The organism is Enterobacter cloacae complex sp.6700776 (assembly GCF_048284255.1).
Classification (GTDB): Bacteria; Pseudomonadota; Gammaproteobacteria; order Enterobacterales; family Enterobacteriaceae; genus Enterobacter; species Enterobacter intestinihominis.
The window spans coordinates 698,012-755,682 of record NZ_JBLVYK010000001.1 but is presented as its reverse complement, the minus strand read 5'-3'; the positions used below and the strand labels follow the sequence as shown (position 1 = coordinate 755,682).

At 57.1% G+C, this 57,671-nt stretch carries 36 protein-coding genes and 1 pseudogene (2 of these 37 running past the window's edge); 20 read left to right on the top strand and 17 right to left on the bottom strand.

Annotated features, from left to right (window positions below; translation table 11 throughout):
• A protein-coding gene (locus tag ACNQ0T_RS03685) for a helix-turn-helix domain-containing protein (protein ID WP_032624309.1) crosses the window boundary here: on the bottom strand, positions 1 to 195 show its 5' end (the start). It extends 441 nt beyond the left edge of the window; 195 of the gene's 636 nt are visible here — the first part of the coding sequence; the start codon lies at positions 193 to 195; the stop codon falls past the left edge of the window.
• A gap of 203 nt (positions 196 to 398) precedes the next feature.
• On the opposite strand from ACNQ0T_RS03685, the gene ACNQ0T_RS03680 reads away from it, so the two are divergent.
• Positions 399 to 2,375, top strand: a complete 1,977-nt coding sequence (locus tag ACNQ0T_RS03680; RefSeq protein WP_022648033.1) for an alkyl/aryl-sulfatase — start codon at positions 399 to 401, stop codon at positions 2,373 to 2,375.
• A 53-nt stretch (positions 2,376 to 2,428) separates the two neighbouring features.
• Here the strand turns inward: ACNQ0T_RS03680 and ACNQ0T_RS03675 are convergent, their stop codons facing one another.
• Positions 2,429 to 3,181, bottom strand: a complete 753-nt coding sequence (locus ACNQ0T_RS03675) for a hypothetical protein (RefSeq protein WP_022648034.1) — start codon at positions 3,179 to 3,181, stop codon at positions 2,429 to 2,431.
• Between the two features lies 1 nt (position 3,182).
• The gene (locus ACNQ0T_RS03670; RefSeq protein WP_022648035.1) at positions 3,183 to 3,380 is read right to left on the bottom strand and encodes a hypothetical protein; all 198 of its coding nucleotides are present in this window, start codon (positions 3,378 to 3,380) and stop codon (positions 3,183 to 3,185) included.
• 258 nt (positions 3,381 to 3,638) lie between these two features.
• Between ACNQ0T_RS03670 and ACNQ0T_RS03665 the strand changes: the two genes are divergently transcribed.
• The 8 genes from ACNQ0T_RS03665 to ACNQ0T_RS03630 are packed head-to-tail and all read left to right on the top strand — an operon-like array spanning position 3,639 to position 9,519.
• Positions 3,639 to 4,073: a nuclear transport factor 2 family protein gene (locus ACNQ0T_RS03665; RefSeq protein WP_022648036.1), complete on the top strand. Its 435-nt coding sequence runs from the start codon at positions 3,639 to 3,641 to the stop codon at positions 4,071 to 4,073.
• On the top strand, positions 4,070 to 4,789 hold the full coding sequence (locus tag ACNQ0T_RS03660) for an SDR family NAD(P)-dependent oxidoreductase (RefSeq protein ID WP_048965991.1): 720 nt from the start codon (positions 4,070 to 4,072) through the stop codon (positions 4,787 to 4,789). The genes ACNQ0T_RS03665 and ACNQ0T_RS03660 overlap by 4 nt, the downstream gene beginning before the upstream one ends.
• Complete coding sequence (locus ACNQ0T_RS03655; RefSeq protein ID WP_045622278.1) at positions 4,786 to 6,045, top strand: NAD(P)/FAD-dependent oxidoreductase; 1,260 nt, start codon at positions 4,786 to 4,788, stop codon at positions 6,043 to 6,045. Before ACNQ0T_RS03660 ends, ACNQ0T_RS03655 begins: the two co-directional genes overlap by 4 nt.
• 1 nt (position 6,046) lies before the next feature.
• Positions 6,047 to 6,769 carry a DUF1365 domain-containing protein gene (locus ACNQ0T_RS03650; RefSeq protein ID WP_317579028.1) on the top strand — a complete coding sequence of 241 codons (723 nt, stop codon included), beginning with the start codon at positions 6,047 to 6,049 and terminating at the stop codon, positions 6,767 to 6,769.
• A complete protein-coding gene (locus tag ACNQ0T_RS03645) occupies positions 6,766 to 7,986 on the top strand; it encodes a cyclopropane-fatty-acyl-phospholipid synthase family protein (RefSeq protein WP_317579029.1) in 1,221 nt (406 codons plus the stop codon). Before ACNQ0T_RS03650 ends, ACNQ0T_RS03645 begins: the two co-directional genes overlap by 4 nt.
• Positions 7,983 to 8,468 carry a DUF2878 domain-containing protein gene (locus ACNQ0T_RS03640; RefSeq protein ID WP_023300043.1) on the top strand — a complete coding sequence of 162 codons (486 nt, stop codon included), beginning with the start codon at positions 7,983 to 7,985 and terminating at the stop codon, positions 8,466 to 8,468. Before ACNQ0T_RS03645 ends, ACNQ0T_RS03640 begins: the two co-directional genes overlap by 4 nt.
• Positions 8,465 to 8,989 carry a hypothetical protein gene (locus tag ACNQ0T_RS03635; protein WP_045309114.1) on the top strand — a complete coding sequence of 175 codons (525 nt, stop codon included), beginning with the start codon at positions 8,465 to 8,467 and terminating at the stop codon, positions 8,987 to 8,989. The genes ACNQ0T_RS03640 and ACNQ0T_RS03635 overlap by 4 nt, the downstream gene beginning before the upstream one ends.
• Positions 8,986 to 9,519, top strand: a complete 534-nt coding sequence (locus ACNQ0T_RS03630; protein ID WP_023300045.1) for a DUF3833 domain-containing protein — start codon at positions 8,986 to 8,988, stop codon at positions 9,517 to 9,519. Before ACNQ0T_RS03635 ends, ACNQ0T_RS03630 begins: the two co-directional genes overlap by 4 nt.
• Here the strand turns inward: ACNQ0T_RS03630 and ACNQ0T_RS03625 are convergent.
• Both ACNQ0T_RS03625 and ACNQ0T_RS03620 read right to left on the bottom strand, forming a co-directional pair.
• Positions 9,516 to 9,974 (bottom strand): DMT family transporter, encoded by a 459-nt coding sequence (locus tag ACNQ0T_RS03625; RefSeq protein WP_022648044.1) that lies wholly within the window; start codon positions 9,972 to 9,974, stop codon positions 9,516 to 9,518. The genes ACNQ0T_RS03630 and ACNQ0T_RS03625 overlap by 4 nt on opposite strands.
• Positions 9,975 to 9,978: 4 nt before the next feature.
• Positions 9,979 to 10,413, bottom strand: a complete 435-nt coding sequence (locus tag ACNQ0T_RS03620) for a DMT family transporter (protein ID WP_280004695.1) — start codon at positions 10,411 to 10,413, stop codon at positions 9,979 to 9,981.
• Positions 10,414 to 10,511: 98 nt separating this feature from the next.
• Here ACNQ0T_RS03620 and ACNQ0T_RS03615 point away from each other — a divergent pair, with 98 nt between their 5' ends.
• Positions 10,512 to 11,444 carry a LysR family transcriptional regulator gene (locus ACNQ0T_RS03615; RefSeq protein ID WP_317579030.1) on the top strand — a complete coding sequence of 311 codons (933 nt, stop codon included), beginning with the start codon at positions 10,512 to 10,514 and terminating at the stop codon, positions 11,442 to 11,444.
• A gap of 3 nt (positions 11,445 to 11,447) precedes the next feature.
• Here the strand turns inward: ACNQ0T_RS03615 and ACNQ0T_RS03610 are convergent, their stop codons facing one another.
• Together ACNQ0T_RS03610 and ACNQ0T_RS03605 are read right to left on the bottom strand one after the other, a co-directional pair.
• Positions 11,448 to 12,476 (bottom strand): methionine synthase, encoded by a 1,029-nt coding sequence (locus tag ACNQ0T_RS03610; RefSeq protein ID WP_063145942.1) that lies wholly within the window; start codon positions 12,474 to 12,476, stop codon positions 11,448 to 11,450.
• Positions 12,477 to 12,502: 26 nt separating this feature from the next.
• On the bottom strand, positions 12,503 to 13,477 hold the full coding sequence (locus ACNQ0T_RS03605) for a DUF1852 domain-containing protein (protein WP_417929592.1): 975 nt from the start codon (positions 13,475 to 13,477) through the stop codon (positions 12,503 to 12,505).
• A gap of 168 nt (positions 13,478 to 13,645) precedes the next feature.
• On the opposite strand from ACNQ0T_RS03605, the gene ACNQ0T_RS03600 reads away from it, so the two are divergent.
• Positions 13,646 to 14,185, top strand: coding sequence for a DUF2058 domain-containing protein (locus ACNQ0T_RS03600; RefSeq protein ID WP_022648048.1), 540 nt, complete (start codon positions 13,646 to 13,648; stop codon positions 14,183 to 14,185).
• 7 nt (positions 14,186 to 14,192) lie between these two features.
• Here ACNQ0T_RS03600 and ACNQ0T_RS03595 read toward each other — a convergent pair whose 3' ends face one another.
• Positions 14,193 to 14,879, bottom strand: a complete 687-nt coding sequence (locus tag ACNQ0T_RS03595; protein ID WP_337281796.1) for an RluA family pseudouridine synthase — start codon at positions 14,877 to 14,879, stop codon at positions 14,193 to 14,195.
• A gap of 89 nt (positions 14,880 to 14,968) precedes the next feature.
• Positions 14,969 to 15,574, bottom strand: a complete 606-nt coding sequence (gene azoR / locus ACNQ0T_RS03590; protein ID WP_063145940.1) for an FMN-dependent NADH-azoreductase — start codon at positions 15,572 to 15,574, stop codon at positions 14,969 to 14,971.
• Positions 15,575 to 15,777: 203 nt separating this feature from the next.
• Between azoR and hrpA the strand changes: the two genes are divergently transcribed.
• Positions 15,778 to 19,680 carry an ATP-dependent RNA helicase HrpA gene (gene hrpA, locus ACNQ0T_RS03585; RefSeq protein ID WP_417929591.1) on the top strand — a complete coding sequence of 1,301 codons (3,903 nt, stop codon included), beginning with the start codon at positions 15,778 to 15,780 and terminating at the stop codon, positions 19,678 to 19,680.
• An 82-nt stretch (positions 19,681 to 19,762) separates the two neighbouring features.
• On the opposite strand, the pseudogene ACNQ0T_RS03580 reads toward hrpA, so the two are convergent.
• The 5 genes and pseudogenes from ACNQ0T_RS03580 to ACNQ0T_RS03560 all read right to left on the bottom strand — a co-directional run.
• Positions 19,763 to 20,203 (bottom strand): annotated as a pseudogene (locus tag ACNQ0T_RS03580) (O-methyltransferase); the annotation flags it as partial.
• Positions 20,204 to 20,264: 61 nt separating this feature from the next.
• A complete protein-coding gene (locus ACNQ0T_RS03575; RefSeq protein WP_417929589.1) occupies positions 20,265 to 21,644 on the bottom strand; it encodes an efflux transporter outer membrane subunit in 1,380 nt (459 codons plus the stop codon).
• The gene (locus ACNQ0T_RS03570; protein WP_022648054.1) at positions 21,641 to 22,723 is read right to left on the bottom strand and encodes an HlyD family secretion protein; all 1,083 of its coding nucleotides are present in this window, start codon (positions 22,721 to 22,723) and stop codon (positions 21,641 to 21,643) included. Before ACNQ0T_RS03570 ends, ACNQ0T_RS03575 begins: the two co-directional genes overlap by 4 nt.
• 22 nt (positions 22,724 to 22,745) lie before the next feature.
• Positions 22,746 to 24,398, bottom strand: a complete 1,653-nt coding sequence (locus ACNQ0T_RS03565; RefSeq protein ID WP_417929587.1) for an MFS transporter — start codon at positions 24,396 to 24,398, stop codon at positions 22,746 to 22,748.
• A 158-nt stretch (positions 24,399 to 24,556) separates the two neighbouring features.
• Positions 24,557 to 25,876 carry an MFS transporter gene (locus tag ACNQ0T_RS03560; RefSeq protein ID WP_023300056.1) on the bottom strand — a complete coding sequence of 440 codons (1,320 nt, stop codon included), beginning with the start codon at positions 25,874 to 25,876 and terminating at the stop codon, positions 24,557 to 24,559.
• A gap of 391 nt (positions 25,877 to 26,267) precedes the next feature.
• Between ACNQ0T_RS03560 and ACNQ0T_RS03555 the strand changes: the two genes are divergently transcribed.
• The 3 genes from ACNQ0T_RS03555 to cybB all read left to right on the top strand — a co-directional run bounded on the left by ACNQ0T_RS03555 (position 26,268) and on the right by cybB (position 29,740).
• Entirely contained in the window at positions 26,268 to 27,062 is a 795-nt protein-coding gene (locus ACNQ0T_RS03555) for a YdcF family protein (protein WP_417929584.1), read from the top strand.
• A 199-nt stretch (positions 27,063 to 27,261) separates the two neighbouring features.
• A complete protein-coding gene (gene aldA, locus ACNQ0T_RS03550) occupies positions 27,262 to 28,701 on the top strand; it encodes an aldehyde dehydrogenase (RefSeq protein ID WP_032624297.1) in 1,440 nt (479 codons plus the stop codon).
• 508 nt (positions 28,702 to 29,209) lie between these two features.
• Entirely contained in the window at positions 29,210 to 29,740 is a 531-nt protein-coding gene (gene cybB, locus ACNQ0T_RS03545) for a cytochrome b561 (protein WP_022648059.1), read from the top strand.
• A 42-nt stretch (positions 29,741 to 29,782) separates the two neighbouring features.
• On the opposite strand, the gene ACNQ0T_RS03540 is transcribed toward cybB, so the two are convergent.
• On the bottom strand, positions 29,783 to 30,850 hold the full coding sequence (locus tag ACNQ0T_RS03540) for an oxidoreductase (RefSeq protein WP_038416023.1): 1,068 nt from the start codon (positions 30,848 to 30,850) through the stop codon (positions 29,783 to 29,785).
• 13 nt (positions 30,851 to 30,863) lie between these two features.
• A complete protein-coding gene (locus ACNQ0T_RS03535; RefSeq protein ID WP_022648061.1) occupies positions 30,864 to 31,607 on the bottom strand; it encodes a DeoR/GlpR family DNA-binding transcription regulator in 744 nt (247 codons plus the stop codon).
• 756 nt (positions 31,608 to 32,363) lie between these two features.
• On the opposite strand from ACNQ0T_RS03535, the gene ACNQ0T_RS03530 reads away from it, so the two are divergent.
• From ACNQ0T_RS03530 to ACNQ0T_RS03515, 4 genes are all read left to right on the top strand, one after another.
• Complete coding sequence (locus tag ACNQ0T_RS03530; protein ID WP_223861947.1) at positions 32,364 to 33,677, top strand: TolC family outer membrane protein; 1,314 nt, start codon at positions 32,364 to 32,366, stop codon at positions 33,675 to 33,677.
• Between the two features lie 120 nt (positions 33,678 to 33,797).
• Positions 33,798 to 51,806 carry an Ig-like domain-containing protein gene (locus ACNQ0T_RS03525; protein ID WP_417929582.1) on the top strand — a complete coding sequence of 6,003 codons (18,009 nt, stop codon included), beginning with the start codon at positions 33,798 to 33,800 and terminating at the stop codon, positions 51,804 to 51,806.
• A 176-nt stretch (positions 51,807 to 51,982) separates the two neighbouring features.
• Positions 51,983 to 54,148 (top strand): type I secretion system permease/ATPase, encoded by a 2,166-nt coding sequence (locus tag ACNQ0T_RS03520; RefSeq protein ID WP_417929580.1) that lies wholly within the window; start codon positions 51,983 to 51,985, stop codon positions 54,146 to 54,148.
• Positions 54,145 to 55,320 (top strand): HlyD family type I secretion periplasmic adaptor subunit, encoded by a 1,176-nt coding sequence (locus tag ACNQ0T_RS03515; protein WP_048966890.1) that lies wholly within the window; start codon positions 54,145 to 54,147, stop codon positions 55,318 to 55,320. Before ACNQ0T_RS03520 ends, ACNQ0T_RS03515 begins: the two co-directional genes overlap by 4 nt.
• 33 nt (positions 55,321 to 55,353) lie before the next feature.
• Here the strand turns inward: ACNQ0T_RS03515 and ACNQ0T_RS03510 are convergent, their stop codons facing one another.
• Positions 55,354 to 56,238: a hypothetical protein gene (locus ACNQ0T_RS03510; RefSeq protein WP_023300064.1), complete on the bottom strand. Its 885-nt coding sequence runs from the start codon at positions 56,236 to 56,238 to the stop codon at positions 55,354 to 55,356.
• Between the two features lie 286 nt (positions 56,239 to 56,524).
• Here ACNQ0T_RS03510 and ACNQ0T_RS03505 point away from each other — a divergent pair, with 286 nt between their 5' ends.
• Positions 56,525 to 57,671 carry the 5' portion of an EAL domain-containing protein gene (locus ACNQ0T_RS03505; protein WP_417929578.1) on the top strand. 311 nt of this gene lie beyond the right edge of the window, so only the first 1,147 of its 1,458 coding nucleotides appear in the window; the start codon lies at positions 56,525 to 56,527; the stop codon falls past the right edge of the window.

Below are 57,671 nucleotides of genomic sequence, written 5' to 3'. Positions count from 1 at the left end.
ATTGCCAATATTCAGCCCATCATCAGGCATTAATATCGTCAGCGACCCTTCAGTACAGAAATAAATATAGCCAGGTTCAACGGTGAGTTTTTTATTTGCGGCAACGGTTAAGACCTCGCCTTCACAAAGCATTTGCGGAAAAAATTGCCCAATATTGAGTTGCTGATAATAGGTATGGATATCCTGAAAATTCACGCTAAGCCTCTCCCCGCAACGTCTGCTATGGTAGCGAGTATAGCAGCAATAGCCCACGGATTACGAATCGATAAATAAGCAGTCCCATATGGGACTATGAAGGGAAGGTATTCTGGTTAGAATGGTCCTCAATGAGTTCGCATTAAAATTATCCGCCACAATTAAATATCGCTGGCGGCGCAATTAATCTATGAGGCCATTTAATGAAATTAACGATAATCGCTAAACATCTGGCGCTGGCCGGTGTGTTGACGTCGCTGTCGCTTTCCGCGTTTGCGGAAGTACAGCCGCAGGATGCCACTCCTACAACCCAGCAGGCTAATAACGCCCTGTATAACAAATTACCGTTTGCCGATAAAACCGACTTTGAAAATGCCCATAAAGGCTTTATCGCCCCGCTGCCGCAAAACATGATCAAAGGCGAGCAGGGGAACGTTATCTGGAACCCGGCGAAATATGATTTCGTCAAAGAGGGTGAAAAAGCCCCGGATACGGTAAACCCGAGCCTGTGGCGTCAGTCACAGCTGATCAACATTGGCGGGCTGTTTAAGGTCACCGACGGCGTGTATCAGATCCGTAATCTCGATCTCTCCAACATGACCATCATTGAGGGCGAGAAGGGCATTACCGTTATCGACCCGCTGTTAAGCGCTGAACCGGCGAAAGAAGCGCTGGATCTCTACTATGCAAACCGCGGCAAGAAACCGGTCGTCGCTGTGGTGATCACCCACAGCCACGTTGACCACTATGGCGGCCTGCGCGGCGTGGTTGACGAAGCTGACGTCAAGTCTGGCAAAGTGAAAATCTACGCGCCGGATGGCTTTATGAAAGAGGCGGTTTCCGAAAACATTATGGCCGGAAACGCGATGAGCCGCCGTGCGAGCTATATGTACGGCAACCTGCTGAAGCCGGATGCAAAAGGCCAGGTGGGTGCAGGCCTTGGCACCACCACCTCTGCGGGTACTGTCACCCTCATCCCGCCGACCGACTACATTACCCATACCGGTCAGGAAGAAGTGATCGACGGTTTGACCTACGACTTTATGATGGCGCCGGGTTCAGAAGCTCCGTCGGAGATGCTGTGGTACGTCAAAGAGAAGAAAATGATCGAGGCCGCAGAGGACGTGACGCATACTCTGCACAACACCTACTCCTTGCGCGGCGCGAAAATCCGCGACCCGCTGGCCTGGTCGAAGTACATTAACGCCGCCATTGAGCGCTGGGGCGCGGACGCGGAAGTGATTATTGCGCAGCACCACTGGCCGACCTGGGGTAACGAGAATATCGTCAAGCTGATGAAAGGCCAGCGCGATATGTACCGCTACATCAACGACCAGACCCTGCGTATGGCCAACAAAGGCCTGACTCGCGATGAGATCGCCGCAGAATTTAAGCTGCCGGAATCGCTCGAGAAACAGTGGGCAAGCCGCGGTTACTACGGCTCCGTTAGCCACGACGTCAAAGCCACTTACGTGTTTTATCTCGGCTGGTTCGACGGCAACCCGGCAACCCTCGACGAGCTGCCGCCTGAACAGGCTGCGAAGAAGTTCGTGCAGTACATGGGCGGCGCTGATGCCATCATGCAGAAAGCCAAAGCGGATTATCAGCAGGGTAATTACCGTTGGGTTGCTCAGGTGGTCAGCAAAGTGGTCTTTGCCGATCCTAACAACCAGGCTGCCCGTAATCTGGAAGCCGACGCGCTTGAGCAGTTAGGTTACCAGGCGGAGGCGGGCACCTGGCGTAACTTCTACCTGACCGGCGCGCAAGAACTGCGTAATGGCGTGAAGAAGCTGCCGACGCCGAACACCGCCAGCCCGGATACCGTGCGGGCGATGACCCCGGAAATGTTCTTCGACTACCTGGGTGTGCACATCAACGGGGTGCGTGCCGGTAACGCGAAGGCGGTCTTCAATGTCGATCTCGGTAAGGATGGCGGCAAATACAAGCTGGAGCTGGAAAACGGCGTGCTGAACCATACCGCCAACGCGCAGGCGAAGGATGCCGACGCAACTATCGCGCTTGATCGCACCACGCTGAACAACATCATCCTTAAGAAAGAGACGCTGAAGCAGGCGATGGATAAAGGTGACGTGAAGGTGAGTGGAAACGGGGCGAAGCTGGAAGAGATGCTGAGCTACATGGACAAATTTGACTTCTGGTTCAATATCGTAACGCCATAAGTTCAGGTTTCATCCACATAATCCTGGCGCCTTAGAAATAAGGCGCCATTTTTTTATTCACGCATCGCCAGCGCGCTGGCACTTGCCGGATCGAACAGCGAAATACTCTCGATCTGATCAAGCATGATCACCTTACGGAAATCCATAGCGCTTTTTGGCTCTGAGTCGAGCGTAACCTCATGCTCGGCGTACCATTTGCTGTAGTTGTGCTCAATACACAGCTGCATGTTCTCCCCGTCGCGATAGCCGCTCAGCATCGGGATAAGCACGATATTGGCGGTTTTTTCATACTCCAGCGTGGCGGTATGGATCATGCCAATATAAATTCGCCGCGACTTCAGCGTGACGTGCGCAAGTTCACCTTCCTCCATGCACTGATAGAGCAGTTGTTCAATCCCGCTCGATTGTGCCAGCCGCTTGTAGAGCTTTTTCCGGCCTTCGCCGTCCAGCCGCGCGCTGCCGGCCCAGTTCGAACGATAGAGACAAAACAGGATCGCAAAGGCCAGCATCACCACGACCGGAGCCTGAATCCCTAAAAAGCTCCAGTTCATAAAATCAATTTGCCAGTCGGCGTATTTTGCGGACGTGAAATGGAACGTGTTGTCGGCGGCCGAGAGGGCGAACAACAGCAGCCAGAGCAGGCCGGTGGCGATCACGCCCTGTAAAACGAAAATGCAGCCATACAGCGCCACAAGGAAATAGACATCCCAGCCGAATGAACGCTTAATTTTGAACCGGGTTGAGAGATCGCGGCTGGTGTACCAGTAGCCGCATACCATCAATACCATGAATATTGCCGTTCCCATTTCAGGCCCTCTTCAGCGCGTTGACATGGCGCAGAAAGTCCTGCCGAACCTCGTTACTTTTGTAGTTAACCGAGGCGTTTCCATCCTGATCGATGATGATGCGGTCGCCATCCTCTACGGCTTCGATAATTTCCTGGTGACTCATAACCTGCAACAAGGATTCCGGGCTGGAAAAGAGCGCCATCAGTAAATTTTTCATCGCGTGACATCCTTATGAATTAAAAGGATAAGTCTGGAAGATAAATGGCACCTTTGCCTTAAGGTTATCCCTAAAAAATAACGGTACGGCGGTGAGAATCTGCTTTTGACTCAAATTGGCACCTCAGGGAAAGTTTTTAAAGTACTGAATTAAAAGAGGTATAAAAAATATATCTGCACAAACTTGGACAAATAACGCTAATTGTGTAAGTTTTAATTATGCGATTTCGCTACGTTGTTTACAGCCAGGATGTGACCCATGAGCACGTTGCCGTCCGTCATCAGTCGATTCGTTGATTATTACGCCACGCTGGATACCCAGCCACCTTCGGCGCTGGCAAAGATTTATCGCGCCGATGCCACGCTTATCGATCCCTTTGGCGAACACAGCGGGTTGTTCGCGATTCAGCGCTATTTCACACACCTGCTGGCTAACGTCCAGCGGTGCCGCTTTACCGTCGATGCACCCTTGCAGCAGGGCGATCGCTTTGTTGTTACCTGGATGATGCACTGGTCGCACCCGCGTATTGCCCGGGGGGCAATGCGCCAGCTGCCGGGCTGCTCTGTGGTAGACATGCGCGACGATCGCATAGTTCGCCAGCGGGATTACTACGATGCCGGAGAGATGATTTACGAACATCTTCCGGTGCTCGGCTGGGCCGTACGCGGCGTGAAGCGGAGAGTGAAATCATGAAAACGGTTCTGATCACCGGCGCAAGCTCGGGCATAGGGGCCGGGCTGGCGAAATCTTTTGCCGACGATGGTTACCGGGTGATTGCCTGCGGGCGCGATGCGCAACGTCTGGCAGCTGTGCATCAGCACAGCCCCAACATTACGGTGCGCCTGTTCGATATGACAGACAGGGACGCCTGTCGCCAGGCGCTGGCGGACTGTGCTGCCGACACGGTGATTCTTTGCGCCGGAACCTGCGAGTATCTCGACCGTGGCGAGGTGGATGCCGCGTTGGTGGCGCGGGTCATGACCACCAATTTCATGGGGCCGGTAAACTGCCTTGCGGCGTTGCAGCCGCAGCTGATATCCGGCAACCGCGTGGTGCTGGTCAGTTCGATGGCGCACTGGCTTCACTTCCCGCGAGCCGAAGCCTATGGCGCCTCTAAAGCGGCGTTAACCTGGTTTGCTGAGACGCTGCGCCTCGACTGGGAGCCGAAAGGGATCGCCGTCACGGTCGTTTCACCTGGTTTTGTCGACACGCCGCTGACCCGAAAAAATGATTTCCCGATGCCGGGCCGGGTCAGCGTGGAGGACGCCGTCCATGCCATTCGTCGCGGTCTGGCAAAAGGGAAGGATCATATCGCGTTTCCCGCCGGGTTTAGCCTGGCGCTGCGCCTGCTCTCCGGTCTGCCCGATATACTTCAGCGCGCACTGCTGCGCAGGATGGTGCGACCATGAAGATCGCGATTATCGGCAGCGGTATCGCCGGGTTAACCTGTGCCTGGCGGCTCGCCGGACATCATCAGGTCACGCTGTTTGAAGCGCAGGCCACGCCGGGCGGTCATACCGCAACGGTGGATGTCGACACGCCGCAGGGCAACTTTGCCATCGACACCGGTTTTATTGTCTACAACGACCGCACCTATCCGCGCTTCATGGGGCTGCTGAGCGAACTGGGCATCAGCGGGCAAAAAACGCAGATGAGTTTTTCGGTACATAACCCGCAGAGCGGGCTGGAGTACAACGGCCACACGCTGACGTCGCTGTTCGCCCAGCGTCGTAATCTGTTAAACCCTGCCTTCTGGACGCTGCTGAAGGAGATCGTGCGCTTTAACCGGCTGGCGAAACAGACGCTCCGGGGTGACGTCAGCGAGTCCGCCACGCTGGAGACGTTCCTGCACCAGCACCGCTTCACGCCTTTTTTTGCGCGTCACTACATTCTGCCAATGGGGGCGGCTATCTGGTCATCCTCGCTACAGGAGATGAAACGCTTCCCGCTGCCGCTCTTTTTACGCTTTTTCGAGAACCACGGTCTGCTGGACATTACCCATCGTCCGCAGTGGTACGTGGTGCCGGGCGGCTCCCGGGAGTACATCCGCGCGATGATGGACAAGCTTGGCGATCGCCTGACGCTGCACCTCAATGCGCCGGTGCAGCAGGTTATTCGCCACGTTCGCGGGGTTGATATAACGCGTGAGGGCGTAACAGATAACTTTGATCAGGTGATCTTCGCCTGCCACTCCGCTCAGGCGCTGGCGATGCTCGCCAGCCCAACGCAGGCTGAACGTGAGGTGCTGGGTGATATCGGCTGGCAGCGTAACGAGGTGGTGCTTCACAGCGATCCGCGCTGGCTGCCGGTGCGCAAGCGCGCGTGGGCGAGCTGGAACTACCGCCTCAGCGAGCAGGATCGGGCCAGCGCCTGCGTCACCTACAACATGAATATTTTGCAGGGACTGCCGCCGGGTAGCCCGCTGTTTTGCGTCACCCTCAACCCGGAAACGCCGGTGGAAGAACGCTATGTGCTGCGCCGCTTTGTCTATGAGCATCCGCTTTTTAACCCGCAAAGCTGGCAAGCCCAGGCCCGACGCGGAGAAATAAATGGTCGCCAGCGGAGCTGGTTCTGCGGCGCGTACTGGTACAACGGCTTCCACGAAGATGGGGTACGCAGTGCGCTGGATGTGGTAAACGCCATTGCGGCCGGGGAGGGCAACTGAGATGAACAGCTGCCTTTACCAAGGCACATTGCGCCATCGCCGTCTTTCGCCAAAAGCGCACCACTTTACCTACAGCGTCTTTATGGCCTGGCTCGATCTCGATGAGCTGGACGCGCTGCCCTCCGTCGGTGTGCGCCGTAACCGCGTTGCGCCCGCGGCATTTTATGATGCGGACTACCCGCTGGGCACGCCGCTCAAAGAGTGCGTCCTTGAGCGTCTGGAAAATCTGACCGGCGAACGCCCGGCGGGGCGGGTCATGCTTCTAACCCAACTGCGTTATTTCGGCTTTCATTTTAACCCGGTCAATTTTTACTACTGCTATGACAGGGAAGACACCCTGCGCTGGGTTCTCGCCGAAGTCCGCAACACGCCGTGGAATGAACGACACTACTACGCGGTAGCGGGGCGGGACGCCCCGCCGACGGAAAAAGCGTTTCACGTCTCGCCCTTTAATCCGATGGACATGGTCTACCACTGGCGCTTCAACAGTCCGTCCAGCACGCTGCGCATGCATATCGAAAACCATCAGGAGACGAAGGTGTTTGATGCCACTCTGACGCTGCGCCGGGAGCCGCTGACGCGCGCAGCGCTGCGGTCGCTGCTGGCGCGGATCCCGTTGATGACCCTCAAAACCGTTTTCGCCATTTACTGGCAGGCGCTCAGGCTGTGGCTGAAGCGCGTGCCGCTGCATAACCATCCCCTAAGCAGGAGTGAACGCTCATGACCGATCCCGTCTTTGCGCTTGAACCCGATTTCCCGCGCAACGTCCGCGTCGCGCGATGGCTGCTTTTTCGCCTGCTGAACGGGCTGCGCGGCGGCTCGCTGACGCTGCGTGAAGGCGCCCAGACGTTCCAGTTCGGCGACGCCTCCGCCGCGCTTCACGCTGAGGTGCAGGTACTCGCGCCGGGCGTCTACTGGCGCATTCTAACCGGGGGCAGCCTCGCCGCGGCACAAGCGTGGATAGATGGCGACTGGGAGACGGCCCACCTGACGCCACTGCTGGAGCTGATAGCGCGCAATAGCCAGATCCTCGGTCAACTGGAAAAAGGGTTTCGCCTGCTCGGGAAACCAGTGGAGCGGCTACGGCACTGGATGCGGCGCAACTCCCGCGCGCAGGCACGGGAAAATATTGCCGCCCATTACGATTTGGGCAACGCCTTTTACGCCCATTTCCTTGATGAACAACTCCTTTACTCCAGCGCGCTGTTTACCGGGGAAGAGCAGGATCTGGCAGCGGCTCAGCAGGCAAAAATGGCCAGGCTGTGCGACCAACTGGCGCTCACCGCAAACGATCATCTGCTGGAGATTGGTACCGGCTGGGGGGCGATGGCGGAATATGCCGCCCGTCATTATGGCTGCCGGGTAACAACTACCACGCTATCGCAGGAGCAGTACCACTGGGCCACCGCGCGGATCGCGCGGGCAGGTTTACAGGATCGCGTTGAGGTGCTGCTCTGTGACTACCGCGATCTGACCGGAGTGTACGATAAGCTGGTGTCGGTTGAGATGATTGAAGCCGTCGGCCAACGCTACCTGCCAACGTTTTTCCGCACCTGCCAGGCGCGTCTGCGTCCGGGCGGGCGGATGGCGATTCAGGCCATCACCATTCAGGATCAGCGCTATCGCGACTACAGCAAAAGCGTCGATTTTATTCAGCGCTACATCTTCCCCGGCGGCTTTTTGCCCAGCCTCACCGCCATGAATGAACTGATGACCCGCCATACCGATTTTGTCGTGCGTAACCTCTTCGATATGGGGCCGGACTACGCCCGCACGCTGGCGCACTGGCGTCAGCGCTTCGTTCACGCCTGGCAGGAGATTGAAAAGCTCGGATTTGATGACCGTTTCCGTAGGATGTGGCTGTACTACCTCGGCTACTGTGAAGCCGGGTTTAACGCCCGCACCATCAGCGTGGTGCAGCTGACTGCGGAACGCGTATGAAGCGCTACGGGCAGGTCTTTCTGCTGGCCATCGGGTTTGATCTCTACTGGACGCTGGTTGTGCTGTTTCGCGAGCAGGGGCTGGTCATCTGGATCGCGCTGGCGCTGATTGCCTGGCTGTTGTTACCGCCATCACACCGGGTATACGCCCTTGTGCTGGCGGCGTCGGGCGCGATGCTGGACGCCCTTTGGGCGCTGACGGGGTTGATTTCATTCACTGGCACGTCTCTGATGCCGCTATGGATGGTGGCGCTGTGGCTGATGTTTGCCACCGTCTGGACGCAACTGACCCGCACGACCACCTTGCCGGGCTGGCTGCTGACGGCGCTGGCGACCTTGGGCGGGCCGCTGGCCTACCTGTTTGGCGAGCGTCTGGGGGCCATCACGTTCCTGGAGCCGACTTTTATCGTCGTCAGCTGGATGATCCCGGGCTGGCTGGTGCTGATGCTGTTTTTCCACCTGCTGATGGGGAGACAACAATGAGACATCTGTTACTCGCGCTCGCGCTAACCGTTATGGCCTGTAACGCGCAGGCGGCAGACTGGCTGAGCTGGCGCAAGGTAGGCGATGCCACCCTCACCTGGGGGCCGTTTACCGTTTATACCTCTCAACTGCTGACGCCCGACGGCAGCTATACAGGAACAGACAGCGATAACGCGCTGATTATCACTTATGCCCGCGACATCGATGGCGACGACCTGGTCGAGGCGACCCGCGACCAGTGGCAGGCGCAGGGCATTTTGCAGCAGGAGCCGCAGAGTGAAGCCTGGCTGCGGATGCTAAAAGCGCTCTGGCCCGACGTCACGCCCGGCACGCAGCTCGCGTTTGTGGTTAATAACGGTCAGGGGCAATTCTGGTATCGCCCCACGGCGTCGCAGAAAAAATTTACGCCCCTCGGGCCGCGCCAGTCGGCAGCGTTTAGCTCGCGCTTTCTGGCGATCTGGCTCGATCCCCGCACCGAGTATCCTGAACTGCGTCAGCAGTTAATCGGAGGACCACAATGAAACGATTCCTGTTAATGGCGCTTACACTGACAATGCTGGTGGCCGGGTGCAGCACAGAAGTGACCGAGTATCGTCAGCAGCAGCCAAGGCTTGATATTTTCCACTACTTCCAGGGCAAAACCGAGGCGTGGGGGATGGTGCAGGACCGCAGCGGTAAGCAGATCCGCCGTTTTCACGTCGAGATCGCCGGAGATGTTATCGGCGATACGCTGACGCTGAACGAGCATTTTGTCTATGACGACGGCGAGAAGCAAAAGCGCGTCTGGCATATCCGCCGCATTGGCCACGATCGTTACGAAGGCACGGCGGGTGACATAGAAGGTGTCGCGACAGGTCAGGTTTCGGGCAACGCCCTTAACTGGCGCTACAGCATGAACGTGAAGGCGGACGGTAAAACCTGGCTGCTGCACTTTGATGACTGGATGTATTTGCAGGACAGCACCCGCCTATTCAATAAAACCGAGATGAAGAAATTTGGCGTCACCGTCGCCACGGTGACGCTGTTCTTTACCCGCAAAGAGGGCGGTTAATCCTCTTCGGGCTGAGGTTTACTGCTTGAGTAGATGAAGAAGAGCGCGATACTCAGGCAGACCACGGCCCCGAAACGGCTCGCTGAAAACGGAATGGCTTCATTGTTCAGCCAGCCAAAGTTATCAATCAGCATGCTCATGGCCAGCTGACCCAGGATCACCGCTACCGTGGCAACGGCGGTGCCGATACGCTGCACCGCGAGCACCATAATCACTATATAGGGCACGCCGCACAGGGCGCCCAGAAGCTGCCACTTGGGCACATCCATCAGGCTGACCGCCTGTTTCGGCTCAAAAAAGAAAATGAGCAGGGCGGTTACCAGCGCGCCGACGGAAAAGGTCAGAAACGCGCTTTTGAATACCCCCACGCTGCTGCCTAATTGCCCGTTAATGGCAGCCTGAATGCTCAGCGTCGCGCCGCCAATCACCGCCAGAATAATCATAATCACTGTCATAACGTTACCCCTGCGCCACGAGAATGAGCGCGGCGATGATAAATCCCAGCGCAATAATGCGTTTTGTATCGATCCTGCGGTGCGGCGTACCCAGCAGGCCATAGTGGTCAATAATCAGGCTTTTAAAGACCTGGCCTGCCAGAATGCCGATCATCGTCATGGCAATGCCGATCGCCGGCGTGGCAATGGTGAGAATGATGACGTAGACCGGGCCGAGCACGCCGCCCAGCAGGTGCCATGACGGCTGCGCAAAAAATGAGGGACTGTTGCGGGGGCTTAAAAACAGCATTAGTAGAAACGTCAGCCCGGTTCCCACGCTAAATATGCTGAACGCCGCCCACAGGTCGCCCACCTCCGCGCCCAGCGGCCCCAGCAGCCCGGCTTCCACGGACAGCCCCATGCCGCCGGCAATCACCAGTAAAATTAAAATAATGTGCATAACGCTTTTTCTCCTTTTTCCAGGCGGAGAAGATTACGTCTGAACATCATTGAGAAAAATGCCATAATGCAGGAAACACCTGTGCAGGAAATGCATTAATGATGGATGCCGGACATATCAGCGTTCGCGCGCTGCTGATCTTCATCGACGTTTATGAAACGCAGAATTTTTCCGTGGTGGCGAGGCGGGAAGGGATTTCTGCGTCGCAGGTTTCCCGCATGATCCACCAGCTTGAGGACGCCCTCGGGCAACAGCTTTTCTACCGCAACACGCGGGCGATTATGCCCACAGAGAGCGGGCATCTTTTTGTGCGCTATGCCCGGGCGATGGCCGGAAATCTGGAGGATGCGCGACGCGAGCTGGATGAACGCGCCCGCGAGCCGTCGGGCACGCTGCGTATCAATGGCCCGGTCTTTTTCGGACAACGGCACATCGCGCCGGGCCTGCCGGGGCTTCTGGCGCGTTATCCTCGTCTCTCCATTGAACTGACCCTCACCGACGATTTTATCGATCCGCACCGCGACGCCGCGGACGTTATCTTCCGCATCGGCGCGCTGACGGACTCCTCGTTTCACGCCCGGGTGTTCGGTCAGCAGTTCTACCATCTGGCGGCCTCGCCGGACTATCTGCAAAAACATGGCGCACCCGAGGGGCCGGACGATCTCAGCCGTCACCACTGTCTGATTTACCGCGGTTCGTCCGGGCCTAACCGCTGGCTGATCCGGCAGTCGGGCGAGGCGTGGGTTCACTATCCCATCGTACCGCTGATGACTTCCAATAACGCGGAAACGCTCCTGATTGCGGCGCTGGGCGGCATGGGCGTTGTGCTATTCCCGGACTGGATGGTGAGCGAACGGCTCAAAAGCGGTGAGCTGGTGGCACTGCTGCCGGAAATGGAGTGTTCTATTAATACGGAGCCACTGACGATTGCGGCGATTTACCCGAACGCGCGTCATCCGCCCCTGAACGTCAGGGCGGTGATTGACTACTATATTGAGCGGTTCGGTACGCCGCTGTACTGGCAAACCTGAAGGTTAGCGGGCAAGCTCGCGACGGATAATGTCAGCCCCGGCGCTTAATGCCTTCAGCTTACCGTTGGCGACCTGGCGGGAAAGGGGAGCCATGCCGCAGTTGGTGGACGGATAGAGCTTGGCTGCATCCACAAACTGCAACGCCTTGCGTAGCGTATCGGCAACCTCTTCCGGCGTTTCGATGATCTGGGTGGCAACATCAATTGCCCCGACCATCACTTTTTTACCGCGGATCAGCTCCAGCAGATCCATCGGCACGCGCGAGTTGTGGCACTCCAGCGAGATGATATCGATCTTTGAGGTCTGCAACTTTGGAAACGCCTCTTCATACTGGCGCCACTCGGAGCCGAGCGTTTTTTTCCAGTCCGTATTGGCTTTGATGCCGTACCCGTAGCAGATATGTACTGCGGTTTCGCATTTCAGCCCTTCAATGGCGCGCTCCAGCGCGGCGATGCCCCAGTCATTCACTTCGTCGAAAAAGACGTTAAAAGCAGGTTCGTCGAACTGAATAATGTCAACGCCGGCCGCCTCCAGCTCGCGGGCTTCCTGATTGAGAATTTTAGCGAACTCCCAGGCCAGCTTTTCGCGGCTTTTATAGTGAGCATCGTATAGCGTGTCGATCATGGTCATCGGGCCAGGCAGCGCCCACTTGATCGGCTTGTCCGTCAGCTGGCGAAGGTATTTCGCGTCGTCTACAAACACCGGTTTCTGGCGCGCCACCGCGTCTACCACGGTCGGCACGCTGGCATCGTAACGGTTACGGATCCGCACCGTCTGACGATTTTCAAAATCCACGCCGCTGAGATGTTCAATAAAGGTGGTGACGAAATGCTGGCGGGTTTGTTCCCCGTCGCTGACGATATCAATCCCGGCGCGAATCTGTTCATCCAGAGACAAACGCAGCGCATCCTGTTTCCCTGCCAGTAATTCCTCATCCTGGAGTTTCCACGGCGACCAGAGCGTTTCCGGCTGCGCAAGCCAGGTGGGTTTCGGCAGGCTGCCAGCCGTCGATGTCGGGAGCAATGTTTTCATAAGAAGAACCTTTTATTCGTATTAAATTAAAGCGTGAAGTGATGAGACCACTGCTCAAGAAGGGTTTTATAGGGTTTGATGAACCGCTCTTCGGTATATTTACCCTGTTCAATGGCCAGCCGGCTGCGCTCTTCACGGTCATAGACGATTTTTGTTAATGAGTGATCCTGCTGATTCAGGTCGGGCTGATAGCACTGTCCCGCAGCGGAATTGGCATTGTAAATTTCTGGTCGATAGATCTTCTGGAACGTCTCCATGGTGCTGATGGTGCCGATCAGTTCCAGATTGGTGTAATCACGCAGTAAATCGCCGGTGAAGAAGAAGGCAAATGGCGCGACGCTGTTTTCCGGCATGAAATAGCGAACCTTGAGGCCCATCTTCGCGAAGTACTGTTCCGTTAGCGACTCGCCGTCCGGCTGGTACTCATACCCCAGCACCGGGTGGTGGTTACCGGTACGACGATAGGTGTCTTTGCTGGAGACGCTCAGGCAGATCACCGGCGCTTTTTTAAAGTTCGCCTGATATTCCGCAGAATGCATGAAGCTTTTAAAGATATTGCCGTGCAGCTCGCCAAAATTCTCGGGGAGGGTAAAACGGGGCTGATCTTTATTATGCTCCAGCAGCAGGACGCTGAAATCATAGTCACGAACATAGGATGAGAAGTTATTCCCGACGATGCCTTCGATGCGCTCGTGGGTCTTTTTATCCACGATCGTCGTTTGCAGAATTTCGATGGCCGGGAAAGTAAAATCGCCGCCGATATTCATATCGACTGAAATAATCTCCAGCTCGACGGCATAGCGGTCGGATTTTGGGTTATCCCAGCTCGCCAGCGCGTTAAAGCGGTTGTTGATCATCATCAGCGTATTGCGCAGGTTCTCCTGACGCTTCTCGCCACGCGCCAGGTTGGCGAAGTTGGTGGTGGTGCGCGTGTTTTCTGACGGGTTATAATTTTCATCAAAGCAACTGCGCTTAAGGGTAAATGTGAAAGCCTGACTCATTTGGTTATGCATCCTAAGTTCATGTTGCCTAAACGTTATCAATGCATAATTTATGCCTGAGCCACTGGCGCAGGGGAAGTGACTTAATTTCACTGCGTCATGAGGGTTCTTCATGAACTGCGCGATTCAGGTATAATCCCCCGACATTTCCAACCGGTTTAAACGATCATGACAAAACTCACCCTACAAGAGCAGATGCTGAAAGCGGGCTTAGTCAGCAGTAAAAAGATGGCGAAGGTTCAGCGCACGGCGAAAAAATCCCGCGTCCAGGCTCGCGAGGCGAGAGAGGCTGTTGAAGAGAACAAGAAAGCCCAGCTGGAGCGTGATAAGCAGCTGAGCGAACAGCAAAAACAGGCGGTGCTGGCAAAAGAGTTCAGGGCGCAGGTGAAGCAGCTGATTGAGATGAACCGCATCACCGTGGCGAAGGGCAACATTACCTTTAACTTTACCGATGGCAGCCTGATCAAAAAAATCGACGTCGATAAGCAGACGCAAACCCAGCTGATCAACGGTCGTCTGGCGATTGCCCGACTGGTGATTAACGCGAATGGCGACTGTGATTACGCGATTATCCCGGCGGTTGTGGCGGATAAAATTGCCCAGCGCGATGCGGACAGCATTGTGCTAAACAGCGCGCTGAGTCAGGAAGAGCAGGACGAAGACGATCCGTACGCAGACTTCAAAATCCCTGACGATTTAATGTGGTAAACCTCGTTCAGAATGGCGCGGCGTGACGGGCATTCATGGTCTCGCCGCTCAGCGGATGCATAAAACTCAGAACGCTTGCATGCAGCATCAGCCGGGGCGTTTCTTCCGCCCCCGGCCATTCCAGACCCCCATACAGATCGCACCCCAAAATAGGGTGGCCTAACTGCTGGCAGTGAATGCGCAGCTGGTGGGTGCGCCCGGTCTCCGGGGTAAGCTCAACCCGCGTCAACGGCATTGTCGTATCCTGGTAAATACGTTCCATCACCCGATAGCGGGAGCGAGCGGGCTTACCGGTGCGGGCACAGATCGTCATCAGCGGAAACAGCGCCGGATCTTTGGCAATCGGGGCATCCACGGTCCCTTCGTCCTGTTCCACATGTCCGCACAACAGGGCGGTGTAAACCTTGGTCACGGCGCGCTGGCTGAACTGGTGGCAAAGCTCGGCGTTAATCGCTTTGTTACGTGCAATCACCATCAGGCCCGAAGTGCCAAAATCAAGACGATGCACCAGCGTGCAGCCGGGAAAGGTTTGCACCAGACGGTGGTGGACGGAATCACGGTTTTGCGGATTTGTCCCGGACAGGCTGAGCAGCCCTGAGGGTTTGTTGATCAGCAGCAGATGCTCGTCCTGCCAGAGGATCTCAATGTCGTCGTGACAGGGTGGTGCAATAAACGTATCGATAATGACAGACATCAGGCCGCCGGGCTGGAGAGTGGGTGCGGATGATAACGAAATACGGGGGAAAGAGAAACCCTCCCACCGGGCGGTGAGAGGGGGAAAATTTAGGCTGCGACCAGGCTGTCGATAGCGGCTTTCGCGTCGGTCTGCGCTTTGGTGGCCACTTCCGGGCCGTAAGCGATACCTTCAGCGAACACGAAGTTCACGTCGGTAATGCCGATGAAGCCCAGGAACAACGTCATGTACGGTGCGACCAGATCGGTAGGGGTATCTTTGTGAATACCGCCGCGGCTGGTCAGTACAACCGCACGCTTGCCTTTCACCAGACCTTCCGGGCCGTTCTCGGTGTAACGGAAGGTTACGCCAGCGCGCGCCACCAGGTCGAAGTAGTTCTTCAGCTGCGTAGGAATGTTGAAGTTATACATTGGGGCGTTGATCACGATAACGTCGTGGGCCTGCAACTCAGCAATCAGCTCGTCGGAGAGCGCCAGGGCTTCCTGCTGACGTGGGGTGAGAGGCGCATCGCTCGGACGCAGCGCACCAACCAGCTCGCCGTCCAGCACAGGAATCGGGTTTGCCGCCAGGTCACGCACGGTGATTTCATCCGCGCTGTGCTGTTCACGCCACTGTTCAACGAAATAGTCTGCCAGCTGACCAGACTGTGAATACCCTGCCAGAATACTGGATTTCAACACTAATACTTTGCTCATGGGAATTTCCTGTTTTGTATTTGATTGAGGGGGTTGCCCCGTTGCTTGTTGACACTTTATTCACAATCCTGCCACAGGGATAGCGCAATATATCGAAGCCTATGTTCGAATTTTTTGAATAAGGCGCGAAAAGCACTGATGTGGTACTCTATAGCAATCATTAAAAAGAGATTTTATCCGGCAGTGCACTGCCCGTTAACGCTATGACAGAACAACAGAAATTATCCTTCCCGGTGCTGATGCAACAGCTTGATTCGCTGATGCTGCGCGATAAACAGCGGTTTGCGCGCCGTCTGCACGGCGTTAAGAAGGTTAAAAATCCTGATGCACAACAGGCCATTTACCAGGAGATGGCCAAAGAGATTGAACAGGCGGCAGGGAAAGTTGTGCTGCGTGAAGCCGCACGCCCGGAGATTACCTATCCGGAAAACCTGCCCGTCAGCCAGAAAAAACAGGACATTCTTGAGGCCGTGCGCGACCACCAGGTGGTGATCGTCGCGGGGGAAACCGGTTCAGGTAAAACCACTCAGCTGCCGAAGATCTGCATGGAATTAGGCCGCGGGGTGAAAGGGTTGATCGGTCACACCCAGCCGCGTCGTCTGGCGGCGCGCACCGTGGCGAACCGTATTGCCGACGAGCTGCAAACGGAGCCGGGCGGCTGCATTGGCTACAAAGTGCGATTCAGCGACCACGTCAGCGATAACACCATGGTTAAGCTGATGACCGACGGTATCCTGCTGGCGGAAATCCAGCAGGATCGTCTGCTGATGCAGTACGACACCATCATCATCGATGAAGCGCACGAGCGCAGCCTGAACATCGACTTCCTGCTCGGCTACCTGAAAGAGCTGCTGCCCCGGCGTCCGGATCTGAAAATCATCATCACCTCCGCGACCATCGACCCGGAGCGCTTCTCAAAACATTTCAATAATGCGCCGATCATTGAAGTCTCAGGCCGAACCTACCCGGTTGAAGTGCGCTATCGCCCGATTGTAGAAGAGGCGGACGATACCGAGCGCGACCAGCTTCAGGCCATCTTCGATGCCGTCGACGAGCTGGGCACCGAGAGTTCTGGCGACATTCTGATCTTCATGAGCGGCGAGCGTGAGATCCGCGATACCGCCGATGCGCTCAGCAAGCGCGATCTGCGCCATACCGAGATCCTGCCGCTGTACGCGCGCCTGTCCAACAGCGAGCAGAACCGCGTGTTCCAGCCGCACAGCGGGCGCCGCATCGTGCTGGCGACCAACGTGGCCGAAACCTCGCTGACCGTACCGGGCATTAAATACGTGATCGACCCGGGTACGGCGCGCATCAGCCGCTACAGCTACCGAACCAAAGTTCAGCGTCTGCCGATCGAGCCGGTTTCGCAGGCGTCAGCTAATCAGCGTAAGGGCCGCTGCGGCCGCGTGTCGGAAGGGATCTGTATTCGTCTCTATTCGGAAGACGATTTCCTGTCGCGCCCGGAGTTTACCGATCCGGAGATCCTGCGAACCAACCTGGCATCCGTTATCCTGCAAATGACCGCGCTGGGGCTGGGCGATATCGCCGCCTTCCCGTTTGTGGAAGCGCCGGATAAGCGCAATATTCAGGACGGGGTGCGGCTGCTGGAAGAGCTGGGTGCCATTACCACCGACGAGCAGGCGACGGCCTACAAGCTAACGCCGTTGGGCCGCCAGCTTAGCCAGCTGCCGGTCGACCCGCGTCTGGCGCGCATGGTGCTGGAGGCGCAAAAACACGGCTGCGTGCGCGAGGCGATGATCATCACCTCGGCGCTCTCCATTCAGGATCCGCGCGAGCGTCCAATGGACAAACAGCAGGCGTCGGATGAAAAACACCGTCGCTTCCACGATAAAGAGTCCGATTTCCTCGCATTCGTCAACCTGTGGAACTACCTCGGCGAGCAGCAAAAAGCGCTCTCTTCGAATCAGTTCCGCCGTCAGTGCCGGGTGGATTTCCTCAACTACCTGCGCGTGCGCGAATGGCAGGATATCTACACCCAACTGCGCCAGGTGGTGAAAGAGCTGGGCATCCCGGTGAACAGTGAACCGGCGGAGTACCGCGAAATTCATATTGCCCTGTTGACCGGCCTGCTGTCCCATATCGGGATGAAGGATGCGGATAAACAGGAATTTACCGGCGCACGCAACGCGCGTTTCTCCATCTTCCCGGGCTCCGGTTTGTTCAAGAAGCCGCCGAAGTGGACCATGGTCGCCGAGCTGGTGGAAACCAGCCGTCTGTGGGGGCGTATCGCCGCGCGTATCGATCCAGAGTGGGTTGAGCCGGTGGCGCAGCACCTGCTGAAACGCTCGTACAGTGAGCCGCACTGGGAGCGCGGGCAGGGCGCGGTGATGGCGACGGAAAAAGTCACCGTTTACGGCCTGCCGGTGGTTGCAGCGCGTAAGGTTAACTACAGCCAGATTGACCCGGCGCTGAGTCGCGAGCTGTTTATCCGCCATGCGCTGGTGGAAGGCGACTGGCAGACGCGCCATGCGTTCTTCCGCGAAAACCTCAAGCTGCGCGCCGAGGTGGAAGAGCTTGAGCACAAGTCCCGCCGTCGCGACATTCTGGTGGACGACGAGACGCTGTTTGAGTTTTACGACCAGCGCATCAGCCACGATGTGATCTCAGCGCGCCATTTCGACAGCTGGTGGAAGAAAGCCAGCAAAGAGACCCCGGACCTGCTCAACTTTGAAAAGAGCATGCTGATCAAAGAGGGCGCGGAGTCGGTCAGCAAGCTCGACTACCCGAACTTCTGGCATCAGGGCAACCTGAAGCTGCGTCTGACCTATCAGTTTGAGCCGGGCGCGGATGCCGATGGCGTGACGGTGCACATTCCGCTGCCGCTGTTAAACCAGGTGGATGAGAGCGGGTTTGAGTGGCAAATTCCCGGCCTGCGCCGCGAACTGGTCATTGCATTAATCAAATCCCTGCCTAAACCAGTGCGGCGCAACTTTGTACCGGCGCCGAACTACGCCGAAGCGTTTTTAGGCCGCGTCACGCCGCTGGAACTGCCGCTGCTGGACGCACTGGAGCGTGAGTTCCGACGCATGACCGGGACCACCATTGACCGCGACGACTGGAACTGGGATCAGGTGCCCGATCACCTGAAAATCACATTCCGCGTGGTGGACGATAAAAACAAAAAGCTGCTCGAAGGCCGTTCTCTGACGGAGCTGAAAGAAGCGCTGAAAGGTAAAGTCCAGGAGACGCTCTCTGCGGTGGCCGATGACGGTATTGAGCAGAGCGGGCTGCACATCTGGAGCTTTGGTCAGCTTCCGGAAAGCTATGAGCAGAAGCGCGGGAACTACAAGGTGAAAGCCTGGCCCGCGCTGGTGGATGAGCGCGACAGCGTGGCGATTAAGCTCTTTGACAATCCGCAGGAGCAACAGCAGATGATGTGGCGCGGGCTGCGTCGCCTGCTGCTGCTTAACATCCCGTCGCCGATTAAGTATCTGCACGAGAAGCTGCCGAACAAAGCCAAGCTGGGGCTCTACTTTAACCCGTACGGTAAGGTGCTGGATCTGATCGACGACTGCATCTCCTGCGGTGTGGACAAACTGATCCACGAGGCGGGCGGTCCGGTCTGGACGGAAGAGGGCTTTGCTCAGCTTCATGAAAAGGTGCGCGCGGAGCTGAACGACACCGTGGTGGAGATTGCCAAACAGGTCGAGCAGATCCTCACCGCCGTGTTCAATATCAACAAGCGTCTGAAGGGGCGGGTGGATATGACCATGGCCCTGGGTCTGTCGGACGTGAAGGCGCAGATGGCGGGGCTGGTGTATCGCGGCTTTGTCACCGGCAACGGCTTTAAGCGTCTGGGTGATACGCTGCGTTATTTGCAGGCGATTGAGAAGCGTCTGGAGAAAATGGCGGTCGATCCGCATCGCGATCGAGCGCAGATGCTGAAAGTCGAAAACGTGCAGCAGGCGTGGAAGCAGTGGCTCAACAAACTGCCGCCAGCGCGTCGCGATGATGACGACGTGCGGGAGATCCGCTGGATGATCGAGGAGCTGCGCGTCAGCTTCTTCGCCCAGCAGCTCGGTACGCCGTATCCCATTTCGGATAAGCGTATCTTGCAGGCGATGGAGCAGATCTCCGGCTAAACCATTGCCCGGTGGCGCTGCGCTTACCGGGCCTACGGGAGAACATGCAGGCCGGGTAAGGCGTAGCCGCCACCCGGCTTTTTTATCGTTCCACCATCGCTAGCGTAAACCCATCCCACCCCTTAACGCCCACCGTTTGCAGCGCGGTGGCGGTTAAGCGTGGGTTATCTCCAGTCATCTCGATAAACTTCCGTACCCCCTGCACGCGTGCATCGTCGCTTTGCCCGTTAACCACCTCGCCGTCGCGCACCACGTTATCGCCGATTATGACCGTGCCGGGACGGGAGTAGTGCAGCGCCCACTCCAGGTAGCCGGGATTGTTTGGCTTATCGGCATCAATAAAGATCAGGTCAAAGGGCGGGACGTCACCGAAATTCTCGAGCGACTTTAGCGCCGGGCCTGTAATCAGTTCGATACGATCGCCGAGTCCCGCAAGATGAATATTTTGTCGTGCAACTGCGGCATGTGTCGGGTCCGCTTCTAGCGTAATCAACTTTCCGTCCGGCGGCAGGGCGCGCGCCATGGGGGTATCGCCAGAGGCGAAATGTAGGCCGGGTAAGGCGTAGCCGCCACCCGGCATGTTTTCACGCACTGACCCAACCGCCGCCCAGCGCTTTATACAAATCAATTTGCGCCAGCAGCAGGTTGTTTTTCACCTGTACCACGCTGGTCTGCACCGAGAACAGCGTGCGCTGTGCATCGAGCACATCCAGATAAGAAGAGTACCCGTTGCGGTAGCGGTTTTGCGCTATCCGCAGCGTCTCCTGCGCGACCGCCTGCTGAGCCAGCAGCTCGGTAAGCTGTTCCTGATAACGGGTGATGGCATCAAGGCTGTCATTCACCTCGGCAAACGCATTACGTACGGTTTTTTCGTAGCTGTACAACGCCTGATTACGCTGAGACTGGGAGATATCCACCTGTGCATTCAGCGCCTGTCGGTTCAGCAGCGGCGCAAGAATACTGCCGCCCACGCTCCAGAGCTGGAGGGGGTTATCCAGCAATCCCGACAGCGTGCGATCCTGCACCGATCCTGTGGCCGTGAGGTTGATCGACGGCAGCAGGCTGGCACGCGATGCCGCCAGCGTCGCGTCCGCCGCAATCAGCTGACGTTCAGCCTGGACGATATCCGGACGCCGGTTCAGTAACGTCGACGGCAACTGGGAGGGCAGTTTCAGCGGCGTCAGGGCATCAAAGCTTTCACCGCGCGCAACGTCACCCGGGTTGCTGCCCAGCAGCAGGCTGAGCGCATTCTCCTGCTGCGCAATCTGGTGCTGAAGCAGTGGAACCTGAGCGCGGGTGGCGCGCAGCTCAGAATCCGATTGCATCAGCTCAAGGCGAGAGCTGTATCCCGTCTCAAACTGTCGTTTAGCAAGATTGAACGCCTCTTCACGCGATTTCAGCGTGGACTGGGTAACGCGAAGCTGTTCATCCAGCGACAGCAGGGTGACGTACCCGGAGGCCACCGACGATGCGACCGTGAGATCTGCCGCCGCGGCCGCCGCCTTTTGTGCCTCCAGCGACGCTTCGGCGGCACGGGAGGTGCTGCGGTTTACCCCCCAGATATCCACGTCGTAGCTGGCGGTCAGGCTGCCTTTGTACAACGTACCGTATACCGGAAGGCCTGTGGCGGCGGACTGCGAGCGCGCGCGCGTCCCGGTCACGCCCGCGTCAAGCGACGGGAACAGGCTGCCGTCGGCAGCGTACACCCGGGCCTGATACTCGTTAATCCGCTCGCGGGCAATCAGCACGTCGCTGTTGTTCTTCAGCGCCTGATCCACATAGCGGTTCAGATTGCTGTCGTGGAAATTGCGCCACCAGAGCTGTTCTGTCGGGCTGGTTGGCCCCGACGTCGCGCGCCACTGGGCCGGGATGTGCAGGGACGATGTGGCGGGCTCAACGTCAACCGACTGGCAACCCGCAAGGATAGCCATCATCAGCAGGCCGGCTATTGGGCGAAGCGTCATTGTTTCGCCTCCCGCGTGTCTATGGTGACCTGCACCGACATGCCAGGGCGCAGCAGCCGGTACGCCTCCGGCTCACCGAGTACCTCAATGCGTACCGGGATGCGCTGGGCGATTTTAACAAAGTTGCCCGTGGCGTTATCCGGGGTGATAGCGCTGAACTCGACGCCTGTGGCCGGGGATATGCTCTCCACGCGGCCCTGATAGGCTTTATCGTTTAACGCATCGACGGTGAATTTCACTGGCTGTCCGACGCGTAAATTCGCCAGCTGCGTCTCTTTGATATTGGCGATCACCCAGTGCTGCGGCGGGACCAGCGTGGTAAGGTGCGTCCCGGCGGTGACGTACGCTCCCAGACGCACCGCAATCTGCCCGAGCTGACCGTCACGCGGCGCGACAATGCGGGTGTTTTGCAGATCGATCTGCGCAAGCTCCAGCGCGGCTTTCGCATTTTGAACGTCCGCTTCCAGCGAAGCGCGATTGACGATAACCGTTTGTAGATCCTGGCGCGACATCTCAAGCGTTGCTTTCGCCTGGTCGATATCGGCGCTCCCCTGGGCGGCACTGGCCAGCGCCGCATCGCGCTCGCGAATGGACAGGGAGCCGTCTGCGGTCAGATCCTTCACGCGTTTCAGATCCGCCTGGGTTTTCAGACTTTGGGCACGGGCGTTTTTCAGTGCCGCTTCGTTTTTGGCAATCACCGCTTCCGCGCTTTTACGCTGTTGCAGGTTGTTGTTCAGCGCAGCAATTTTCATTGCCAGCTGCGCCTCGGCCTGATGGACACGCTGGCGATAGATCCGGTCATCAATCTGCAACAGCAGGTCGCCTTTTTTAACCTGCACAAAATCCTGAACATGGACCTCAGTAATGTAGCCGTTGACTTGCGGACTGATGAACGTGGTCTGGCCGCGCACGTAGGCGTTATCAGTAAACTGGGTATGACGCGTGAACGGGGGCAACTGCCAGGCATAAAGGATCACCAGCACCCCGACAATGCCGATAGCCGCGGCGGTGAAAATGGAAACGACGCGTACATTTTTGCGGGTGTTGGCCTGCTCTTTGGCGGCATCCTGCTGACTCATAACTTCTCCTGAAAAATAGTCATTACTTATTGCCAGTGGCGTTCTTAAGGGCCATACGGGCGGTGATGCGCAGGCGCAGCAAGCGCCATAAAATCCAGACCAGCGTGGCTGTGGCAATGCTCGCCGTCAGGAGATAAGTATCGTTGTAAGCCAGAATGTTTGCCTCAAGCGTCGTCACCGTCTGAAGCTGAATAATGGCCTGGGTTCCCAACAGGGAACTGTCGCCAACCAGGCTTTTATACATCTGGGTGTAAAGCTGAATGCGTTCGTTCACCAGCGGGTTGAGGGTGGTGAGCTGGTCAGCCAGCAGGCTGGAATGGTACTTCTCGCGCCATGTCTGGAAGGTACCAAGGATTGCAGAACCCAGCAGGCCACCAAGGTTCTGACTCATGCCAAACATCACAGAAAAGCTGACCAGATTGCGTGGATCGGCGATCACCCCGCCAATGGCGGCCAGCATCGCAGGGGCGAGGAAGAAAGCGCTGCCGAAACCAAGCAGGAACTGGCTGAACATCAGCTGATCCGGCCGGGTCAGGTTGTTGGACTGGCTGTCCAGCAGCGAAGCAACAATCATCAGCGCCAGCGAGGTGATAATCGGCCAGGCCAGCTTAGTGGGTTTGATCGTCAGACAGCTGGTGACGATACCGCAGACGATTCCGGCGAAAATAGACCACGCCAGATGGGTCATCTGTTCATTCTGTAGGCCCGCATATTGCAGCCAGCCGATGACGCCTGTGTTCTGTTCCGCCAGTACGATGCGGATCAGCAGCATAATCAACCCCAGGCGTACGATGCTGCCGCTGGACAGCCAGCGGGTATTGAGCAGCGGGTTGCTGCGGTTATGTTCAAAGACGATTGCACAGACAATTAGCACCAGCGAGAGAGCCAACGCCCAGCCGATCCACGGTGTTTCAAACCACCATTCCAGACGCCCTAGCGACAGAACCGCGCACAACAGCGCCATACCGGGCGCAAGCAAAAAGAAGGTGATGAAATCTTTCTTCTCGAAAACTTTGCGTCGATCGCCCGGGGGCAGTTTCAGCACCATCACGCAGGCCAGTGAGATCAGGGCCAAACCCAGCTCGAAGAAGTACAGCCCACGCCACTCATCAAGCTGCAACAGCTCGGTGGAGAACAGCCGCGCCAGCGGTATCGCCAGCGACGAACCGGTAATGCCGATGGTCAGCGCCTTCAGTCGGTGCTTCCCGGGCCAGGCCTGTATCTGGTAATAAATGCCGAGCGAGCTGAGCGCGGCGGCGACCATCCCGTGTGCCGCCCTTACCATCAGCGCCGAGCTGAGATCGTTCACAAACAGGTGGAAAAAGGTGACCAGCACATACAGCACCAGGAAGCCTTCCGTAAACGCGCGCAAACCGTACTGCTGGCGAAATTTTACCAACAGCAGGTTGATGGAGACGTTGGTCATGACATAGACGGCAGGCAGCCAGGCGATTTCAGTCGACCAGGCGCCGAAGGTGCCTTGCAGATTTTGCAGATTGGCGGTGACGACCGCGTTACCCAGCGCCCCGGTCAGACACACCAGCAGGCCGACCACGCCATAGGCGATCCGTTTCGACGTCGGATGTTCCGGGGTGGAAGGGGAACCCAGCAGAGCGGGTTTCTCGTGTGGCTGCCACTCGCGAGGAGCATAAGGATCGCGTTGGGGCAGGCGCATAACGGGGTTTACCTTTAAAAATGTTGAATTGTGAGCGGGCTAATGATTCTACGGCTGACGCAAATCATAATTCAAGTGAATACGAATATTGTATGTTAATCAAATGTAGAGGGAATGATGAAGAAAAAGTGCGGCTCGCGAACGGAGCCGCAATAATATTATCGCTGTTCCGGCTGCGCCTGAAGGTGGCGTTCACGGTTGATGCGGCTGGCACAAAAAATTGCAATGAGGGAGATAGCGACCGTCACGCCCAGATACCAGGCCACGGGTACCCAGTCACCGTCGTATTTCGCCAGCAGTCCGGTAGCTATTAGCGGTGCCGTTCCGCCCGCCAGCGCGGCCCCAAGTTGATAACCCAGCGTGATACCGGTGTAGCGAACGTTGGCACTGAAAATTTCAGAGCAGAGCGTGCCGAGAACTGCCGTCACCGGTGCCCACAGTACGCCAAAAGCGATAACGGTCGCGAGCACAATTCCCCAGGTGGTACCGGTATTCAGCAGCATAAACCAGGGCACGATAAACAGGCCGAGCACGAAGACACTGACGGCGTACATACGCTGGCGGCCAACCCTGTCGGAGAGCAGCCCCATCAGCGGGATCATGATAGTGGCGACCAGTGCGCCAAGAGTTACTGCCTCCAGCGCCTGGGATTTCTGATAGGTCAGGGTGGTAGTGGCGTAGCTCACCACAAACGTGGAGAAAATATAGAACGGTGCTGTCTCCACAACCTTAAGCCCGGCGGCAATTAGCACTTCACGCCAGTGGTGTTTTATGGTGTCGCGCAGCGGAGCTTTCGCAACCTGGCCGGATTTTTTCACTTTCTGGAAATCAGGCGTTTCGTCAATATCTTTCCGAATCCAAAGCCCCAATATTACCAGCACGGAACTGAGCAGGAACGGAATGCGCCAGCCCCAGGAGAGAAAATCCTCTTCGCTGAACAGCGTCATTAGCGAGACGATAAATGTCGCCATCAACATGCCGATGGTAACGCCCGCCTGCGGAATACTGCCGAAGAAGCCTTTGCGTTTTTCTGGCGCATACTCGTAAGCCAGCAGTAGCGCGCCACCCCATTCACCGCCGATACCCATCCCCTGAATAATACGCATCAGGATCAGCAACGCGGGCGCCCACATCCCGATCATGTCGTAGGTGGGCAGCAGGCCAATCATCACGGTTGCACCTCCCATCAATGAAAGGGTGAGGACAAGCGTTTTTTTGCGACCGATACGATCCCCGATATGTGCAAAGAGAACGCCGCCAATGGGGCGAATAAAGAAGGTCAACGAGAAGGAGAGATAGGAGAGGATCAGCCCGATAACCGGGTCGACCATCGGAAAGAAAATCTTGTTAAACACCAGCGCGGCAGCGGTGCCATAGAGAAAATAATCAAACCATTCAATAGAACTTCCCGTAAGACTGGCAATTAATACCTTTTTGTTTTTCCGTAATACCGTTGCCGTGCTCTCATGTTGTGTCATGACTCAAAACTCCGCCACGTGGATGATAATAGAGGTGTTACCTGGCGCGCTTCAGGTGCAACCTGTCGGTGTGTAATGGTTGTGAAATTGTTAAGCAACTTAGGGTTGGATGTTACGTTTGGCAAGTCAGCCAGAACTAAAACGGGTCAGATCACGATGGATTAAGCAGCAACTGGTGCTTTTTCAGCACGCTGTTGTGGCAGGATGTGTTGAAGGGCAGATAATCAAAAGCACAAACTCAGGGTGCAACCCAATTGTTTTTGGATGTTTCTGGTTATTTCATCAAAATGACAAATATGCAGCGTAATGAGCACCTCGGCTTTCAGAGTGATCTCCTTTTCAACCCCGTTGTGTGAAGTACTCTAAAGATTAATGCTGTAAGGAGGTAACGATGACAATGGCACTTTTCCCCTGTCTGCCTGGCACAACACTCGACGCCGTGAATACCGTTGGGGCGTGGCTTGCTCAGGACGACTATCAGGACAACCAGCCCGTTGATCTGGTGATTCTGGCGGGTAACGCGGTGATCCCCGCGATTGATGCTGCCTGTAAAATCGCGGCTGAACAGGGGGTTCCTCTGATCATCAGCGGCGGGATCGGTCACTCGACGACCTTCCTCTACGCCGCGATTGCTAAGCACCCCCGCTATAACAGGATACCCACCACCGGGCGGGCTGAGGCGGCTATTCTGGCCGACATCGCCCGTGAATTCTGGAACATTCCGGCTGAGCATCTTCACGTTGAGGATCAGTCGACCAACTGTGGCGAAAACGCCCGCTTCAGCCGGGCGTTGATGAAACAGTCCGGACTGAACGCCGCCCGGGTGCAGGTAGTGCAGGACCCGACGATGCAGCGTCGCACAATGGCTACGTTTGCCCGCGTTTGCCGCGACGAGGCTGCATCGCCCGCATGGATGAGTCATCCCGGCCTGACGCCCGTGCTGCAAAACAGTGACGACGGTCTGGCGTTCAGCGGCCCGGTCGAGGGGTTATGGCCGGTAGAACGTTACCTGTCGCTGGTGCTGGGTGAATTTCCGCGACTCAGGGACGACATCAACGGCTACGGTCCGGCGGGACGTGATTTCATTGCCCATGTCGATATCCCTGCCGACGTGGACGCCGCGTGGCAGATCCTGCGAAACGACGTCATTCTCACCGACGCGCTGGTGAGCCGTTCTCTGCTGTAATGCTCTTGCCCGTTTGCGCCATCTTTTACGCAAACGGGCAGCCTTTGTTGCCGATTTGTGATTTTTAAAACGGGCTGACCCGTTTCTTTTATGAGATATCTCACAAAAACAGACTCATAGAGTAGGCAATTGCCCCGGTAATTATAGTTTTTAACATTAAGTTTACTTGTTAAAAACAGTGTGATTACAGGAGCAGGTTATGACAGTACCCGTACAACATCCTATGTATATTGATGGACAGTTTGTTGCCTGGCAGGGTGATGCCTGGATTGACGTGATCAATCCGGCCACGGAAGAGGTCATTTCCCGTATTCCCGACGGCACCGCCGAGGACGCCCGCAAGGCCATTGACGCGGCAGAGCGCGCGCAGGCTGGCTGGGAGGCGCTGCCTGCCATTGAACGCGCCAGCTGGCTACGCAAAATTTCCGCCGGGATCCGCGAGCGCGTCAGCGAAATCAGCGCGCTGATTGTTGCCGAAGGGGGCAAGATCCAGCAGCTGGCGGAAGTGGAAGTTAACTTTACAGCTGACTATATCGACTATATGGCCGAGTGGGCGCGCCGTTATGAAGGGGAAATCATTCAGAGCGACCGTCCGGGCGAGAATATTCTGGTGTTTAAGCGCGCCCTTGGCGTCACCACCGGCATTCTGCCGTGGAACTTTCCCTTCTTCCTGATTGCCCGTAAGCTCGCTCCTGCGCTAATCACCGGCAACACCATCGTTATCAAACCGAGCGAATTTACCCCAAACAACGCCATTGCGTTTGCCAAAATCGTCGACGAGATTGGCCTGCCGAAAGGCGTCTTCAACCTGGTGCTGGGCCGCGGTGAAACCGTCGGACAGGAGCTGGCCGGGAACCCGAAAGTGGCGATGGTCAGCATGACCGGCAGCGTCGGGGCGGGTGAAAAGATCATGGCTGCGGCTGCGAAAAACATCACCAAAGTGGGGCTGGAGCTGGGTGGTAAAGCCCCGGCCATCGTGATGGACGATGCCGACCTCGAGCTGGCCGTGAAGGCCATTGTGGATTCACGCGTCATCAATACCGGACAGGTGTGTAACTGCGCGGAACGTGTCTATGTTCAGAAGGGGATCTACGACCGCTTTGTGAATCGTCTGGGCGAGGCAATGAAAGCCGTCCAGTTTGGCAATCCGGCTGAGCGAACGGATATTGCCATGGGGCCGCTGATCAACGCCGCCGCGCTGGAGCGTGTGGAGCAGAAGGTGGCGCGCGCGGTGCAGGAAGGGGCTAAAGTGGTCCTTGGCGGTAAAGCGGCAGAGGGCAAAGGGTATTTTTATCCCCCAACGCTGCTGCTGGACGTACATCAGGACATGGCCATCATGCACGAAGAGACCTTTGGCCCGGTGTTGCCGGTGGTGGCTTTCGACACCCTGGAAGAGGCCCTGAAAATGGCCAACGACAGCGACTACGGTTTAACCTCGTCTGTATATACGCAGGATCTGAATGTCGCCATGAAAGCCATTAAAGGGCTTAAGTTCGGCGAGACCTACATTAACCGTGAAAACTTTGAAGCGATGCAGGGCTTCCATGCGGGCTGGCGGAAATCCGGGATCGGCGGGGCGGATGGCAAACACGGTCTGAATGAGTATTTGCAGACGCAGGTAGTCTATTTACAGTCGTAATCAGGAGCCCCCTCCATGCGAGATAATGTGTGCACGGAGCAATTCCCTCGCCCCTTTGGGGAGAGGGTTAGGGTGAGGGGAACATACGGCTCTGGTGGTCATTCCGTTCACTTTAGGTTCCTTGCTACTCTGTAACAAAATGACCGGTGAACGTGCCAGGGTGGCTCAGTCGCCACCACCCTGGCGACCCGGGCTCCCGGCGGTAAATCGCCGCTTCGCGGTCCCTTCGGCTTATTCCTTCCGGCTTATCGGGGACGGGCGGAGGTAACATCCCTGTAAAGCCCGCCCTCTCGGCGCATCCCTGCGCCTCGCCCTGGCCGGAAGGCAAACGCCTCAGCGATTTACAGCCGGACCTGGGCATCGCTTTAATCCCTCCGTTATTCTGAAGGCACGTTAATGCTTCTGATTTCAAATAACTGGGAATACTCGGCCCTCCGTAAAAGGGGGTTCACATTTTCAGGAAAGGTGGTTATGTTGGCGCGATAACTGTTATTTATCGGGAAACAACATGCGCACAAAATATACGGGTCTGCAAATCAGCATTCACTGGCTGGTTTTTCTGTTAGTTATTATGGCCTATTGCGCCATGGAGTTCAGAGGTTGGTTCCCGCGAACCGATCGTCCGCTTATTAATATGATCCACGTTTCCTGCGGGATCAGCATCCTGGTGCTGATGGTGGCGCGCCTGTTTATCCGCCTGAAATTCCCGGCTCCGCCCATTCAACCGAAACCAAAAGCGATGATCACCGGGCTGTCCCATCTGGGGCATCTGGTTATCTACCTGCTGTTTATTGCGCTGCCGCTGATCGGCATGGTGATGATGTATAACCGGGGAAATGACTGGTTTGCGTTTGGCCTGACGATGCCGCATGCGGCGGAGGGGAATTTTGACCTGGTGGATACGCTAAAAGCGTGGCACGTAACGCTGGCGAATCTGGGGTATTTTGTGATTGGTTTGCACGCCTTTGCCGCGCTGATGCATCACTATTTCTGGAAAGACAATACGCTGCTGCGCATGATGCCGAAAAAGCGTCAGTGACCGATAATGCCCTGCCAACCCGCAGGGCATTTTTTTTGCGGCTTATTGCAGTTGCGCGCGCTCCTGCGCCGTTAAATCCAGTTCCTGAGTTGTACCCGTTTCTGAAGATTTTACCGCCGCTTCCAGCACCGCCATCACCGCCAGGGCTTCCACCGGATGGACCGGATTGTCAATCTTGCCGTTCAGGGCATCGCGCACGTTTATATAGTACTGCCGCTGGTCGCCTTTTGGCGCAGGGATAGCGCTGGCTTCACCCTGGGCATTAAACAGCACCATAGCGTCGCTGTCCTCACCCCAGCTTTCGCTACCCGGAATGACGCCTGCCAGAAGCTGGGCTTCCTGCTGATCGATGCGCGCTTTCACCACGCTGGCCTTATCGCCGTGGACGGTAAAGCGGGCAACGCCGCCTGCCACCAGCATGCTGCAATGGAGGACCACTTTGTGTTCAGGATAGTTCAGCACCACGTGCGCCCAGTCGTTAATTTCCGCACCGTCACGCAGGGTGGCGATGTTGCCCTGTACCGACAGCGGCAGACCAAAAAGCTGTAGCGTCTGGTCAATCATGTGCGGGCCTAAGTCGAACCACAGGCCACTGCCGGGAACATTTTGCTCTCTCCAGCGCACGCGAACCTCCGGGCGGAAACGATCGATATGCGATTCAAAGTGTTTTACCTTGCCGATACTGCCTTGCTCAATCACCTGCTTAATGCCGAGAAAATCGCTGTCCCAGCGGCGGTTATGGAAGACAGAGAGCAGGCGTTGTTTTTCTTGCGCAAGCGCAATCAGATCTCGCGCTTCCTGCATATCCAGCGTAAATGGCTTATCCACCACTACGTGCTTGCCGGCGTTGAGCGCCAGGGTGGCCAGCGGCGCATGGGTCGCGTTAGGGGAGGCGATAACCACCAGGTCGATATCCGGGTGCTGAATAGCCTCTTCAGGGGTGGCAACAACGAGGACGTCCGGCAGATCGCGTTTGACCTTTTCTTCATCCCGGGAGGAGACCACCGCCAGCTTCAGGCCGTCGACGGACTGGATCAGCGGGGCATGAAACGTCTTACCCACAAAACCATACCCGATCAGCGCAATATTCATTGTCTTCACTTTATTCATGACCTTCTCCACGTTAATGCGCGCAAACGGTAACCTGCACGGCGCTATGGTCCCCGAGCTCTGCCCAGGGACGATCTAAAAACAGTTGATGAATCTGGGATAACCCTGAAACCAGATAAGGTTCGCACTGGTTGAGTTTAAGATGGTCGGCGACTACCCAGTGCGCCTGGCTTGCGGCCAGCATGGCACGCTTCACCTCGGCATCCGCCTCCTGACTGGCGCTCAATCCGAGCTCGGCATGAATGGCGCATGCGCCAAGGATAGCGATATCCGCCCGGTAGCGAGAGAGCAGCGAAAGGGTGGCGCTTCCGGCAAACAGGCGCTGTTTCTGATCCCACTTTCCACCAAGCAGGATCAGATCGATATCTTCCCGATCGCTAACCTGCTGGGCGATATCAAGAGAAGGGGTGATGATGGTCAGCGGTCCCTGCAGGAAAGAGGCAACGGCCAGAAGTGTGCTTCCGGCGTCCAGAAAAAGCGTCGAGCCCGCAGGTACGCACTGCGCAACCTGTTTACCCAGCCGCTGCTTGATTTCAGGCAGTAAGGTATTCCTGCTAACTCGGTTCATCGTCGAGAGATTCAGCGCGATGGCGCCGCCATGGTTTTTTTGCGCCAGTCCCTGTTTTTCCAGATCGGTCAGATCGCGACGGATGGTATCCGCCGAAACCTGCAACTTTTCTGCCAGCTCAGTGATGCTGGCCTGGCCTTGTTCAGTAATAATTTCAAGTACATATTTCTGTCTGGCGGTTTTATGCATGGGTGCAGTATCCTGCAAAATGTCGCAATACTATGCAGTTTACAGCATTTTACAGGAAAGGGAATCGTAACAGGAGGGGGATGTTGTCCAAAAACAGTTTGATAAGGTGAATATTGAATTAGCATTAATCAGTCATCAAAAACATGTATGTATCGTTTAGACCTGATGTTAACGCTATGTTTTACATGGAAATTTGGTTAAAGCTACCGAATAAGGAGTTCGAATAAGAATATAAAACCAGATTATAAATATAAATTGGTGCTTATATCTATTAGATATTCTTTTTAAAGTAAAATAATTTAATATTAATCAGCGAATGACTTAAATTGACAGTTCTTTGAAAATCTTTGTGTCTGATTCGAGATGAAATAAACGCAAAAATGTACATCAAGGTGTTTCAGAATTTTCCTTAAATTACAGAGAGTTTATATGTTTCAGCGTAAACGCATCTAATAGCCATTTGTCCAGAAACCCCATCTTTTTTCTTATTTGTAACACCGCATTAACATTACAGATGTGGTCGCTCATATCACATTTTGTTATGCTGCGAATCAATAAATATTTAAGTAAATTCTTAAAAGAAAAAAAGAGATTGAACGGCTCTCATCTCAATTGAAATGGGTGTGGTCGACTATTGGCGGAATTTATCAAACAGGAGTGGGGCAAATAGGGTGAATTATTTGTACCTCTTCCTGGTAATTATTTAGCCATCACCTGAAGTCCGGGGGTATTATAAAGATGAAATGCAATAACAGGATGCTCAGATTATCTGCTTCCCTGACCTTAATTTCACTGGTGGTGACTGCGGCTCATGCAACTAACGGTCTGGTAGGGATATCTCCCGTTGCGGCAATGACGATGAAAGAAAGTATTCTTTTCGCTCTTGACCGCGACCCGTCGGTGAGTCAGCAGGCTGCACAGCTGGGGATTGGCCAGGCACAAATAGACGAAGCGCGTAGTGGCTGGATGCCACAAATAGCCCTGAACGGGAGTACGGGTCACAGCCAGACCACCGATTCGAGCGGCTCGTTGCGAAATTCCGCAGCCTGGGGGCTGAGCCTGACGCAGCTTGTGTACGATTTTGGCAAGACCAATAACAGCATCAGCCAGTCTTCAGCTCAGCGTGACAGCTATCGCTACCAGCTGATGAGCACGATGTCTGCCGTCGCGGAAAAAACGGCCCTCAGCTATGTGGAAGTGAAACGCTACAGCGATCTGCTACAGGCGGCAACAGAGAACGTGCAGGCGCTTAAAAACGTTGAGCAGCTGGCAAAACTCCGCGCCGATGCAGGGGTAAGCTCCACCTCTGATGAGCTTCAGACCCGCACCCGTATTGCCGGAATGCAGGCGACGGTAGAGCAGTACAATGCGTCCCTGAACAGCGCCCGCGCGCGGCTGGCGGTATTGACTGGCATACAGGCTGAACGCTATTCACCGGTTCCGGGAGGTCTGGCCGTGGAGTCGGATTCTCTCAATCGAATTGATTATTCACTGATCCCAACGGTGATGGCCGCGCAGAACATGGAGCGTTCAGCCCAGTACGGCGTAGAAACCGCGAAGTCTCAGCACTGGCCAACCTTAAGCCTGAAAGGGGGCCGCACCCGGTACGAGTCTGATAATCGCGCGTACTGGGATGATCAGATCCAGCTCAATATTGATGCACCGCTTTATCAGGGCGGCGCGGTCTCGGCGCGCGTCCGTCAAGCCGAGGGCGCAAGGGCAATGGCATCGTCTCAGGTCGATCAGGCCCGTTTTGATGTCCTGCAAAAAGCCTCCGTCGCACAGGCCGACTGGACCGGGGCGCAAGGACGTATGGAGGCCGGAAAACGTCAGCTGGAAAATGCGTTGCGCGCCCGCGACGTCTACAAAAATGAATATACCCTGAGCAAGCGCAGCATTAACGATCTGCTCAGCGTGGAGCAGGATGTCTGGTCTGCCACCTCAGCGAAAATAATGGCTGAATACGATGGCTGGAGCGCGGCGATTAATTACGCCTCCGCGGTGGATAATCTCATGCCGCTTATCGGAATAGAGAAAAACGCTGCCGCGAAATTACCTGATTTGAGTTAAAAAAGGCGCGCCTTTCTGCGCGAAATAAGTCAGACAATAATGGGTGGTTTTTCCCAGGGATAGTTACATCCCTCTGGTGGACATAACCACAGGAATACGCGCACCTGCAAGGAGAAGAATATGAGTAACGCAAAAGTTGTTGATGTTATCATTCGAAAAACGGCAGAAAAAACGAAATTAACCGGTGAAGGGAATCTCTCGGTCTCTATTTCATCGCCGAGCGTGATTGAAATTCAGGGTTCTGCTCAGGACGTGGTGCGTTATGTCCGCCAGGGGAATGACCTCCTCATTTATATGAAAGATGGCAGCGTGATCCGCTGCAATAATTATTTTGTCGAAGACACGGAAACCCATAATCATTCCGAACTGGTATTTAACGATAACCAGGAGTTGACGCATATTTCATTTGCCGATGCCGGGGAAGCATCAGGCGTTGCCGCCACCGAATTAACCGCCCAGGCTGCACCCATTAGCAGCATTGAACCTTTTCTGGAGCAGGGAAGCGTCTTAAGCGATGCGCCGTGGGGCTGGATTGCCGGAGCGGCGTTGGGAGGCGGTGCGATTGGCGCACTGCTGGCTCACGGCGGTGACGGCGAAACCAAAACAAAAGTTATTGATAATACGAAAGAAGTCGAAAGCGCCACGCCAACATTTTTGCTGACGGATAACGCGGGTGACAAGCAGGGGGTGCTGAGTGCAAAAGAGGTCACGGATGATAACACCCCAACCTTCAGCGGTACCGGGCAGCCGGGCGCGACCATTCAGGTTAAAGACAGCAGCGGCAGCACCATCGCCAGCACCATGGTCGCAAAGGACGGCACCTGGACGGTAACACTTCCGACCCAGGCGGAGGGGGAACATACCTGGTCCGTCGTCCAGATCGACGGCAGTAAAACGACCTCTGCGGGCAGTATTACCGTAACCGTTTCTACAGCGGATACCAGCGTGACGCTCGCCACCACGGCGGGCGATAACGTGATCAACGCCAGCGAGCAGGCCGCTGGCTTTACGCTGTCCGGCACCAGCAAAAACCTGGCGCAGGGAACGGCGCTTACCGTCACGCTGAACGGTAAAACCTATTCCGCAGAAGTGGGGGCAAACGGCGCATGGAGCGTGAAGGTGCCTGCTGCTGACGCGCAGGCGCTGGGCGATGGTACCTGGACGGTCAACGTCAGCGGCAAAGACGCGGCGGGCAACACCGTGACCGGCAGCCAGACGATTGGCGTCGATACCGCTGCGCCAGCGATTTCTGTCGACACGATCGCCCAGGACAACATCATCAACGCGGCTGAACATAATCAGCCGCTGACGCTGACCGGAAAAAACGATGCGGAAGCGGGCCAGATTGTGACGGTCACGCTGAACGGCAAAAATCACACGGCGACCGTGGGCAGCGACGGCACCTGGTCCGTTACGCTTTCGGCCAGTGAAGTACAGGCGATGGCTAACGGCGAGCACACCCTGACGGCAAACGTCAGCGACAAAGCGGGTAACGGGGCCTCCACCACCGCCGATTTCACGGTCGATACCGTAGCGCCAGTGGTCACTATCAACACTGTCGCGGGCGACGACATTCTGAACACCAGCGAGCAGGGGCAGGCTCAGATTATTTCCGGCCAGGCGAACGGCGCGGCGGCGGGCGACGTTGTCACCGTGACCGTTGGCGGCAAGACCTTTACCGGTGTCGTCCAGGCGGACGGCAGCTGGAGCGTCGGCGTGCCTGCCTCTGTCATTGGCGCGCTGGGTGAAGGTAGCCACAGCATTTCGGTCTCCGTGACCGATGCGGCGGGCAACACCGGCAGCGCGACGCACGGCATTACGCTCAGCGGCAACCCGCCGGAATTTACCCTTGACCCCATCAGCCAGGATAACGTCCTGAATGCGCTGGAGGCCATGCAGCCTCTGAGCCTGAGCGGGACCAGTAATCTGCCGAACGGCAGCGCTGTCACCGTGACGTTGAACAACGTTAACTATCAGGCCACCGTTGAGAATGGTAGCTGGTCCGTTCAGGTGCCGGTTTCCGACGTGCTGGATCTGGCGAATACCCTTTACACCGTGAGCGTCAGCGGCACCGACAGCGTGGGTAACAGCGGCTCCGCCGAGGCGAATCTGCTGGTCGATACCGCGCTGCCGCAGGTGATCCTCAACACCTTTGCCGGGGATAACCTGGTCAATAACGCCGAAGCGGCGGTTGACCAAACCCTCAGCGGACGCGTCACCGGCGCGGCGGCGGGCGATACCGTCTCTGTCACCGTGGGCGGCAAGAGCTACACCGCGACGGTTGGCAGCGACCTGAAATGGAGCGTGACCATCCCATCGGCCGACCTTCAGGCGTTTGGCGACGGCGAGTTAACCTTCAGCGCCTCTGTCACCAATGCGCACGGCAACACCGGCACCGGCGAACGTGATATCAACATCAACGCCGAACTGCCGGGCCTGCGCGTGAACACGATCTCTGGCGATGACGTGATTAACGCCATTGAACAGCAGCAGGATCTGGCCGTGACCGGCTCCAGCACTCATCTGGCCGAAGGCACACAGATCACCGTCACCATCAATAATGTTGAATACGTCACCACGGTTAACGCCAGCGGCAGCTGGCAGATTGGCGTGCCGTCGGCGGACCTTCAGGCATGGACGGCGGGAGGCATGACCGTCAGCGTCAGTGCGGAAGATGCCTGGGGCAACACCGTGGCGGCTGAACACCCGATCGAGCTTGACCTGAACGCGGTGGCCGTCACCATCGATACCGTAACCACTGACGATAGGCTCAACGCGGCGGAAAAAGGCGCGGATGTCACGCTTTCCGGTCAGACGCAGGGCGTAGAGGCCGGGCAAACCGTGGTGGTGAAATTCGCGGATCAAACCTTTACCGCAAAGGTGCAGCAGGACGGCTCCTGGCGCCTGACCGTTCCGGCGAGCGCGATGGAAACGCTGATCGACGGGCGGGCGCAGGTGAGCGTCAGCGTGACTAACGTCAACGGCAACAGCGCGGACGCCTCACGCGTGGTGATTGTCGATACGCAGCCGCCAGCCATTACGCTTGATAACCTGACCGACGACAACATCATTAATGCGGCAGAAGCGCAGCAGGATCTGGTGCTCAGCGGCAGCACAACCGCTGAAGCGGGCCAGACGGTCACCGTGACGCTGAACGGTAAATCTTACCAGACCACGGTCCAGGCGGACGGTCGCTGGCAGTTGAACGTGCCTGCCGCCGACGTTGGCGCGCTGACCGATGGCAATGTCACCGTCACGGCCACCGTCAGTGACGTGGCGGGCAACAGCAGCAGCGCGGACCGCGTTGGGCTGGTGGATGCCACCGTGCCGCAGGTGACCATCAACGATTTCGTCACCGACACCAACACCGTTAACCAGCTGGCCCATTCACAGGCGCAGATCCTGAGCGGCTCCGTCACCGGCGCGGCGGCGGGTGATTTGGTCATCATCACCATCAATAACGTGGACTACACCACCGTGGTGGATGCGGCGGGCAACTGGAGCCTCGGCCTGCCTGCGTCCGTCGTTCAGGGGCTGACGGACGGCACCTGGACCATTAACGTCTCCGTGACCGATCGGTCCGGCAACACCGGCAGCAGTTCAGTGGATGTGGTGGTCAATACAGTCACGCCTGTAATCGGTATTAATACGCTGGCAGCGGATGACGTGATCAATGCGGCAGAGAAGGGCGAAGATCTGCTGCTTTCCGGTACCAGCAACCAGCCGGAAGGAACCACCATCACCGTTAATCTGAACGGTATCAACTATGCAGCCACCACCGACGCCAGTGGCAACTGGAGCGTTACCGTACCCGCCTCTGCGGTGAGCGCGCTGGGTGAAGCCAATTACACCGTGACGGCGAGCGTCACCGATAATGTGGGCAACAGCGCCTCTGCCACGCACGATGTGCTGGTGGACAGCTCGCTGCCGGTTGTTACCCTCAACAACGTCGCGGGCGACAATATCGTTAACGCGGCGGAAGTGGCCGCAGGGCAAACCCTGACCGGGAAAGTATCGAACGCGGCATCGGGCGATACCGTCACCATTATCATCGGCGGGCAGACATACACGGCTACCGTACAGAACGATCTCACCTGGAGCCTGCCGTTAACCCAGAGTCAGTTAACCGCGCTCGGCAACGGCGACCTGACCGTCTCGGCCAGCGTGACGAACGCGCACGGTAATACCGGATCGTCTTCCCTGGATGTCACCATTGACGCCCAGCTGCCCGGCCTGCGCATTGATACCGTCGCCGGTGACGACGTCATTAACGTTATTGAACACGCGCAGAACCTGGTTATCTCCGGCACCAGCACCGACCTGGCGGCGGGTAGTACCGTCACCGTGAGCATCAACGGCAAGAGTTATTCCGCCTCGGTACTGGCGGACGGCACCTGGCAGGCTGCGGTTCCGGCCGCAGACGTCTCCCGGTGGGCGGATGGAGCGCTCACCATCAGCGCCAGCGCGCAGGATACCTCCGGCAACCCGGTGAACATCGGTACCGTGGTGGATGTCGATCTCGCCCCGGTGGCGATAAGCATCAACAGCGTGACGGACGACAACGTGCTGAACGCGGCAGAAAAAGGCCAGGATCTGGTGCTGTCCGGCTCCTCCTCGAACGTTGAAGCGGGCCAGACCGTTACCATTATCTTTGCGGGTAAAACCTGGGCCACGATGGTCGATGCCAACGGCGACTGGACCTGCACCGTACCGGCTGCCGATCTGAGCGGCCTGAAGGATGGCGACGCCAGCGTACAGGTTAGCGTAACCAACATGAACGGCAACGCGGCCTCTTCCTCGCAGGCATTCAGCGTCGATACCGCCGCGCCAGCGGTCACCATCAACACCATCAGCGGCGACAACATGCTAAATGCGGCAGAGGCGGCGCAGGACCTGACCCTGAGCGGGACGTCTACTGCCGAAGCAGGCCAGACGGTCACCGTGACCTTCAACGGCAATCAGTACACCGCCCAGGTGCAGGCAAACGGCAGCTGGACGCTGGATGTACCGGCGGCGGATCTGGCGGGGATCGCAGACGGTAGCGCGGCGGTCACGGCGACCGTGTCCGATAAAGCGGGCAACCCGGCCAGCGCGGGGGCGTCCGTGCTGGTCGACACTACCGTGCCGCAGATTACCTTCAACATTGTGGCGGGCGACGACATTGTTAATATTGCCGAGCACGGCCAGGCGCTGATTGTCACCGGCAAGGTGACGGGCGCGCAGGCGGGCGATGTGATTACCCTGAGCCTGAACGGCAAAGACTACACCGCCATGCTGGATGCGTCCGGCAGCTGGAGTGTGGGCGTTCCGGCGACCGACGTGGGCGCGCTGGCAAACGGCGAGCAGACGATCTCTGCGACCCTCACCGATAAAGCCGGTAACAGCACCACCGCGACGCACGCGTTTGACGTCTCCCTGACCGCGCCGGTGGTTGCCATCAATACCCTGGCGGTTGACGACGTGATCAACGCGACCGAGAAAGGCCAGGATCTGCTGGTGTCCGGCACCAGCAACCAGCCGGACGGAACCACCATAACGGTGACCCTGAACGGTATCAGCTATACGGCCACCACCGACGCCAGCGGCAGCTGGAGCGTCACCGTTCCGGCGGCAAACGTCTCTGCGCTGGGTGAAGCAAGCTACGTCGTAACGGCGAGCGTAACCGACACCGCAGGCAACAGCGCGAGCACCGGCCACAGCGTGCTGGTCGACAGCGCGCTGCCGCAGGTCACCATCAACCCTGTCGCCACGGACGATGTCATTAACGCCGCGGAAGTGGCTGCCGGGCAGACCCTGAGCGGCAAAGTGAGCGGCGCGGCGAGCGGTGACACTGTCACTATTTCAGTCGGCGGCCATACCTATACCGCGACGGTTCAGGACGATCTGAGCTGGTCGGTCAACGTGCCGTCCACGGTCTTAACCGCCATCGGTAACGGCGAACTGACGGTGTCAGCCAGCGTCACCAACGGCCACGGCAACACCGGAACCGGCGAGCGCGACATCACTATAGACGCCAACCTGCCGGGCCTGCGCGTCGATACCGTGGCGGGCGACGATGTGATCAACAGCATTGAGCACGCGCAAAACCTGATTATTACCGGCTCCAGCGACGGGCTGGCGAGCGGCTCTGCGCTGACGGTCACCGTTAACGGCAAAACCTACGCCGCAACCGTGCTGGCGGACGGGACATGGAGTGCAGCCATTCCGGCGGCTGACGTCGGCGCGCTGAGCGCAGGTACAGTCACCGTGACCGTTGACGGCCAGAGCGCGGCGGGTAATCCGGTTTCCATCAGCCATGACGTGAAGGTGGATCTGGCGCCGGTCGCCATCAGCATCGACGCCATCGCTACCGACGACGTGATTAACGCAGCCGAGAAGGGTGCGGATCTGGTGCTGTCCGGCTCGACCACCAACGTGGAAGAAAACCAGACCGTTACTATCATTTTCGGCGGTAAGACCTATAGCGCGACGGTGGATGCCAGCGGCCACTGGACGGCGACCGTACCGTCTGCCGATTTGGGCGGACTGAAAGACGGCGACGCCAGCGTGCAGGTCAGCGTCACCAACGTGAACGGCAACAGCGCCTCGGCGGGCCGCGAGTACAGCGTGGACGCCACCGCGCCGACGGTGTCCATCGAGATCGTCAGCGACAACAACATCATCAACGCGGCCGAAGCGCAGCAGGATCTGGTCGTTAACGGTGTCTCCAACGCCGAAGCGGGCCAGACCGTCACCGTGACGCTGAACGGCGTGGACTACACCACCACCGTACAGGCGAACGGCAGCTGGAGCGTCACCGTACCGTCTGCGGATGTCGGCGCGATTACCGACGGCAGTTACACCATCACGGCAGCCGTCGCGGATAAGGCGGGTAACCCGGCCTTGGCGGACCGCGATGTGCTGGTGGATACCACGGTGCCACAGCTGACCATTAACGCCGTTTCCGACGACGACGTGATCAACAGCGCCGAGCATGCGCAGGCGCTGATTGTCACCGGTTCCGTGACCGGTGCGGAGGCGGGCGACGTGGTGACCGTCACCATCAATAACAAAGATTACACGGCGACCCTGGACGCTTCCGGCAAGTGGAACGTGGGCGTGCCTGCGGTGGACGTGAGTGCTCTGACCGCAGGGGATCACACCATCACCGCGGCGCTGACCGATAAAGCCGGAAACAGCAACAGCACAACGCACGAGGTTGAAGTCAACCTCACCGCGCCGGTGCTGACCATTGACACCGTGTCCGGTGACGATGTGATCAACTACACCGAGAAAACTCAGGATCTGACCATCACAGGTACGGCTTCCGGGCTGGCGGCGGGCGCGGTGGTGACCGTGATGCTCAACGGCAAAGCGTACAGCGCCACGGTAGCTACCAATGGCCAATGGACTACAACCGTTCCGGCGAGCGAGGTGGGGCAACTGGGTGAAGCGCTTTACACAGTGTCGGCCTCCGCAACGGATAGCGTCGGCAACAGCACCAGCACCTCGCACACCGTGAACGTGGAATCCGTTCTGCCTGGCGTCATCATCAACATCGTGGCGGGCGACGACGTGATCAACGCTGCGGAGCTGGCAACCGGCCAGACCATCAGCGGTAAGGTGGTGAATGCCGAAGCGGGTAACACCGTGACCGTGACCATTGGCGGCAACAGCTACACCGCAACGGTGCAGAGCGATCTCACCTGGTCCGTTAGCGTGCCGGAGTCTGTGCTGACCGCGCTGGGCAACGGCGATTTAACCGTGTCAGCCAGCGTCACCAACGGCGTGGGCAATAGTGGAACGGGCGAGCGCGAAATCGTGATAGACGCGAATCTGCCGGGCCTGCGCGTGGACACCGTGGCGGGCGATGACGTGATTAACAGCATCGAACACGGGCAGAATCTGATTATCACGGGTTCAAGCGACGGCCTGACGGCGGGTACGGCGCTGACCGTCGCCGTAAACGGTAAAACCTATGCGGCTACCGTGCTGGCAGACGGCACCTGGAGTGCGGCGATCCCTTCTGCGGACGTGAGTGCCCTTGCCGCAGGCACGGTCACCGTGAACGTTGAAGGCCAGAGCAGCGCGGGCAATCCGGTGACTATCAACCATGATGTGACGGTGGATCTGGCAAACGTCGCCATCAGCATTGACGCCATCGCTTCCGATGACGTGATCAACGCCGCCGAGAGGGGTGCGGATCTGGTGCTCTCCGGCACCACCTCGAACGTCGAAGAAAACCAGAACGTCACCATCACCTTCGGCGGCAAGAACTACACCGCCACGGTGGACGCTGAGGGTAAATGGACCGCCACGGTGCCGTCTGCGGATCTGACCGGTCTGAAAGAGGGTGATGCCAGCGTGCAGGTAAGCGTCACCAACGTGAACGGCAACAGCGCCTCGGCGGGGCGCGAGTACAGCGTGGATACTACCGCGCCGTCCGTGACCATCAACACGATTGCCACAGATGATATCCTGAACGCCACGGAAGCGCAGTCTGACCTGGCAATCTCCGGCACCAGCACCGCCGAAGCAGGCCAGACGGTGACCGTATCGCTGAACGGCAAAGATTACACCACAACCGTCAGCGCGAACGGCAGCTGGACGCTGAACGTGCCGGCAGCTGACCTTGCAGGATTAACCGACGGCAGCGTCACCGTGACCGCGGCCGTCAGCGACAAGGCGGGTAACCCGGCGTCGGTGGACCACACCCTGACGGTGGACGTCACCGTTCCGGCAGTGACCATCCACACCGTGGCAGGCGACGACGTGATTAACGTGGCTGAACACAAGCAGGCACAGATTATCAGCGGCTCCGCCACCGGCGCGGCGGCGGGCGATAAGGTCACCGTCACGATCGGCGGCCAGACTTACACCACCGTGCTGGACGCGGCGGGTAACTGGAGCGTGGGCGTTCCGGCAAATGTGATTTCAGGCCTCAGCGACGGCACCGTGACCGTCACTGCGTCTGTCACCGACGCGGCGGGCAACACCGGCAGCGGCACGCATAATGTGACCGTCGATACCGGTCTGCCGTCGGTCAGCTTCAACGCCATCAGTGATGACAACGTCCTGAACGCCGTTGAAAAAGGGCAGGACCTGAGCGTCAGCGGCACCAGCGCCAACCTGACGGAAGGCACCGTGGTGACCGTAATTCTGAACGGTAAAAACTACACGGCGACAACTGCGGCAGACGGCACCTGGAGCCTGACGGTTCCGGCGGCGGATCTGGCCGGTCTCGGTCAGGCCAGTTACACCCTGACCGCGACCGCCACCAACGGCGTGGGCAACAGCGTGAGCAACACCGCGAACCTGCTGGTGGACACCGCGCTGCCAACCGTCACCATCAACACCGTGGCGGGCGACAACGTGATTAACGCGGCGGAAGTGGCGGCAGGTCAGACCCTGAGCGGCACCGTGGCGAATGCCGAAGCGGGCAACACCGTGACCGTGACCATCGGCGGCAACAGCTACACCGCAACGGTGCAGAACAATCTGTCCTGGTCCGTCAACGTGCCGTCTGACGTGCTGACAGCACTCGGCAACGGCAGCCTGAGCGTGACGGCAACCGTCACCAACGGCCACGGCAACACCGGGACCGGCGAACGCGAGATCGCTATCGACGCTAACCTGCCGGGCCTGCGCGTGAATACCGTGGCGGGTGATGACGTGATCAACACCATTGAGCACGCGCAGAACCTGATTGTTTCAGGCTCCAGCGACGGGCTGGCGCCGGGCACGGCGCTGACGGTTACCGTCAACGGTAAAGATTACGCGGCAACGGTACTGGCAGAGGGCACCTGGCGCGCGGCGATCCCGTCCACCGACGTGAGCGCGTGGCCGGAAGGCACCGTGAAAATCAGCGTTACCGGCGACAGCGCGGCGGGTAACCCGATCACCATCAGCCACGATGTGACCGTGGATCTGGCGAGCGTTGCCATCAGCATCAATGCGCTTGCCACCGACAACGTGATTAACGCGGCGGAGAAGGGCGCGGATCTGGTGCTGTCCGGTGCGACCACCAACGTGGAAGCCGGGCAGACCGTGACCATCAGTCTGAACGGCAGGATCTACACCACCACCGTGGACGACAGCGGCAACTGGACTTACACCGTGCCGTCAGCGGATCTGGCTGGCCTGAAGGATGGCGACGCCAGCGTGCAGGTGAGCGTCACCAACGTGAACGGCAACAGCGCGTCTGCGGGCCACGAGTACAGCGTGGATGCTACCGCGCCGTCCGTGACCATCAACACGATTGCCACAGACGATATCCTCAACGCCACGGAAGCGCAGTCAGACCTGGCAATCTCCGGCACCAGCACCGCCGAAGCGGGCCAGACGCTGACCGTGTCGCTGAACGGCAAAGATTACACCACAACCGTGAGCGCGGACGGCAGCTGGACGCTGAACGTTCCGGCGGCGGATCTGGCAGGATTAACCGACGGCAGCGTGACGGTCACTGCCTCAGTCAGCGACAAGGCGGGTAACCCGGCGTCGGTTAATCACACTCTGACGGTGGATGTGACCGTTCCTGGGGTGACCATCCACACCGTTGCAGGTGACGATGTGATTAACGCGGCTGAACACAATCAGGCGCAGATCGTCAGCGGCTCCGCCACCGGCGCGGCAGCGGGCGATAAGGTCACCGTCACGATCGGCGGCCAGACTTATACCACCGTGCTGGACGCGGCGGGTAACTGGAGCGTGGGCGTTCCGGCAAATGTGATTTCAGGCCTCAGCGACGGCACCGTGACCGTCACTGCGTCTGTCACCGACGCGGCGGGCAACACCGGCAGCGGCACGCATAATGTGACCGTCGATACCGGTCTGCCGTCGGTCAGCTTCAACGCCATCAGCGATGACAACGTCCTGAACGCCGTTGAAAAAGGGCAGGACCTGAGCGTCAGCGGCACCAGCGCCAACCTGGCGGAAGGCACTGTAGTCACCATGACCCTGAACGGTAAAAACTACACGGCGACGACTGCGGCAGACGGCACCTGGAGCCTGACGGTTCCGGCTGCGGATCTGTCAGGCCTCGGTGAAGCCAGCTACACCCTGAGCGCGACGGCCACCAACGGCGTGGGCAACAGCATCAGCACTACGGCGAACCTGCTTGTCGATACCGCGCTGCCAACCGTCACCATCAACACCGTGGCGGGGGACAACGTCATCAACGCGGCGGAAGTGGCCGCAGGCCAGACCATTACCGGTAAGGTGGCGAACGCGGACATCGGTAACACCGTGACGGTGAACATCGGCGGCAACACCTATACCGCGACGGTGCAGAGCGATCTGACCTGGTCCGTTAACGTGCCGGAATCCGTCCTGACCGCGCTGGGCAATGGCGATTTTACGGTGTCAGCAACCGTCACTAATGACCATGGCAATACGGGAACGGGCGAGCGCGATATCACTATCGACGCCAGCCTGCCGGGCCTGCGCGTGGATACCGTCGCGGGCGACGATGTGATTAACAGCATCGAGCATGGACAGAACCTGATTGTCACCGGCTCCAGCGACGGACTGGCGGCAGGCACTACGCTCACCGTGACCGTCAATGGCAAAACCTATGCGGCCTCCGTGCTGGCAGACGGTACCTGGAGCGCGGCGATCCCGGCAGCAGACGTCGGGGCCCTGGCTGCGGGCACGGTTACCGTGACCGTTGCAGGCCAGAGCGCGGCGGGCAATCCTGTGACCATCAGTCATGACGTGACGGTGGATCTGGCGGCAGTCGCTATCAGTATTGATGCGATTGCTACCGACGACGTGATTAACGCGGCAGAAAAAGGCGCGGATCTGGTGCTGTCCGGCAGCACCTCGAACGTAGAGGAAAACCAGACCGTTACCGTCACCTTCGGCGGCAAGTCTTACACCGCCAAAGTCGATGCCGACGGCAACTGGACGGCCACCGTGCCTTCCTCGGATCTTGCGGGTCTGAAAGACGGCGACGCCAGCGTGCAGGTGAGCGTGACCAATGTGAACGGCAACAGCGCGTCTGCGGGCCGGGAGTACAGCGTCGATGCCACGGCGCCAACCGTGACCATCGACACGGTAGCCGGCGACAACGTGATCAACGGCAGCGAAGCGGCTGCGGGCGTGGCCATTTCCGGCACCACCACGGCGGAAGTCGGTCAGACGGTAACCGTAACCTTCGGCGGGAACAGCTACACCGCGCAGGTTCAGCAGGGCGGCGTCTGGAGCGTTAACGTGCCGGGCACAGACCTGTCCGCCCTGGCGGATAACGGCTACACCGTGCAGGTGAGCGTGAGTGACGCCGCGGGTAACCCGGGCAGCGCGGGTAAAGCGATTACGCTTGATACCACACCGCCGACCGTCAGCTTTAACGTTGTGGCGGGCGATGACGTCATCAACAGCGTGGAGCACGGGCAGGCGCAGATCGTCAGCGGCACCGCAACCGGCGCCAGCGTCGGCGATAAGCTGATTATCACCATCGGTTCGAATCAGTACACCACCACCGTTGACGCCAGCGGCAAATGGAGCGTGGGCGTTCCGGCCAGCGTGATTTCCGGACTGGCCGACGGCACCGTAACCCTCAGCGCGACTATCACCGACAGCGCAGGCAACAGCAGCACTCAGACCCATGACGTGGTGGTAAATACCGCATCGGTCGCGCTGACCGTCAACACCCTCAGTGGTGATGACGTGATCAATGCGGCAGAAGCGGGCGCGTCGCTGGTTATCAACGGTTCCAGTGCGCAGTTCGCCAGCGGTACGCAGGTCACTATCACCCTGAATGGTAAGAGCTATACGGCCACCATTCAGAGCGACGGCGCCTGGCAGACCACCGTTCCGGCCGCCGACGTGGGCGCTCTGGCCGACGGCGCGAGCTACCAGGTTTCTGCTTCGGCGCAGGACAGCGCCGGGAACAGCGCCTCGGCGACGCATACCATCAGCGTGGACACCACCGCGCCGGTGATTAGCGTGAACACGTTGTCGGGCGACGACGTGCTGAATGCGGCGGAAGCTCAGCAGCCGCTCACCGTACACGGCTCTTCCAGCGCGGAAGCAGGCCAGACGGTGACCGTCACGCTGGGCGGAAAAACCTACACTGCGCTTGTCGGCAGCGATGGCACCTGGACGCTGGACGTTCCGGCGGCAGACCTGGTCGCACTGAGCCAGGGTGCGCTGACGGTGACCGCCGTGGTCAACGATAAAGCCGGTAACAGCGGCCAGACGACCCATACCTTAACGGTCGATACCGTCGCACCAGCCGTCACCATCAGCACCGTGGCCGATGACGATATCGTCAACAACGCCGAGCAGCTGGCGGGGCAGACTATTAGCGGGACCACCACCGCGGAGCAGGGCCAGACGGTGACCGTCTCCTTCAACGGGCACAGCTATCAGGCGACCGTTGGAGCAGACGGTTCGTGGTCGGTCTTCGTGCCGGGCCGCGACTTCCTCGGCCTGAGCGATGGGGATTACACCATTACGGCTACGGTGAGCGATAAGGCGGGTAACCCGGGCAGCGCAACACACGACGTGACGCTGAACGGCGACGTGCCGACCATCGTCATCAACACTTTTGCCCAGGACGATATCGTCAACGCCGCCGAGCACGGCACGCCGCTAATTGTCAGCGGCACCACCGACGCGCCTGCGGGCCAGACGGTGACCATTACGCTTAACGGTAAAACCTACACGGCTAACGTTCAAAAGGACGGCACCTGGAGCTATACGGTCGGCAGCGCAGACGTGACCGCGCTGGCGGACGGCGGTTCGTACGTGATCAATGCGCAGGTGAGCAACGCCATCGGCAACAGCGCCAGCGATAACCACAGCGTCACCGTGGATCTCACCGCACCGTCAATGGGGATCAGCATTGATTCCCTGCAAAACGATACCGGCCTGAGCGCGAGTGACTTCATCACCAACGATAAGCAGGTGGTGGTGAACGGTTCGCTATCGGCGCAGCTCGGCAATAACGAGAAGGCGCAGATCAGCCTCGACGGTGGTTCAACCTGGATTGACCTGACCGTGACCGGCACCACCTGGCGCTACACCGATGGGCGTACCCTGACGGACGGGACGTACCCGTACCAGGTGCGCGTCATTGATAACGCGGGCAACGTCGGGGCAACGGACAGCCAGGACGTGGTAATCGATCTGACGAAGCCTGCGGCGACGAGCATTACCGTGGATTCCGTCTCGCAGGATACCGGCCTGTCCGACAGCGACTTCATTACCAGCGACAACCAGATTAGCCTGAAAGGGACGCTCGGCGCGGCCCTGGGCAGCGGCGACCACGCGCAGATCAGCCTGGACGGTGGCGCGACCTGGACTGATGTGAGCGTCAGCGGTCTGAGCTGGACCTACGTTGATGGCCGCACGCTGGCCGACGGAGACTACAACTACCAGCTGCGGGTGATTGACGACGCGGGGAATATCAGCGCCACCACCAGCCAGGTGGTGACCATTGATACCGTCGCGCCGGACGCCAGCAAAACGATCGCTATCGACAGCATCAGCGACGATACCGGCCTGAGCAGCAGCGACTTTATCACCAATGATACCTCCCTGACGCTGCACGGCTCGCTCGGCGCAACGCTGGCCGACGGCGAATATGCCCAGATTAGCATCGACGGCGGAGTCAGCTGGCAGAACGTGATCGTCACCGGCAACAGCTGGTACTTCGTGGACGGCCGCACGCTGGGTAACGGCACCTATGACTACTATGTGCGGGTAATAGACATCGCGGGTAACATTGGTGGGTCGGCATATCAGAAGGTGACCGTGGACCTGGTGGCGCCTGATAGTGCGATTACCGTCAGCATTGACAGTATTTCAACCGATACGGGCTATAGCGACAGCGACTTCCTGACTAATGATACGTCACTGACTATCAATGGTTCGATTGGTGCGCCGCTTTCCAGCGGTGAATATGTGCAGATCAGCGTCGATAACGGTTTGACCTGGCAGTATGTCACGATGAATGGCAACCGCTGGAGCTTCATCGATATCCGCGATTTGCCTGAAGGGGAACATACCTATCAAGTTCGGGTTGTAGATTTAGCGGGGAATACAGGCGCAACGGCTGAGCAGGTGGTTACCGTCGATCTGACGCCGTCTAACACCGCAGCGACAATTATTAGCTATACGGATGAGGTAGGCTCATCACGCGGTGAGTTTAGTGCTGGCACGACAACAGACGATCGTTTGCCTGTGCTAAACGGCACGTTGTCTTCCTCGCTTTTGACCGGCGAGCTGGTGCGTGTGTATCGCGCCGACGGCACCTTGCTTGGCGAGGCTGACGTAAACGGTACTTCCTGGTCCTTCGCCTTGACGGATCCGCTGGTAGATGGAGAAAAAGGGGAATTTTATGCGGTCGTTGTCGATGCCGCTGGAAATGAAACCACACCTTCACCTGTGTTTGATTTCACCGTTGATTTGCAAATGTATGTAGAGGTGCAGGATACCCTGGATACCACGCCGATTATCACCGGCCGCGTTGACTTCGAGATCCTCGATGGTGAATACGTTGAAGTGACGGTCAACAATGTGGTTTACAGTTCTCGCAATGGCGTTGTCGTTGTTGATCCTAAGAACAGTACCTGGTACGTGCAGATCCCTGACGCAGACGCCCTGGCGCTAGGCACATATGATGTCAAGGCTGCACTTTACAAAGCTGACGGCACGCAGATCACGGCGGATGACTCCGCGAACGAGCTGACGGTATCACCGACGCCGGAAATAAGTTTTACCTCGACCGCAGCCTCTTCGCAGGATACGGGCACGGCACTGACTCTGGCTGAAGATGGCTCATGGAGGATCCTCAGCAATTCTACGGTCTTTACCCAGAACGCAACCAGTTCGACGACGTTAGGTTCATTCAGCTCCGTCGCAATCAGTGGTCCGGACAGACAGCAGCAATCAACATTTGTCGACTTTGACCGTGATGGCCTGATGGATATCCTCGGTGCAGATACCAGTTATGCAAATGGCCAGCAGTCTTTCAAATACAATGCGGACGGCACCTACACCACCTTCCAGGTGGGTTCTAATGGCGTTGCGGGACAGACAAATGATGTCAATGGCAACACATGGAGTTGGTACGGCGGCGTAATGGGCATTGATATTGATGGGGATGGATTTGTCGACATGGTATACGGCGATGGATCTCCAAACGATTCCAACGCACCGGGTGGCTATGATACGCAAATCGTAATGAACACGGACGGCACTATTATCGGCTTTGACAAAAGTGGTGCTTATGTTGAAACCGCTACAACCCAGGATGGGGTGGCATCGACCAACAATAACAATGCGCAAATGAGCCGCGATCTCTCTGGCGTGGATCTCAACAATGATGGCTATGTCGACATTGTGTATCACGGGACGGTAGGCACCAACTATACCTCAGGCGGAGGCTCCAGCAGTGCGAATACCCGACTGGTGGTCGCGACCAATGGCGTGGATGCAAACGGTAATTATACGCTGACCAATACACAGATTGTGACGGGGGTTTTCTATGGAAATCAGGGGACGACGAGTAATTATTACACCACTATGACCTGGGCCGACCTTAACGGCGATGGCTATATGGATCTCTTTGTGGGAGGGCTAACCGGTCAGGGTAACGCCACCAGTGCCGTTTTCTACAACGATGGTGCCGGGAATTTAACCGCGGCGGCTAACGGTGTGGGAACCGGGTCGAATGTTCAGACCTTCGGCGACAGCGTAAACAGCATGACCTCGCTGGCGGTGGACTGGAACGGTGATGGCAAGATGGATCTGATCGAGATTGCGGGCGCAGCGGGCAGCACAGTTGCCACTAACGCCAACAATATCGGCATGCTCTGGCTCAACAATGGTGTGAACGCCGGTACAGGGCAGGTTAACTGGTCATCGCAAACGCTGTTAACGGGCGCAAATCAGGGCAGCACTAACGTCACCACGGGAGCACTAGCGCTCGACCTTGATTATGATGGCGATCGCGATTTAGTCGTGTTCCGCGCGGCGGGTGGCAAGACGGAGTACATCGAAAATACCAGTACCATCAACGATGGAACCAGCATCATTCTGCGTATTTCTGACGCCAACGGTATTAACGCCTTCTATGGTAATACGGTACTGCTGGTAGACGAGAGTACCGGTAAAGTTGTTAGTTCACAGGTCATTAACCCGCAGGGCGGCGTGAACATGAACGATTCGACAGGGCTGGTGTATTTCTACGGTCTTGATGCGAGCAAGTCTTACAGCGCTGTACTGCTTTCTAATGCTAATGACTTTGGCGGTGTTTCGTCCGTCAGTTTCGACTCTTCCGGGACAACGAATACCATCGAGAACGTCAACGCTTCCTGGGCGGGACTCAAAGCGGTAGAGAAGAACCATGCCTATGTATTGACCGCAGAAAATGGGGATGCAGTCGTTGATAGCGCCCAGGCCGCAACGGATGGAAGCAATTCAGTAGGTATTGTAGGAACAGGTTACAACGACACGCTATACGCAACGGCCGGTACGCATATTTATAACGGTGGCGGCGGTAGCCGCGTGGTATCCGATGTGAACGTCTGGACCGCCGAAGGGGGAATGGATATTGTCGATTACAAGCTCGCTGGTTCGACAGCGCTGAATATCGATCTCAGTAAGACCGGTATGCAAGATACAGGTTTTGGTTCTGCACGGTTTGTCAACATTGAAGGGCTGGCTGGTGGAAATGGTGACGATGTCTTTACAGGCAATACCGCGGATAACTTCTTTGAAGGCCGCGGCGGTAACGACACCTTCAGCATCGGCAGCGGCGGTCAGGACACGCTGCTCTATAAGCTGATCAACGCGTCTGACGCGACCGGCGGCAACGGTAGCGATGTGGTGAACGGCTTTACTGTCGGTACCTGGGAAGGGACGGCGGACACGGACCGCATCGATCTGCGCGACCTGCTTTCCGACAGCGGCTATACCGGCACCGGCTCGGCGAGCTACGTGAACGGCGTGGCGACGCTGGACAGTAGCGCGGGCAACATTGCTGACTACATCCGCGTGGTGCAGAACGGCAGCAACACCGAGATCCAGGTTGACCTCGACGGGACGGGCGGCCAGTTCTCGCCAACCACCCTGGTGACGCTGAATGGCGTGCAGACGGATCTGGCGACGCTGCTGGCAAATCATCAACTGTTAATTGCGTAAAACAACGCCGCGGGGAGCGATCCTCGCGGCTTTTTGCGTTTCTTTACATTAATAGCCATAACCCTCTATTTCACAAGATTATTTTGCGGGCTTGTTTAGGTAACGTTCGATTTCTAATCATCTCGCAAAGGTATCATTTCAGTGCGAAATCATCGCCCTGAACAGGACGTAGCATTATGAAGACACATCCACAGTACGAACCCTGGTTGCAGGGCATGCTCATCATCGCTAAGCACTATCGGCTGGATTTTTCGGCGGAGCATGTTCGGGTCACGATTAACCATGAAAGCCAGTCTTCGCACCAGCTGGTGCTGGAGGAGATGGCGCGCCAGCTTGGGCTGGGGATGCGTTGGGTAGCGGCGGAAGCCGTATCGCTCGACCCGTGGCGCTTACCGCTGCTGGCGGAGTTCACCGGCGGGCAAATCGCGGTCATCAACCGTATGGACAACGAAGGGAACATCAGCGTGCAGTTCAGCGGCGACGGCGGCCTGGAGACGACGCTGACGCGTGACGAACTCGGTTCGCGGTTAAAAGGGCTGATGGTGCTGCGTCCCCTGGAGTCCACGCCGGATGCGCGCGTGGATGATTACATCAAACCCTATGAGAAAAACTGGTTCTGGCAGCTGGCGCTGAAAGACTGGCGTCGTTACAGCGATATTATGCTGGTGGCGCTGGTCGCCAACGTGCTGGCGCTCTCCGGCATGGTCTTTTCCATGCAGGTGTATGACAGGGTGGTGCCGTCCCAGTCGGAAGCCACGCTGTGGGTGCTGTTTGGCGGCGTGATGATCGCTATCGTGTTTGAATTCATCATGCGCATGCTGCGGGTGCATATTTCGGATGTGGTAGGGAAACGCGCCGACCTGCGTATTTCCGAGCGCGTGTTTGCCCACGCCCTGAGGATTAAAAACGGCGCACGGTCGAAATCGACCGGGTCGTTTATCGCCCAGATCCGCGAGCTGGAGTCGGTGCGGGAGCTGATCACCTCCACCACCATTGCGGCCATCTCCGATCTGCCGTTCTTCCTGCTGTTCGTCTTCATTCTGTGGATGATTGGCGGCCCGCTGGTGCTGGTGGTGCTGCTGGCCGTGCCGCTGCTGCTCATTCCCGGCCTGCTGGTGCAGCGCCCGCTGGGAAAACTCTCCAGCGAAGGGATGCGTGAATCGGCGATTCGTAACGCCACGCTGGTGGAAGCGGTGCAGGGGCTTGAGGACATCAAGCTGATGCGCGCCGAGCAGCGGTTCCAGAACCAGTGGAATAACACCAATGACGTTGCCGCCAGCGTCGGCATGAAACAGCGCTGGCTGACGGGGCTGCTGCTGACCTGGACCCAGGAGGTGCAATCTATCGTCTACGCCGTGGTGCTGCTGGTGGGCTGTTACCTGGTCATCAGCGGCGACATGACCACCGGTGCGCTGGTGGGCACCTCGATTCTGGCGTCCCGCACCATTGCGCCGCTGTCGCAGATTTCCGGCGTGCTCTCCCGCTGGCAGTCAGCAAAGGTGGCCCGCAAGGGACTGGATGACCTGATGCAGCGTCCGATTGACGATCCCCAGCACGGCAAAAAAGTGCATAAAGCCCACCTGCGCGGTGATTATCAGCTGGACGACGTCGGGTTTTATTACGACGAAGAAGAGAAGCTCACCGTGCTGAACGTCAGCAAACTGCGCATTCGCGCCGGGGAGCGCGTGGCGGTGCTCGGGCGGAATGGTTCGGGGAAAAGCACCTTGCTGCATCTGCTGGCGGGAATGCAGGAGCCACAGCAGGGCAGCATTTTGCTGGACGATATTGCTCTCAATCATCTTGACCCGGCTGACGTACGCCGCGATATGCAGCTGCTCAGTCAGCAGGCGAGGCTGTTCTTCGGCTCCGTACGCGACAACATCCTGATGGGTAATCCGCTGGCGACAGACGAGGAAATTCATCAGGCGCTGGTCAACAGCGGCGCGCTGGAGTTTGTGCGCAAGCAGAAAATGGGGCTGAACACCATCATCAACGAGGGCGGAATGGGGCTTTCCGGCGGGCAACGTCAGGCGCTGCTGCTGGCCCGCGCGCTGATCACCTCGCCGAATATTCTGCTGCTGGATGAACCCACCGCCTGGCTGGATGAGGTCAGCGAGAAGCAGTTTATCCAGCATCTGCACCAGTGGCTCGGTAAGCGCCGGACGCTGGTGGTGGCGACGCATCGTCTGCCGATTCTGGACCTGGTTGACCGCATCATCGTGCTGGAAAACGGCAAAGTGGTGATGGATGGCCCTCGTGATGCCATTTTACGCCAGCACGGAATGGCCCCGCAGCAGGCGCCGCAGCGCACGGTTAAACTGAAAACGGAGGGCGTGGCATGAATGATTTCTCCCGCTTTAATAGCCGACTGAAGGAGCCCCGCCTGCCGCGATCGTCGCTGGTGGCATGGTCGCTGTTTGCCCTGCTGGTGGTGTTTATTACCTGGGCCAGCCTGTTCCAGCTGGATGAGGTCACTACGGGCAGTGGCAAGGTGATCCCGTCCTCCCACGAGCAGGTGATCCAGTCCCTGGAAGGGGGGATTATCCACAATCTGATGGTGCGCGAAGGCGATATCGTCGAGCGTGGTCAACAGCTTGCCCAACTGGACCGGACGAAAACCGAGTCCAGCGTGCTTGAGAGCGAGTCTCGATTAAATGCTGCGATGGCGACAGCCGCGCGTCTGAATGCTGAAGTGAACGACACCGGGCTGACATTCCCGGCAGAGCTGGATGACGACGTTGAGCTGGTTAAACAGGAAACGGCGCTTTACCAGTCTCGTCGCGAAAGCCTTGAAAAAGGGCTGGCGGGTTTACGCCAGGGAGCGGATCTCGTGCAGCGTGAACTGGCATTAACGCGCCCGCTGGTGACGCAGGGGGCGGCCAGTAAGGTCGAAGTCTTACGCCTTGAACGCCAAAAAAATGAGCTGGAGAGCAAAATCACCGAGATGAAAAACCAGTACTACGTTCGCGCCCGCGAAGAACTGGCGAAAGCGAACGCGGAAATCGAAGCGCAGCGTTCGGTGATGAAAGGGCGCGAAGACTCACTCACCCGCTTAACGTTTAATGCGCCGGTGCGTGGCATCGTGAAAGACATTGACGTGACGACGGTTGGCGGGGTGATCCCGCCGAACGGCAAACTGATGAGCCTGGTACCGCTTGATGACCAGATGGTGATAGAAGCGAAAATCTCGCCGCGCGATGTCGCGTTTATCCATCCCGGGCAAAAAGCGCTGGTGAAAATCACCGCTTATGACTACTCCATTTACGGCGGGCTGGAGGGGGAGGTGACGATGATTTCACCGGATACCCTTCAGGACGAGGTGAAACGGGATGTTTATTATTATCGCGTTTATATCCGTACAGACAGTAACCATCTGACTAACCGGCAGGGCAAGGAATTCCCGGTGTTTCCGGGCATGATAGCTACGGTTGATATCAAAACCGGCAGTAAATCCGTCATTGATTATCTGCTGAAACCGTTAAATAAGGCAAAAGAGGCGCTGCGCGAGCGATAAAAAAGGCGTTCAGCAAGCCGAACGCCCGTCAGTTCAGAGTGTAGACGTCATGTTGACAGCATGGCGTCGTTCTTTTGGTACCACATTGATGTAATGTGTGACATAGGCAAAATATAAACCGGCATAATTTTCGACAAGTTCGATAAATGCCGGGTAAATGGACATCCGGCCATCGCCGCGATCTTTAAGATAACCAGCCTCCTGTGCCGATTTGATAATGCGGTTGACGTGAATACGCGAGACGAAAAATTCTTTTGCAAGTGTGCTGGCTGAATACGCTATTATGGCACCGTATGCTGTTTTGTTTTTAATGGCTTGCAAATAGAGATAGAGCATAATCATTCGGCCACCATCCTTATCAATAAATAAACCCACCTCCGGAAGTACTTTACTGAATGTTAATCCGCGGAAAAGGTATTCTGCGGCGCGCCGGAAAAAGTTGTGCCTGAGTGTGTCATTGTCCAGAAGATTAACATTAATGTTGAATGTCGGATAAAGAATGCTAACAGGCGTGAACGCCCCGGACATATAGCGTTTAAGCTCATCCAGTCCTTTTTCCGTAGGCGCGATTTTTGTTTTTCGCCGATCTTCGGTACAGCGCCAGGTCTTAATTCGCCCGGTGGTTTTAAGTATGGTGATGATCGCAATAACGCTGTTAGGGCTGGCGATATTATAGCGTGAGCACAGTGCCTTAATCTCCGAGACCGACTCAGCCTGATTGCCAAAAACAAAACAACATATTGAGAGTATTATATTGAACCGTGATTCCTGAAGCATCGTTTTGTAGAACAGGGGTTGTTTTTTATAAATGGCGTCATTGATTCTGTAGTGTTCTATTATAGCTTCACTAAATCGCGGGTTGTTTTTAATGACATCCCGTCGATGTAGCAAAGCTCTGGATGAGATGTGATTATCCATAGCATTTTCTCTTTTTTGTCTGAGCCGATGAGAAGAAGTGCCCGGACTTCTTTTTCGGAATTTTCATTATACCTTGAGAAAGTCCTGGTTACTGTTGTTATATGAAAAGAAAATGATATTTATGCTGCATATGGATGAGTCGGTTGATTAACGCAAAGATGTTCATGTGCATAACATTGATAACGGTTTATTAACCAAATGGGGTGCGGTAAAATTATTCAACGCGACAAGGAGTATTGGCTTTAATTACATATGGGAATGATGTTTGTATTCTCAGGAGCAGGTTATGTCTCAAAATTCACCTTCTGTGCAAGGTACTTGCTACAAGCAACGGTTTGTTATTTCAGCCTGCGGTTTCACCTTTGAAGGGTATAGCCTGCTTCTGAAATCTCGAGGCGTACACGCCACGCGACTCCATTTTGAAGAGGATGAAATATGTTCCGTTGACGTTGAAAAAATGATGGAAAATCAATCGCCCGAGGTTTCGGTTTTCCTTGGTCGTGACGTTGCTACTTTTCTTGAAAGCCTGAAGCGCTTGGTATCCGTTCTGAATGCACTGCCAGTGATTTGCAGGGTCACCCTGTATGGTGCACTACCTGAGCGATGGCTTAATGCAACGTTGAGAAGTCTCGTTAATAATACAAAAAAGCTTTCCACGATCAGGGTAGAGAATATTACAGAAATAATGGGCTTTGTAAAAAATGAGACAGATGAGCGTGCTGGCCCTTCACGCTTGTTGCGTAACGTACCGGACAAGGAGGGTAAAGAAAATTTGCATGGGTTAACACATCGCGAGTTAACCGTGCTACTGAATTTCTATCGGGGTATTTCCATAAAAGAGCAGAGCAAGAGGTTAGGGCTGTCAGATAAAACTATTTATACCCATCGCAAGGTGGGTTTGGGTAAATTATATATTATCAGAGTATGGTTTAGCGACTCTCGCGTTTTCAGAGATGAGGTTTGTGCAGTAAAAAATAAAACAAAAGTGTTTTCGGAAACGGAAATAGATATATTACAAGCGTTACATAAACGGGAAATCTTTGCAGCTTATCAAATTATCACTGATAGTGATAAAAAAGGAGTTGGATTTGAAATCCTGCTGCGCTGGCATAAAAAAGGTGAGATCCTGAAGCCAACCTATTTTCTGGGAGGGATAAAAAATAGTGAAATATGGCTCAAGCTAACGGCGTTAGTCATCCATGCGGCCGTATCAGGTATCAATAAATACAATGGAAAATATTATTTTTCAGTTAACATTCCTCCTCAACTTGCTTCGGGGAACGCGCTGCCGGGGATGGCCAAAAAGGCCGTCGAAATGTTACTCAAACCGCAGTGGGCCGGGAAACTGGTCTTTGAACTAGCTGAAACGATTGACGTAACAAAGGATAAAAATATTCCCGAAACACTCCAGCGTTTACGCGCCGAGGGATGTC

What these genes read in the sequence shown, in the direction of transcription:
- ACNQ0T_RS03555 (WP_417929584.1), top strand. Translation starts at nt 26,268, where the DNA reads ATGACAATGGCACTTTTCCCCTGTCTGCCTGGCACAACACTCGACGCC.
- ACNQ0T_RS03645 (WP_317579029.1), top strand. Translation starts at nt 6,766, where the DNA reads ATGACCGATCCCGTCTTTGCGCTTGAACCCGATTTCCCGCGCAACGTC.
- ACNQ0T_RS03620 (WP_280004695.1), bottom strand. Translation starts at nt 10,413, where the DNA reads ATGCACATTATTTTAATTTTACTGGTGATTGCCGGCGGCATGGGGCTG.
- ACNQ0T_RS03515 (WP_048966890.1), top strand. Translation starts at nt 54,145, where the DNA reads ATGAATGATTTCTCCCGCTTTAATAGCCGACTGAAGGAGCCCCGCCTG.
- ACNQ0T_RS03675 (WP_022648034.1), bottom strand. Translation starts at nt 3,181, where the DNA reads ATGGGAACGGCAATATTCATGGTATTGATGGTATGCGGCTACTGGTAC.
- ACNQ0T_RS03650 (WP_317579028.1), top strand. Translation starts at nt 6,047, where the DNA reads ATGAACAGCTGCCTTTACCAAGGCACATTGCGCCATCGCCGTCTTTCG.
- ACNQ0T_RS03575 (WP_417929589.1), bottom strand. Translation starts at nt 21,644, where the DNA reads ATGACGCTTCGCCCAATAGCCGGCCTGCTGATGATGGCTATCCTTGCG.
- ACNQ0T_RS03525 (WP_417929582.1), top strand. Translation starts at nt 33,798, where the DNA reads ATGAGTAACGCAAAAGTTGTTGATGTTATCATTCGAAAAACGGCAGAA.
- ACNQ0T_RS03640 (WP_023300043.1), top strand. Translation starts at nt 7,983, where the DNA reads ATGAAGCGCTACGGGCAGGTCTTTCTGCTGGCCATCGGGTTTGATCTC.
- ACNQ0T_RS03520 (WP_417929580.1), top strand. Translation starts at nt 51,983, where the DNA reads ATGAAGACACATCCACAGTACGAACCCTGGTTGCAGGGCATGCTCATC.
- ACNQ0T_RS03630 (WP_023300045.1), top strand. Translation starts at nt 8,986, where the DNA reads ATGAAACGATTCCTGTTAATGGCGCTTACACTGACAATGCTGGTGGCC.
- ACNQ0T_RS03680 (WP_022648033.1), top strand. Translation starts at nt 399, where the DNA reads ATGAAATTAACGATAATCGCTAAACATCTGGCGCTGGCCGGTGTGTTG.
- azoR (WP_063145940.1), bottom strand. Translation starts at nt 15,574, where the DNA reads ATGAGCAAAGTATTAGTGTTGAAATCCAGTATTCTGGCAGGGTATTCA.
- ACNQ0T_RS03670 (WP_022648035.1), bottom strand. Translation starts at nt 3,380, where the DNA reads ATGAAAAATTTACTGATGGCGCTCTTTTCCAGCCCGGAATCCTTGTTG.
- ACNQ0T_RS03510 (WP_023300064.1), bottom strand. Translation starts at nt 56,238, where the DNA reads ATGGATAATCACATCTCATCCAGAGCTTTGCTACATCGACGGGATGTC.
- ACNQ0T_RS03595 (WP_337281796.1), bottom strand. Translation starts at nt 14,879, where the DNA reads ATGTCTGTCATTATCGATACGTTTATTGCACCACCCTGTCACGACGAC.
- hrpA (WP_417929591.1), top strand. Translation starts at nt 15,778, where the DNA reads ATGACAGAACAACAGAAATTATCCTTCCCGGTGCTGATGCAACAGCTT.
- ACNQ0T_RS03615 (WP_317579030.1), top strand. Translation starts at nt 10,512, where the DNA reads ATGATGGATGCCGGACATATCAGCGTTCGCGCGCTGCTGATCTTCATC.
- ACNQ0T_RS03540 (WP_038416023.1), bottom strand. Translation starts at nt 30,850, where the DNA reads ATGAATAAAGTGAAGACAATGAATATTGCGCTGATCGGGTATGGTTTT.
- ACNQ0T_RS03605 (WP_417929592.1), bottom strand. Translation starts at nt 13,477, where the DNA reads ATGAGTCAGGCTTTCACATTTACCCTTAAGCGCAGTTGCTTTGATGAA.
- ACNQ0T_RS03655 (WP_045622278.1), top strand. Translation starts at nt 4,786, where the DNA reads ATGAAGATCGCGATTATCGGCAGCGGTATCGCCGGGTTAACCTGTGCC.
- ACNQ0T_RS03535 (WP_022648061.1), bottom strand. Translation starts at nt 31,607, where the DNA reads ATGCATAAAACCGCCAGACAGAAATATGTACTTGAAATTATTACTGAA.
- ACNQ0T_RS03530 (WP_223861947.1), top strand. Translation starts at nt 32,364, where the DNA reads ATGCTCAGATTATCTGCTTCCCTGACCTTAATTTCACTGGTGGTGACT.
- ACNQ0T_RS03610 (WP_063145942.1), bottom strand. Translation starts at nt 12,476, where the DNA reads ATGAAAACATTGCTCCCGACATCGACGGCTGGCAGCCTGCCGAAACCC.
- ACNQ0T_RS03570 (WP_022648054.1), bottom strand. Translation starts at nt 22,723, where the DNA reads ATGAGTCAGCAGGATGCCGCCAAAGAGCAGGCCAACACCCGCAAAAAT.
- ACNQ0T_RS03600 (WP_022648048.1), top strand. Translation starts at nt 13,646, where the DNA reads ATGACAAAACTCACCCTACAAGAGCAGATGCTGAAAGCGGGCTTAGTC.
- ACNQ0T_RS03560 (WP_023300056.1), bottom strand. Translation starts at nt 25,876, where the DNA reads ATGACACAACATGAGAGCACGGCAACGGTATTACGGAAAAACAAAAAG.
- ACNQ0T_RS03660 (WP_048965991.1), top strand. Translation starts at nt 4,070, where the DNA reads ATGAAAACGGTTCTGATCACCGGCGCAAGCTCGGGCATAGGGGCCGGG.
- ACNQ0T_RS03635 (WP_045309114.1), top strand. Translation starts at nt 8,465, where the DNA reads ATGAGACATCTGTTACTCGCGCTCGCGCTAACCGTTATGGCCTGTAAC.
- ACNQ0T_RS03565 (WP_417929587.1), bottom strand. Translation starts at nt 24,398, where the DNA reads ATGCGCCTGCCCCAACGCGATCCTTATGCTCCTCGCGAGTGGCAGCCA.
- aldA (WP_032624297.1), top strand. Translation starts at nt 27,262, where the DNA reads ATGACAGTACCCGTACAACATCCTATGTATATTGATGGACAGTTTGTT.
- ACNQ0T_RS03665 (WP_022648036.1), top strand. Translation starts at nt 3,639, where the DNA reads ATGAGCACGTTGCCGTCCGTCATCAGTCGATTCGTTGATTATTACGCC.
- ACNQ0T_RS03625 (WP_022648044.1), bottom strand. Translation starts at nt 9,974, where the DNA reads ATGACAGTGATTATGATTATTCTGGCGGTGATTGGCGGCGCGACGCTG.
- cybB (WP_022648059.1), top strand. Translation starts at nt 29,210, where the DNA reads ATGCGCACAAAATATACGGGTCTGCAAATCAGCATTCACTGGCTGGTT.